A 55,486-nucleotide genomic window follows, 5' to 3' on the forward strand; every position below is an offset into this window, starting at 1 on the left:
CGGGCCGTAATTGGTGACGGCGATCGTATAGGTGATCAGGTCGCCCGGCTCGGGCGACGCCGGACTGGAAGAGATCCCGATCGCCAGGTCCGCCTGGGGGGCCGCGACGGCAGTCGTAGCCAGGGACAGCAAGAGCCCGAAGGCGAGACCGGCAAGGAACTTCATCGTACTTGACCTTCGACAGATAGCGCCGCGTCGAACAATGTAATCATCGGTTAGTCAATAGAGATCGACGATTTTTAGGGTTATCCGGCGCTGCCGAGCTTTACCTTGCACGCCTTCCGCTCGCATGAGAGCCGCGTGGAGGCGGACGTGCCGCGGGGAGATCGACATGAGCAAGGTTCTGGGGGTGCTGGGGGGCATGGGGCCGGCCGCGACGGTGGCTTTTCTGGCGCGGGTTCAGGCGCTGACGCCGGCCAGGGCGGATGAAGACCATGTGCGGGTCATCGCCGACATCAATCCTCAGGTCCCGAACCGTCACACCCAGTCCGAGGCGGCGGGGCGGGCGCTGGGCGAGATGGCGCAGGCGTTGAAGACGGCGGGGGCGCAGGTGCTGGCCATGCCGTGCAATACGGCCCACGCCCATGCGGCCGCCATCCGCGCGGCGGGCCTGCCCTTCATCGACATGGTGGCGGAAACGGCCAGGGCGGCGGCTGGGACCGGGGCGCGGCGGGTCGGGGTGCTGGCGACGCCGGGCGGGATGCGGCTCTACGCCGAGGCTTTGGCGGCCGAGGGGCTGGCGATGGTCGCCCCCTCCCCCGCCGAGGGCGAACGGTTCATGCAGGTCGTGTTCGCGGTGAAGGCGGGCGAGGTCGGCCCCGATCAGCGCGCGGCCATGCGCGATCTGGCGCAGGCCCTGATCGCGGCAGGCGCCGAGGCTGTGATCGGCGGCTGCACCGAGGTGCCGCTGCTGCTGGATCAGGCCGATGTCAGCGCGCGGCTGATCGATTCCGCCGAGGTGTTGGCGCAGGCCTGCGTCGCGGCCTGTCGATAGGCGGCCTGGCCGCCAGCCCGGGCTGTTCGGGACCGCCGCACGCTCTGACGGCGGCGCTTGGGGCGGTCCCGGCTCGCCGGGATGACGGCGTCTTCGGCAGGATCAGGTCTCCGACTTTTTGCCCATCAGGGGCGACAGCAGGCTGTTGACCTCGTCCATCTGGCCGTGGCCCTGGGCGGCGCGATGCTCAAGCTCGGCGGCGCGGCGCTCCAGCTCACGGGCGCGTTCGGCGCGGGGGTCGTCCTCGGCCACGGCGTGAAGGGCGGGGCGGCGCGCCTCCAGTTCGGCGATCAGTTCGTCGAACCGCGCCTGATTCATGTTTTCGCCTTGTTCAAACAGGGCGATCGCCTCTTCCAGAGCGACTTCAAAGGCGTCTTGATCGGGCATGGACTCATCCTCTTATGCTTACGCTTATCAATGGCCGGGGCCGTGCGCGGGTTCCGCCTTGGCCGAGGATCACGCAGGGTTTACGGGTGAGCCATGCGCATTCCCTTCGCCTTAGCCGCCCTGACGCTCCTGCTGGGCGCCTGCACCGTCTCGACCGGCGCCGAGCCTGAACCGACCCAGGTCGCGGGCGCCGTCTGCGACGTGCCGGACGACCTGCGCCCGGCCCGCCCCTATCGCATTCCGCAGGACGAGGTCGCCGCCGACGTCGCCGTCGCCTTCAACATGCTGGCGGTCAGCTGGTCGCCGCAGGCCTGCCGCAGCGGCAAGGACTATCCCGACGCCCGCTATCAGTGCGCCGCCAATCAGTTCGGCCTGACCCTGCATGGGCTTTGGCCCAATGGGGCGGACAACAAGCACCCGCGCTATTGCGCCGCGCCCGGCCCGGCCATTGCGGTCGAGACGGTGCGCGAGCATTTCTGCATGATCCCCTCGCCCAGCCTGCAACAGCATGAGTGGGCGGCGCACGGCACCTGCGGCTGGGACAGCCCCGAGGCCTATTTCGCGCAGGCCGCGAAGATGTGGGACGGGCTGAACAAACCGGACCTGGAGGCCATTCCGGCCCAGCGCCTGACCGCTGGGGCCATCCGCGACGCCTTTGTCGCGGCCAATCCAGGCTTCCCGCGCGACGGGGTCTTCATCGCCACCACCGACGGCTGGTTCCGCGAGGCGCGGCTCTGCTATTCCAAGGACTATCGGCCGATGCGCTGCCCGCGCGGTCTGGGCGCGCCGGACCGCGAGCGGCTGAAGCTGGTGCCCAGGGGCGTTCAGCAGGACGCGCAACGGGGCGTGCAAACGACCGGTTAACCAGAACAGGGTCAGGCTGCGGATCGCTGTTTCGTCCGAGGCCGTCATGTCGACCATGCTGACCCAGTCCCGCCGCCGTTCCAGCGACTACTTCATGCCCGAGGACATGGAGCCGCAGGAGCAACGCCGCCTGCGCGGCCTGCTGGATCAGATCGACTACGCCGCCTATGTCGCCAACCGCGAACTGATCGGCCATGCAATGGCTCAGGTCGACGTCGCCGCCTTTCAGAAGCTGGCCGTGCTGACGGCCCAGGCGCGGGCGCGGTGGGGGGCCGAGGCCGTGCGCCTGGCCGAATCCGGCGCCCCGGCGACGCCCGATCAGGTCGCCCGCCTGACCGCCGCCCGCACCGCCTATGACGAACTGAGCGAGGCCTATGACGGCCTGCGCCGGATGGTGGAACGCGGGTATCTTCCGCTGAAATAGCCAAGGGGGCTGACCCGATGCGTGTGATCCTTCTGCTGGCCCTACCCGTGCTTTTGACCGCCGCTCCCGCGCAAGCGCAAGCAACGGATGGCTGGGACATGGCCCAGACCGACAAGGGGCCGAGCGCCAGCATCAGCTATGAAGGCGGGCAAAGCCTCATCCTGCGCTGCTTCAACAACCGGTTGGAGGCCCTGCTGATCGGCTTTCCCGTCGAGGCGGCGCACGGCATGCGGCCTCTGACCTGGACGCAGAACGGCCAGGCGGAGCGTCAGACCTGGATCAACGTCCCCGGACAGGCCATCATGGCCGCCATCCGGCCGGGCCGCGTCGCCCGACTGTTCCACCAGGGCGGCGACCTGATCATTGAGCCGTCCCCCACGGTTCCAGTGGAACCGAACCAGCCCCGAGAGCGGGTGCGGCTGCCCCTGCCGTCGGACAACAGCGCCATCGATGCAGTGCGTGCCGCCTGTGGGACGGACCCGGATGCCGCGCGCGACGGCCTGCTGGAGACCGAGCCTTCATTTCCCAGGCCGCCCAGCCTGCGAGAGACCTGGACCCTGGCCCCGGCGCCCGACTATCCGGCCAAGGCGATGCGGTTGAGCCGTGGCGAGGTCATCTATAGCTGCGTCGTCGCCGCCCAGGGCGCTCTGGAAGACTGTCGCATCGAGTCGGAAAATCCGCCGAACGCAGACTTTGGCGTCGAAGCCCTGAAAGCCTTGCGCAAGGCGCGTCTGCGGTTGGGCCATGGGGTGGAGCCCGGACGACTGACAGTCAGCCGCTTAGTCTTCTCCTTACGCTAGGGCCTATTTTGTCGATCAGTCCAGCTTTTGGGGCCGGGTGACGATCGGGGCGTTGGGGTCGGTCTGGGCCGGGCGGGCCTGGGTCGGCGGCGGGCCCTCTGACCGGACCGGAGCGTCCGGCTGCGCCGCAGACGGCGCAGGCGCGGCGGATGGCGCCGGCGCGGCAGATGGCGCTGGCGCGGCAGGCGGCGTCACCACGATCGGCGCAGGCGTAGCGGCGGGCGGCTCAGCCGTGGGCGCAGGGATGGCCGGCGACGGGGCAGAGGGCGCGGGCGCCCTTGTCGTCGGGCGAGCCGGGACCAGCGCTGGGCGCGCGGACGCGGGGCTGACGTTGCGTGAAGGCGCGGGAGCGGCCGCAACGGCGGCGGGCGCCTCGGCGACGGTCGGCGCGGGCGCAGGCGTTTCAACCGGCGCGGCGGGGGTTTCGATCACCGGGGCTGGCGCGGCGGCGGGCGCCTCGACGGCGGCATCCTGCGCGCCGGAGCGGGCCAGCAGCCAGACCGTCACGGGAACCAGAACGGCCGCCGCCGCGACGCCGACATAGAGCGGCCAGCGCGAGCGGGGCTTGGCTGCAGGCGAGGCCAGCGGCGCAGCGACAGGCTCGACCGGTTGGGGCGCGCGCGTTGCGGGCTGCGGCGCGGAAAACGGCGAAGCAGCAGACATCGGGGCGGCGGGCGTCGGGCGCGGCGCGGGCGGCGGGGTCGGGCGGGCGGCGACGCTCGGCTGCGACGCGGGTTGGGGCGCGGCCGGTCGAGGCGCGGCTGACTGGGGCGCGGCAGGCTGGGGAGCGCCGACCGGGGCGGGCTGGCGACGCGGCACCATCGACCCGCTGAAGACGCCCGATGGACGGGGCGCGGACACCGGGGGCGTCGGCTTTGCGGGCTGAGGCTGGGCAGGCTGGGGCTGGGCGGGCTTTGGTTGCGCCGGTTTGGGGTGCGGCGGCATGGCGGTCAGGCGGGCCAGGCCTTCGTCGCGCGGCAGGGGGCCGACGTGGAAGGCGGCCTGGGGCGGGCGGCCCCAGGTGATCTGGCCCCGCCGGAACGGGGCTGAAGCGCGCGGCGCGGCGTCCGGCGCCGGGTTGTCGGTCGATGGGGTCTTGTCGTCGGCGTCGGACATTCGGTCTCCGGCGCTCAGGCGAGCGCGCATCAGGTCGAAAAGGCGTTTGAGGGCCAGGACGGTGAGCGCCGAGTTCGGCGCTTTCGTGGCCTTCAGTTCTTCAGACGATAGCCGGTCTTGAAGATCCAGCCCACCGCCGCCAGACAGGCGAAGAAGAAGCCCAGCGTGGCCAGAAGGCTGGCCTGAACGCTGACGTCGCCCACGCCGTAGAAGGCCCAGCGGAAGCCCGAGATCAGATAGACCACCGGATTGAACAGGGCGACCGTGCGCCAGCCCTCGGGCAACATCTCGATCGAATAGAAGGCGCCGCCCAGGAAGGTCAGGGGCGTGACGATCAGCATGGGCACGAGCTGCAGCTGCTCGAAATTCTGCGCCCAGACGCCGATGATGAAGCCGAACAGGGCGAAGGTGGTCGAGATCAGGATCAGGAAAGCCAGCATCCAGAAGGGGTGCAGGATGTGCAGCGGCACGAACAGCGCCGCCGTGGCCAGGATGATCAGCCCCAGGACGGCCGACTTGGTCGCCGCCGCCCCGACATAGGCCAGCACGATCTCGAGCGACGACACCGGCGCCGACAAGATTTCGTAGATGGTGCCGGTGAACTTCGGAAAATAGATGCCGAAGCTGGCGTTGAAGATCGACTGGGTGAACAGGCTGAGCATGATCAGCCCCGGCACGATGAAGGCGCCGTAGGGGACGCCGTCCACCTCGGTCATGCGGCTGCCGATGGCCCCGCCGAAGACGACGAAATAGAGCGAGGTCGTGATGACCGGCGTCACCAGCGACTGCCACAGGGTGCGCAGCGACCGGGCCATCTCGAAGCGGTAGATGGCCCAGACTCCGTGGCCGTTGAAACGCATCACGCCGCCTCCTCCTCGCGATCGCGGTGGACCAGGCTGACGAAGATGTCCTCCAGCGACCTCTGGCGGGTGTTCAGGTCCTTGAAGCCGATGCCGAGGTCCGACAGGCGGCGCAGCAGGGAGGGCACGCCGGTCTTCTCGGCGTGGGAATCGAAGACGTATTCCAGTTCGCAGCCGCCGTTCTTCAGCTCCAGCGGCCACTCGGCCAGCTCGGCCGGCAGGGCGGCCAGCGGCTCCTGCAGGTTCAGGGTCAGGGTCTTGCGGCCCAGCTTTCGCATCAGGTCGGCGGTCGTCTCGACCAGGATCAGTTCGCCCTCGAGGATGACGCCGACGCGGTCGGCCATCTCCTCGGCCTCCTCGATGTAATGAGTGGTCAGGATGATGGTCACGCCGCGATCGCGCAGCCGACGCACCAGGGCCCACATGTCGCGGCGCAGCTCGACGTCCACGCCCGCCGTGGGCTCGTCCAGAAACAGGATGTCGGGCTCGTGGCTCAGGGCCTTGGCGATCATGACGCGGCGCTTCATCCCGCCGGACAGGGTCATGATCTTGGCGTCCTTCTTGTCCCACAGGGAGAGGTCGCGAAGGATGCGCTCGATGTGGGCCGGGTTCGGCGGCTTGCCGAACAGGCCGCGGCTGAAGGTGACGGTGGCCCAGACGGTCTCGAAAGCGTCGGTCGTCAGCTCCTGCGGCACCAGGCCGATCTTGGCCCGGGCGGCGCGGTAGTCGGACTGGATGTCATGGCCGTCGGCCAGGATGGTCCCGCTGGTCGGGGTGACGATGCCGCAGACGATGGAGATCATCGTCGTCTTGCCCGCCCCGTTCGGCCCCAGCAGGGCGAAGATCTCGCCCTTGCGGATTTCGAGGTCCAGCTGCTTCAGCGCCTGGCGCCCGGTCTTATAGGTCTTGGTCAGGCCCTGGATGGCGATGACTGGCGGCATGGAACCTCCCTGGGCGTGGTTTCGCAGATAGGCGTGACCCGCGAGGCGCTCAAGGCCCTCCCCACTATCGCGCCGAGCGTAAGTCATCCGCCATGGAACCGCGCGCGTAAACCTGTGTTCGTTCCACGGAGACAGCCATGCCCCTCGCCGCCCCGATTTCCCGCCGTCTCGCCGTCGCGACGCCCCTGATCGCCCTGGCCGCAAGCCTGGCCGCGTGCGTCACGGCCCCGCCGATGAGCGCGGTGCGCGCGCCTCAGCCGCTCAAGACCATCGACGCGGAGCGCCTTTGGTCGGGACGTTGGCATGAGGTGGCGCGTCTGCCGATGAAGATCACCGACGGCTGCGTCGCCGGCGCCAGCGCCTACGTCTTTTCGCCGCCCGCCCAGGTCGCGGTGCGCGACACCTGCCAGGTGGACACGCCGGAAGGCCGGGAGAAGGCCATCGAAGGGCGCGGCCAGATCCTGGATCCGGGCGTGAACGCCAAGCTGCGGGTCAGATACTTCTGGGGCTTCGTCACCTGGGATTACTGGGTGCTGGATCGCGCCGAAGACTACAGCTGGTTCATCTCGGCCGATCCGACGTTCGATCGGCTCTTCATCTATACGCGGGACGTCCCGAGCGCCGACCAGCTCGCCCGCCTGACGCGGCGGGCCGGAGAACTGGGCTATGACGTCAGTCGACTCGAGTACCCCGCTCTACCTGCACGCTGAGGATCGTTCCATGGGTCGCCGCCGCCTGTTGATACTGCCCCTGATGATGGTGCTTGCGGCATGCGGCACCGAAAGCGTGCTGCCCGAAACCGACGGGTTCGGCGCGGCGCCCAACCTGCCCGCGCCCAAGCCCCAAGGCGTGCCGATGGTGAAGATCGCCCCGGCCGTCGGCTGGCCGCAAGGCCGCGCGCCCGTTGCGGCGGCGGGGCTGGCGGTCAACGCCTTCGCCACGGGGCTGGATCATCCGCGCTGGCTCTATGTCCTGCCCAACGGCGACGTGCTGGTCGCCGAGTCCCAGGGACCGGCCAAGCCGAAGGAGAAGAAGGGCGGCCTGCGCGGCTGGATCGAGGGACTGGTGATGGCGCGCGCCGGGTCGGGCGACCGGCCCAGCGCCGACCGCATCAGCCTGTTGCGCGACGCCGACGGCGACGGGACCGCCGAGACGAAGAGCGTCTTCCTCAGCGGACTGACATCGCCCTTCGGCATGGCTCTGGTTGGAGAGACGCTCTACGTCGCCAACGCCGACGCCCTGGTCAAAGTCCCCTATCGGACGGGACAGACGCGCATCGACGCGGCGCCGGTCAAGGTCGCCGACCTGCCCGCCGGGCGCAATCACCACTGGACCAAGAGCCTGGTCGCCTCGGCCGACGGGACGAAACTGTATGTCGGGGTCGGCTCCAACTCCAACATCGGCGAAAACGGGCTGGATGAGGAGGTCGACCGCGCCGCCATTTTGGAGATCGACGCGGCGACGGGGGCGCGGCGCGTCTTCGCCTCGGGCCTGAGAAACCCGGTCGGTCTGGCTTGGAACCCGCAGGACGGGCGTTTATGGACCTCGGTCAATGAGCGCGACGCCCTGGGGAACGATCTGGTCCCCGACTACATGACCTCGGTCACGGCCGGGGGCTTCTACGGCTGGCCGTGGAGCTATTACGGGCAAAACGTCGACGAGCGGGTGCAGCCCGCCCGGCCCGAGATGGTCGCCAGGGCGATCCGGCCGGATTACGCCCTGGGGTCGCACACGGCCTCGCTGGGCCTGACCTTCTATACGGGCGACCTGCTGCCGCAGTGGCGCAACGGGGCGATCATCGGCCAGCACGGCTCGTGGAACCGCAATCCGCCGTCCGGCTACAAGGTCATCTTCGTGCCCTTCCGCGATGGGCGGCCGGACGGGCCGCCGCAGGACGTGCTCACCGGCTTCCGCAATGAAAAGGGCGAGGCGATGGGACGGCCGGTCGGGGTCGCCGTGGACCGGCGCGGCGCCCTGCTGGTCGCCGATGACGTGGGCGACGCCGTCTGGCGCGTGGCGCCCGCCGCGCGCTGAGAGGCTAGACTTGACGCTACGTCATTGAAAACGGCGCGGAAGCTTGCCTTTTCGTCCAGCGGCTCCGCCTGCGTCCCCGCCCCCGGTTGACCCGCCGCCCCGCGCCGTTCATCACCTTTGGCAAAGGCAAATCGGGAAGAGGCGGCGCACCTATGGGACTGGCGGCAAACATCCGGCGTGACATCAAGTTCGCGAGCGGGCTGTTCCGGCTTCTGAAGCGCATCAAGCCCATCACCCTGGACGGCGACGTCCTGGCCTGTGACGACATCGAGGAGGCGGTCGACAAGTTCGGCCCCAACGTCGCCGTCGAGGACGAGACCCGCAAGCTGACCTATCGCGAGTTCGAGGCTCTGGCGAACCGCTACGCCAACTGGGCCAAGAGCCGCAATCTGAAGCGCAGCGACGTCATCGCCCTGGTGATGCACAATCGCGTGGAATACGTCGCAGCCTGGTTCGGTTTCTCCAAGGTCGGGGTGGCCACCGCCCTGATCAACAACAATCTGACCGGCGCGGCCCTGGCCCACTGCCTGACCATTTCGACCGCCTTCAACGTGGTGACGGACGAGGACTGCTGGCAGGCGGTCGAGGACGCGCGCGGCCTGGTCGACCGCAATCTGATGATCTGGGTCCACGGCCTGGGCGAGGAAAACGAAACCAACGGCCGCCGCGACCTGGACAACGCCGTGCGCAGCGCCTCCTCGGTGCGGCCCGACCGCGCGCTGCGCCAGGGCATGACCAACCGCGACACCGCCCTCTATATCTACACCTCGGGCACCACCGGCCTGCCCAAGGCGGCGCGGATGCCGCATTCGCGGGTGCGGACCTATATGCGCGCCTTCGCCGGGGCCACGGCCTCGACGCCCAAGGACGTGCTGTTCAACGTCCTGCCGCTGTATCACTCGACCGGCGGGCTGGTCGGGGTCGGTTCGGTGCTGTTGAACGGCGGGCGGATGGTGACGCGGCGGCGCTTCTCGGCCACCCATTTCTGGCCCGACGTGAAGGCGACGGGCGCGACGATGTTCGTCTATATCGGCGAGCTGTGCCGCTATCTGGTCAACAGCCCGGCGCATCCGGACGAGAAGGCGCACAAGCTGCGGCTGGCCTTCGGCAACGGCCTGCGCCCCGATGTCTGGCCCGAGTTCCAGAGCCGGTTCCGCATCAAGGACATTCTGGAGTTCTACGGCTCTACCGAGGGCAACGTCTCCCTGTTCAACTTCGACGGCAAGGCGGGCGCCATCGGCCGGGTGCCCAGCTATCTGAAGTCGCAGATCAACATCCGCCTGATCGCCCTGGACCCCGAGACGGGCGAGCCCCTGCGCGGCCCCAACGGCCAGTGCGTCCCCGTCGCCGTCGGCGAGACCGGCGAGGCCATCGGCCAGATCGGCAGCGACATCCGCCACGACTTCTCGGGCTATGCCGACAAGAAGGCGTCGCAGAAGAAGATCCTGACCGACGTGTTCAAGAAGGGCGACCGCTGGTTCCGCACCGGCGACCTGATGCGCCAGGACCGGCAGGGCTATTTCTATTTCATGGACCGGCTGGGCGACACCTTCCGCTGGAAGGGCGAGAACGTCTCGACCGCCGAGGTCGAGCAGCGCCTGTCCGAGGCGCCCGGCGTGCAGGAAGTCATCGCCTATGGCGTCGCCGTGCCGGGCCAGGAGGGCAAGGCGGGCATGGTCGGCCTGGTGATGGACGGCGTGTTCGACCCCGCCGCCTTCGCCGCCTGGACCGACGAGCAGCTGCCGTCCTATGCGCGGCCGGTGTTCGTACGGATGCTGAAGTCGGCCGACACCACCGGCACCTTCAAATACCGCAAGGTCGACCTGGTCGCCGACGGCTTCGACCCGGCCAAGGTCGACGGTCCCGTCTGGGTGCGCGGCGGCGAGGCGGGATACCAGGTGCTGACCGCCCAGGCGCGCGAAGCGATCCTGAGCGGCGAGACGCGGCTGTAGAACAAACACCCTCTCCCGATGGGAGAGGGTCTTCTTCTTTTTGTGCCGAACCGGGATTCGCGAAACGCGCCCTTAAGCATTAACGGCGATAAGGCGTCTGACCCTTCGGCTGCAGGACGCCCGCTCGCCCCATGTTCCAGATCATCGGCATCGTCATGCTGTTCGCCATGGTGTTCGGCAGCTTCCTGCTGCACGGCGGCAAGATGGCGACCATCCTCTATTCGCTGCCCTATGAGCTGATGGCGATCTTCGGGGCGGGGATCGCGGCCTTCCTGATCTCCAACAGCCTGCCGGTGATCAAGGCCACCCTGGGCGGGCTGGGCAAATGCTTCGCCGGGCCGAAGTGGAAGAAGCAGGACTACAAGGACCTGCTGAGCCTGCTGTTCCAGCTGACCAAGACGATGAAGTCCAAGGGCGTGATCGCCCTGGAAAGCCACATCGAAAAGCCGGCCGAAAGCACCATCTTCCAGAAGTATCCCAAGGTGCTGAAGGACCACTTCGCCACCGACTTCATCTGCGACACCCTGCGGATGATGACCATGAACCTCGAAGATCCGCATCAGATCGAGGACGCCATGGAAAAGCAGCTGGAGAAGCACCACCACGAGGCCCTGGCCCCCGCCCATGCGCTGCAGACCCTGGCCGACGGCCTGCCGGCGCTGGGCATCGTCGCGGCGGTGCTGGGCATCATCAAGACCATGGGCTCGATCACCGAACCGCCCGAGGTGCTGGGCGGCATGATCGGCGGAGCCCTGGTCGGCACCTTCCTGGGCGTCTTCCTGGCCTATGGGCTGGTCGGGCCGTTCGCCTCGCGCCTGAACGCCATCGTCGAAGAGGAAGGCGCCTACTACAAGATCATCCAGTCGGTGCTGGTGGCCCACCTGCACGGCAATGCGGCCCAGATCTCGGTCGAGATCGGGCGCGGCGACATCCCTTCGACCGCCCAGCCGTCCTTCACCGAAATGGAAGAAGCCCTGGCCGCCGCGCCGATGGACGCCTGACGGGCGGTCAATCCGACTTTCGGAACACGGAGCGTTCACGACGGTTCTGTGAAGATCACGGCCGCGTGCGCGGCCGTTTCTGAAAGGAGCCGTCCGATGCGACCGTCCTCAAGATTTCTTCTGCCGAGCCTGACCGCCGTGGGCGCCGTTCTGCTGTTGTCCGCGTGCAGCGAACGCGCGCCGCAGCGGGCGGACGGCGTGACCGCCCCGGCCGCCCAACCCTCGAGCACGCCGGATTCGAGGGCTGCGCCCGGGGCCATGACGCCCGCCAACCCGCCGCCGGGCGACGCCGTTCCGGCGCCGACCCCGCCGACCCTTCCGCCGGACCCGGATTCGCCGCCGACGCCGCTGCCGGCCGATCCGACCGACCCGGCCACGCCGCCGATTCCGCCCCACTAGAGGCGCGGCGAGGCGCGTCGGCGCATCGACAAACGAGATGCGCTCGCGGCGTCTTCACGAACGCGTGAGAAATCGCTTGCGCTTGTGCTCACGAAGCCGTTATCACTCCCTCAGCGAGGTTCATGGTCTCGCATTTACCTTCTGAAGGAAGAAAACTATGCGCATCACCGCTCTGATCGCCGCTTCGGCCGCCGCTCTGGCCCTGGCTGCTTGCCAACCCGCCGCCACCGACAAGGCTGAAGACGCCGCTGCCGACGCCACCGCCGCCGCCGACACCGCTGCCGACGCCGCTGCTACGGCCGACGCCGCCGCCACCGACGCCGCCGCCGCTGCTGGCGAAGCCGCTGGCGAAGCCGCCAAGGCTGACGCCGCTGCTCCGGCCGCCGACGCCGCCGCCGCTCCGGCTGCTGCTCCGGCCGCCCCGGCTGCCTAAGACTTCACAGTCTTAAATCGCGGTCTCCGGACCGTGATGGAGAAAGGGATCGTCTTCGGACGGTCCCTTTTTTCTTGCCCATAGGTCCGGCCAGCTTTCGTCCGCTCGCCCAGGTCGATAGACCGGCCGTCATGACCCATCCCGCCGACATCGCGCCTGACGACGCCTCTCCGCAACTGGTGTGGGCTGAGGACGGCTCGCCCCGCTCGGGCCGATTCGGCGACGTATACTTCTCCAAGGACGACGGCCTGGCCGAGACGCGGGCGGTCTTCCTGCAGGGCTGCGGCCTGCCGGACGCCTGGGCCGGGCGATCCGCCTTCACCGTGGGCGAGCTGGGCTTCGGCACCGGGCTGAACATCGTCGCCCTGCTGGACCTGTGGCGACGGACGCGGCCCGAAAACGGGCGGCTCAAGGTCTTCTCCATCGAAGGCTTCCCCCTGACGCGCGAAGAGGCGGCGCGGGCGCTGGCCGCCTGGCCCGAGCTGGCCGAGACGGCCGCCGGGCTGCTGGCGGTCTGGCCGGCCGGAACGCCGGGGTTTCACCGGCTGGACCTGCCGCAGTGGGGGGCGACGATCGACCTGGCCGTCGGCGACGCGCGATGGGCGCTGGAGCAGTGGTCGGGCGCGGCCGACGCCTGGTTTCTGGATGGATTTTCGCCGGCGCTTAACCCTGGCATGTGGTCGCCCGAGATTATGGCGCTGGTCGCGGCGCGCTCGGCGCCCGGCGCTCGGCTGGCCACCTTCACCGTCGCGGGGGCCGTGCGGCGGGGTCTGGCCGAGCACGGCTTTACGGTCGAGAAAAAGCCCGGCCACGGCCGCAAGCGCGAACGGCTGGAAGCGCGGATGGCGGGCGAGCCCCGGCCGGAGCGGCCGGTCCACGTCGCCGTCGTCGGCGCCGGGATCGCCGGGGCGGCCGTCGCGCGGGCCCTGATCGCCGAGGGCGGGCGCGTCACTGTCATCGAGGCCGAACGGGCGGGCGCGGGGGCCTCGGGCTTTCCCGCGTCGCTGGTCACGCCCCGGCTGGATGCGGGCGACGCCCTGATCGCCGGTCTTCACGCTCAGGCGCTGGAGCGGGCGGGCAGCCTGTATCGCGCCCTGCCCGGCGCCGTGGTCGCCCAGGGCGTGCTGCAACTGGAGCAGGCGCCGCGCGACGCCGTCCGTTTCGACAAGATCGCCGCTCAGGAACTGTGGGCCGAAGGGGCGATGCAGCGCCTGGACGCGGCGGCCTGCTCGATGCGTCTGGGCGAGGCGACGCCCCGCGGCGGACTGATGATGACGCAGGCGCTGGCGGTGCGTTCCGACGCCATACTGGAGCCCTGGCTGGCCGGCGCAGAACGGGTGACGGGGCGCGTGGCGCGGCTGGAGCCGATGACGGACGGCTGGCGCATTCGGGGCGAGGACGACGCCGTGCTGATCGAGGCGGACGCCGTGGTGCTGGCGGCGGGCTGGGGGACGGCGCGGCTGGCGCCCGACCTGCCGCTGTCGCCCGTGGCCGGACAGGCGGACTGGATCGAGGACGAAGCGGCGCCCGGCCCGAGCGTCCCGACGGCCTGGGGCGGCTATGCGGCGCCGACCGGGCGGGGGATGCTCTACGGCGCCACCCACGACCGGGGCGTCGAAACGCCCGAGGCGTCCGACGAGGCCAGCGCCCGCAACCGGGCGACCCTCGGCGCCGCCCTGCCCCAATGCGCTGCGCGCGTCGAGGCCGCGCCTGCTCAGGCGCGGGGGCGCCGCGCGGCCGTGCGCGCCACGACGCCTGACCGCCTGCCCCTGTGCGGCCGATGGCGCCCCGGCCTGTTCGTGCTGACCGGTCTGGGCTCGCGCGGCTTCTGCGTCGCGCCCCTGCTGGGCGAGCATCTGGCGGCCCTGGCGATGGGGCGGCCCTCGCCCCTGAGCGCCGAGGCGGCGCGCCGGCTGTCGGCGACCCGTTGGCTGACCGAAGGCGATAACGCCGTTTAAGCGAAACCAGCGCGCGCGCCCGGCGTTGTCGTGCATAACGCCACTGGCCTGGTTCAGACCGGGCGCACCGCCCTGATCGACGTCAACCGAGGCAGCGTCATGACCCTTCGTCTCGCTATGGCTCCGGCTCTTCTGGCCGCGACCTTCACCATCGCCGCGTGCGCGCCGGTCAACGCCGGGCCCAATGGCGGCAGCAGCGGCCAGACCGCCGCGAATACGACGGCGCGCCAGTGCATCTTCCAGCGCGACATTCGCAATTTCCGCGTCTCGAACGACGGGCGCAACGTCTATGTGCGCACGGGGTCGAAGTCGGTCTATCAGTTGGAGACGCTGGGCGTCTGTCCGGACCTGGAGAATGCGCTGGCCATCGGCTTCAAGCCGAATGGCGGGCTGACCCGCCTGTGCGTGGGCGACTGGACCCGCATCGTCTCGGCGCCCCGGGACTTTGACACCACGCCGTGCAGCGTCCGCATGGTCAAAGGCCTGACCGACGCCGAAGTCGCCGCCCTGCCGGCGCGGGATCGGCCCTGACCCCCTGTCCCACTATTTGAAGCGTCTCTCGACGGCCCGCCCGCAGATTACTTCTCTGTAATTGCGATCGAGTCGTTTGAGCGGGGATCGCCGAAGGGTTAAACAGCGTTGCTATGCCCGCGCCGTCGGACAGAAGGTTGGCGCGCGCCTGACTGAATGCTCAACCTCCCAGGATATCCGCACGTGGCGACCTCTCGACGCTTTTCGGCCCCACTGACCGGCGCCCTGGCCGCGGCGCTGTGCGCGAGCCTGACCCTGGCCGCCTGCGGCGGACACGGCGAGGCCCCCAAGAAAAAGGAAGCCGGCGCCTCGCGCCAGACCGTCAGCGCGGCGACGGCCACGACGGTCGCCCTGCCCCGCACGGTGGTCGCCTCGGGCACCGTCACCGCCTGGGAAGAGGTGCCGGTCGGCGCCGAGACCGGCGGGCTGACGGCGACGACCGTCTATGTCGATGAAGGCTCTTACGTCCGACAGGGCCAGCCGCTGGTGCAGATGAACGACGTGCTGCTGCGGGCCCAGGTGCGCCAGCAGCAGGCGGCGGTGCAGACGGCCGAGGCCAACGCCGCGCGCGACGACGCCGCCCTGGCCCGCGCGCAGGAATTGAAAGAGCGCGGCTTCCTCAGCCAGGCAGCGCTGGATACGGCCCTGGCCAACCAGCGCGCCTCGACGGCCAATCTGGCTGCGGCGCGCGCCTCGCTGTCCGAGACCCAGACCCGCCTGTCGCAGGCCACCATCCGCGCGCCGGTCAGCGGGCTGATCATCAGCCGCAGCGTCACCAAGGGCCAGATCATCGACGCCGGAACCGAACTGTTCCGCATGGTGCGCGACGGCCGCCTGGAGCTGGACGCCCAGGTGCCCGAGACCGAACTGCCGCTGATCCAGGCCGGGCAGAGCGCGGCCATCACCTCCAGCCAGGCCGGATCGACGACCGGCACGGTCCGCATCGTCACGCCTGAGGTCAATCCTCAGACCCGCCTGGGGCTGGCGCGCATCAGCCTGTCGCCCGGCAGCGCGCTGAAGCCGGGCATGTTCGCCCGCGCCGCCATCGAGGCGGGCGCCCGTCCGGCCACGGTGGTGCCGACCGACGCAGTCCTGTACCGCAGCAACAAGTCCGGCGTCTTCGTGCTGAACGCCGACTCCTCGGTGCGCTTCGCCCCGGTGACGGTGCTGTCGCGCAACGACGACCAGACCTCGGTCGAGGGGGTGGAGGCCGGGGTGCGGGTCGTGGTGGCCGGCGCCGGCTTCCTGAACGACGGCGACAAGGTGACGGTGGCGGCGCCCAAGGCGCCGGCGCCCGCCGCCGCCGCTCCGGCTCCCGCCGCCCAAGCGCCCGCCAAGAAGTAAGGCCCGGCCATGAACCAGATTTCCGCCTGGGCGATCAAGAACCCCATCCCCGTCATCCTGCTGTTCCTGCTGCTGACGCTGGGCGGGGTGACCGGCTTCGCCGGGATGCGGATCAACAACAACCCCGACATCGACTTCCCCCTGGTCGCAGTCACGGCCGCGCGCCCCGGCGCCGCCCCGACCGAGATGGAGGTGCAGGTCACGCGGGTGATCGAGGATTCGATCGCCGGCCTGTCGGGCGTGCGCCACATCTATTCCAACGTTTCGGACGGGGTGTCCTCGACCACCATCGAGTTCGAGCTGGGCACCGACACCGAGCGCGCCACCAACGACGTCCGCAACGCCATGAGCGGCGTGCGCGCCAGCCTGCCGCAGGACATGCAGGAACCGACGGTCCAGCGCATCGACATCACCGGCGACGCCCTGATCACCTATGTGGTGCGCTCGGAAACGATGACGCCGGAACAGATCAGTTGGTTCATCGACAATGAGGTCAGCCGCGCCCTGCTGGCGCTGGGCGGCGTCGGCGAGGTCAACCGTTCGGGCGGGGTGGACCGCGAGATCCGCGTCGAGCTGGATCCGCAGCGTCTGAGCGCCTACGGCGTCACGGCGGCGCAGGTCAGCCAGGCCCTGACCAACGTCAACAACAACCTGCCGGGCGGGCGCGTCACCATCGCCGGATCGGAGCGCGCGGTGCGCACGCTGGGCGCCGCCGGTTCGGTCGACCAGCTGCGCGAGACCCTGGTGCCGGTCGGCGACGGCAAGAACGTGCGCCTGGGCGACCTGGGCGTGGTGGTCGACAAGTGGAGCGAGCCGCGCCGCCTGGCCCGCTACAACGGCCAGGAGGCCGTGACCTTCAACTTCCTGCGCTCGCGCGAGGCCAGCGAGGTCAAGGTCTCCGAAAAGGTCCGCGCCGAGGTCGAGAAGATCGACGAGGCCCACCCGGAGCTGACCATCGAACAGGTCACGTCCAGCGTGAAATACATCGAGGAGTCCTACCTCGCCTCGCTGGAGGCGCTGATCCTCGGCGCCGTGCTGGCGGTCATCGTGGTGTGGATCTTCCTGCGCGACTGGCGCGCGACCCTGATCGCGGCGACGGCCATGCCGATGTCGCTGATCCCCACCTTCGCCATCCTGGGGCCGATGGACCAGTCGCTGAACGTGGTGACGCTGCTGGCCCTGTCGTTGACGATCGGCATCCTGGTCGACGACGCCATCGTCGAGATCGAGAACATCGTGCGCCACATGCGCGACGGCAAGCCGCCCTATGACGCCGCCTTCGAGGCCGCCGACGAGATCGGCCTGGCGGTCGTGGCGACGACCGGCACCATCATCGCCGTGTTCGCGCCCGTCGGCTTCATGCCCGGCATCATCGGCCAGTTCTTCAAGGCCTTTGCGCTGGCCGCCTGCATCAGCGTCTTCTTCTCCCTGGTGGTGGCGCGTCTGCTGACGCCGCTGATGGCGGCCTATATGCTCAAGCACACCCACCATGAGGACAAGGATCCCTTCTGGATGGCGGGCTATCTGCGGGCGCTGAAGTGGTGCCTGCGCCATCGCTGGATCGTCTTCGTCATGGGGGCGGCCTTCCTGTTCGGCTCGATCGGCCTGTCCGTGGTCGCCAAGATGTCGTTCGAGTTCATGTCGCCCGCCGACGAGGGCCGCGCGGCCTTCCAGATCGAGCTGCCGCCGGGCGCCACCCTGCGCCAGACCGACGCCGTGGTGCGGCAGGTGACCCAGACGCTGAACGCCCGGCCCGAGGTCACCTCGGTCTACGCCGCCGTCGGCGGCCAGGCGGTCAACCAGGCCAATGTCTACGCCGACATGGTGCCCAAGGGTCAGCGCGACCTGAGCCAGCAGGCCTTCGCCCGCGTCATGGTCGATGAGCTGAAGCAGATCCCCGGCGCCCGCATCCGCGCCGGCATCGCCCAGCAGGGCGGCGGCCCGGGCGACGGCACCAGCTACACCTTCTCCATCCTGGGCGACGACCCGGCGACGCTGGAAGCGGCCGCCCGCAAGGTGGAAGACGAGATGCGCGGCGTGCCGGGCCTGGCCAATGTGGTCAATACGGCCGCCATCGCCCGCCCGGAAATCCTGGTCACGCCGCGCCCGGACGAGGCGGCGCTGCTGGGCGTCTCGGCGGGGGCCATCTCGCAGGCGGTGCGCGTCGCCACGATCGGCGACGTCGATCAGAACCTGCCGAAATATAATCTGGGCGACCGTCAGATCCCCATTCGCCTGCAGCTGACCGAGGCGGCGCGCGAGGACCTGAACGTGCTGGAGAGCCTGCGCGTGCCGACCGCCTCGGGCGCCTCGGTGCCGCTGAGCGCGGTAGCCGACATCGAGTTCGGCGCCGGACCGGCCACGGTCAGCCGTCAGGACCGCTCGCGCATCGCCTCGATCACGGCCGAGCTGGACGGCATCACCACCGGCGCCGCCGGTCAGGCGGTGAACCGCCTGCCCTCGGTCAAGAGCCTGCCCAACGGCGTGCGCCAGGTCCCGGCCGGGGACGCCGAGTTCATCCAGGAGATGCTGATCGGCTTCGGCATCGCCTTCCTGTCGGGCATCCTGCTGATGTATGCGGTTCTGACCCTGCTGTTCAAAAGCTTCGCCTATCCGGTCACCATCATGGCGGCCCTGCCCCTGGCCATCGGCGGCGCCTTCATCGCCCTGGTGATCGCCGGCAAGAGCTTCTCGATGTCGGCCCTGATCGGGGTGCTGATGCTGATGGGGATCGCGGCCAAGAACTCCATCCTGCTGGTCGACTACATCATCATGGCCGAGAAGAGCGGTCTGAGCCGGTTCGACGCCATCATGGACGCCGCCCACAAGCGGGCGCGGCCGATCCTGATGACCACCTTCGCCATGGGGGCGGGCATGGTGCCCATCGCCATCGGCTGGGGCGCCGACGTGGAGTTCCGCTCGCCGATGGCCGTGGCGGTGCTGGGCGGGCTGATCTCCTCGACCTTCCTGTCGCTGCTCTACATCCCGGCGGTGTTCACTATCATTGACGACATCGCCGGCTTTGGACGGCGGACGCTGAACCGGATGTTCGCCGGGCAGAGGCGGATGGCCGGAGAGAGCCACACGCCGGCGGAGTGAGGCGCGCCTCAGGCGCTGAAAACAGGAAAGCCCCCGGTCGCATGGCCGGGGGCTTTTTCTATGGGCGTCCTCTCTCCCGATGGGAGAGGGCTTGAGCCTCCAAGAGCCGAAGGCGATTGGAACAGGCGAAAGGGTGAGGGTTGGCGGTCGCCGGTTGGAGAGAAAGCCGTCGCGCTGCGGCTGCCGCCGACTGAACCCTTAGCCCCTCACCCTTTCGCGCCAGAACGATCGCTGACGCTCTCGTGCGCTCAAGTCCTCTTCCGCCGGGAGAGGGACAAAAAAAGGCGGGCCGGATCGCTCCGGCCCGCCCCTATTGTCAGACGCTCCGCTGAGATCAGTAGCGGACGCGCAGGGTCACGCCGTAGGTGCGCGGCTGGCCCATGAAGGCGTTGTAGGTCTGGGTGTCCAGCGCCGGGTTGTAGTAGGTGCCGTTCGGCTGGACCGTGGTCTGGAAGGCCGAGCCTTGCAGCGGGGCGTTGATGGCCACCTGCTTATACTCCTCGTCCGTCAGGTTCTGGGCCCACAGGTCCAGCGCCCAGCGGTCGTCTTCGGCGCCCAGGGTGATGCGGCCGTTCAGCAGGGTCATGGCGTCCTGCATCTTGTACGGCAGCAGGTCCGAGCCGGTGTTGAACTCGGTCGAATACTTCGCCGACAGGTTCAGGCCCACCTTCATGCCCGAGCCGATCGAGCGGTCGAACGACATGGCCGCCGTGGCCGACCATTCCGGCGCGAAGGAGGCGCGGGCGCCCGGCAGCAGCGACAGCTGCGGGAAGTTGCCGGGGTTGGCTAGGTCGGCGGCGGTGAAGTCGCCGTATTTGGTGTCCGTGTAGGTCACGCCGCCCGAGAACGACAGGCCCTCGACCGGGGTGAACCAGACGAAGTCGGCGTCGACGCCCTCGGACGTCAGCTCAGGAATGGATTCGACCACGAAGGCCGTGCCCAGGAAGGTGTTGAGCTGGAAGTCCTCGAACTTCTGGTTGAAGTAGGTGATGTTGAACAGCACCGAACGGTTGAACAGGGTGTTCTTCAGCCCGATTTCATAGCTGTCGACCGTCTCGGACGGGAACAGCAGGGAGCTGCTGGGGTTGACCGGCAGCGGATTGGTCGCCGTCGGCCCCTGTACCCGGTCCATGTTGTAGCCGAACGACTTGTAGCCGCGCGCGTAGGAGGCGTAGGCCATCACGCTGTCGTTGAAGCGATAGCTGCCCTTGAGGGTGCCGCTCAGCTCGCCGTTGTCGTGGTTTTCCGAAATGCGACGGTTGTCGAACAGCGGGTTGGCCCACGGCAGGCAGAGGTTGGACGCCAGGCGCCCGGCGGTGGTCTGGGCGGCGGCCGCAGGCAGGCCCGCGCCCATCAGCGCTCCGGTCATCGCCGCGACATTGCCCAGGGCGCCGCCGCAGGCCGCGCCATTGGCTCCCAGATTGTCCTGGACGCCGAGCAGGCGCTTGTCGTCCAGGGTGTAACGCAGCCCCAGGGTGACGTCGAACTTGTCGGTCAGATGCAGGGTGTTGTTGGTGAAGAAGGCGATGGATTCGGTCGTCTGGCTGTAGTGATCCTGGACGCCATGACCCGTGCCGAACCCGGGGCCGGTGGGCGCCGTCGGACCCGAAGGCGCCATGCCGCCGGTCGCCAGACAACCGGCCAGGAACTGCGCCGTCGTCCCCGGACGGGTTATGCAGCCGATGATATTCGGGCTGATCGGGATGGCGCTCGAACCGGCGTTCAACTGGCTGGAGATCAGCAGCGACAGGAAAGGCGTGTAGCCCGCCCCGTACCAGTAGCTGTCGGCGCGGTCGATGTTCTCGCGGGTCATGAAGGCGCCGACCAGCCAGTCGAGGCGGTCGGTCGCGCCGGCCAGACGGAACTCCTGGGTCAGGTTCTCCAGCTCGAAGCCGTAGCCGCCGTCATCCACGCGATAGAGCAGGTCGGCGGTGGTGTAGTCGAGATCCATGCCGTTGACGCCCGACCAGTTCCGCCAGGAGCTGAGCGAGGTGAAGGTGGCGTTCCACGACGGAATGTCGATGTTGGCCTCGGCCGAGAAGCCCATGTCTTCCATGGTCTGGCCGGTGCCGCGGTTGGCGTAGGCCGTACGCGAGAAGGGCAGTTCGCCGAAGCCTGGCGCCGGGGCGGCCTGTTGACCGCCGACCGCGTTGATGAAGGCGACGGTGGGGCCGGTGCGGATCTGGGTCGAGACGCAGCAGTATTCGTCGCGCTTGGAATAGTCGGCGATCAGCCGGATCGAGACGTCGTCCGAGGGCAGGATCAGCAGCTGGCCGCGCGCGGTCCAGAAGTTCTGGTTCTGGTCGTCGGTCTCCTGACGCGGACCGGCCCCGGTGACGACGTCATAGAAGCCGTCGCGCTCGCGCTTGGCCATGTAGAGGCGGCCGGCGACCTTTTCGCTGAGCGGGCCGGTGACCGAGCCGGCGATGCCCCAGGCGCCGAAGTTGCCGTAGGTGGCCTCGGCCTCGAAGCCCGGCGTAAAGGACGGCGCCTCGGAGATGATGTTGATGACGCCGGCCGAGGTGTTCTTGCCGAACAGGGTGCCCTGCGGCCCCTTCAGCACCTCGATGCGGCTCAGTTCGCCCAGGTCGCCGAAGCCGACGCCGTTGCGCGAGCGGTAGACGCCGTCGATGACCACGCCGACCGAGCTTTCCAGGCCGGGGTTGTCGCCCACGGTGCCGACGCCGCGGATGCGGGCGGTGGTCGAGGTCTCGGATTGGGTCGAGGTGACGGTCATGCCCGGCGTCAGGATCTGCAGATCCTTGATGTCGCGCACCCCGGCGCCTTCCAGCGCCGCCTGCGACAGGGTGGTGACCACGATCGGCACGTCCTGCAGGCTCTGTTCACGCTTCTGGGCGGTGACGATGATGTCGTCGACCGTGGTGGGCCCCTCCTGGGCCGCGGCGGCGCCTGCGAAGCCGAAGGCCGCGACGCCGACGACGGCGACCGAAGCGGTGCAGCGAAGGATGTGGTTCAAACGCATAAGGCGGCTCCCCGACTCTGTTGGCCCGGCCGCATTTCGCGGCCGCGCGCGATTCCTGTCCCTGATGATCCGCGCTCATTGGACGGCGCGGGTTCTCAGCACAAAGGGGTAGTCCATGCCCCAGTCACCGACAAGCAAAGGCCACGTGAGGGACGATAAATTCCCTCGCCCCCGCCTCACCTGTGGCGATAAAGCGACAAATATACTGACGTTAGGTCAATGTTATCGGCGATCACTCAGCCGAAGCGACTGATTTCAAATGGCGTCTTTTCTTTTGCGCCGCATCGGCCAGCGACAGAATCACGGCCGCAGCCAGACCCGACAGCAGGGAGCCGCCGATGACGCCCAGCTTGACCTCGATCTGCTCGACGGAGTCCACGGCGCCGGGGAAGGCCAGGACGCCGATGAACAGGCTCATGGTGAAGCCGATGCCGCACAGCAGGCTGACGCCGTAAAGCTGCATCCAGCCAGCGCCCGACGGCTTGTCGCCCAGCCCCAGCTTGACCGCCAGCCAGGCCACGCCGAAGACGCCGATCTGCTTGCCGATGAACAGACCCAGGGCGATGGCGACGACGAGCGGGGCGAAGGCCTGCTCCAGCGACAGGCCGGCGAAGGAGACGCCCGCCTTGGCGAAGGCGAACAGCGGCAGGACCAGATAGGCCACATAGGGGTGCAGGTCGTGCATGGCGTCCTTGAGCGGGCTCTGCGAGGTCTCGCGACGCGGATCGACCGGCACGATCAGGGCGAAGGCCACGGCCGTCAGCGACGTCGACAGGCCGGACAGCACCGTCAGATACCAGACGGCGGCGAAGCCCAGCACCCAGAAGGCGGCGGCCATCCGGCGGCGGCCCAGCACCGCGAAGACGGCGATCACGCCCAGCGCCGCCAGCAGCGGAACCCACTGAACGCCCTGGCTGAACAGGATGGCGATCAAGGCGATGGCGCCCAGGTCGTCGACAATGGCCAGGGTCAGCAGGAAGACGCGCAGCGACGCGGGCAGGCTGCGCCCCACCATGGCGAAAACGGCCAGGGCGAAGGCGATGTCGGTGGCCAGCGGAATGGGCCATCCCTGCGTGGGGCCGCCCAGCGTTCCGGCGACGGCCAGATAGACCAGGCCCGGGACCGCCATGCCGCCCAGCGCCGCCAGAATGGGCAGGGCCAGCTTCTTGGGATTGCTGAGTTCGCCCTTCAGGACCTCATATTTGATTTCAAGGCCGACGATTAGGAAGAAGACCGCCATCAGGCCTTCCTTGATCCAGTCGGAGATCGTCTCCTCCAGCCGCAGGGGGCCGATCTGAACGGCGTGAACGCTCTTGAGCCAGGCGAAATAATCCGCCGACCAGGGCGAGTTGGCGACGATCAGCGCCGCCAGGGCGGCGAAGCCCAGGACGGCGCCGGAACCGGCCTCGGTCTTGAGAAAGGCGAGCGTATGTTTTCTGGCCACGAAGGTCTCCGAAACAGCGAGAGGGTCTGTCGTGGCGTCAGGTTATCGACGGACGCCGGACCGGATTCGCGCGCAAGGCGGCGCCGGCCTGACCCCTGGGCGATGCCGCGCGGGGCCTGATCTCTGCCGGTGAAAATACGGATCGGGCCGCAAGGTTCAACCCCGCCGCGCCGGATCGGCCTCGCGGTTGCGAAATGCGCTGCGAAGGGGCATCTGCCGCCCATGCCCGTCTCCCCCGCCTATCGCCCCGACCCCCGCTTTTTTGAACTGGGCGCCGAATACGGCGACGCCGTGAAGCCGGCCGACTTCCCGCAGACGATCTTGCGCCTGCGCAACGACCGGGCGGCGGCGACGGTAGGGCTGGAGACGCTGAGCGACGCCGAATGGATCGCCCAGTTCGGCCGGTTCGACCCCCTGCCCGGCCAGCCCGGCCCCGTGGCCATGCGCTACCACGGCCACCAGTTCCGCGTGTACAACCCCGAGATCGGCGACGGGCGCGGCTTCCTAGCGGCGCAGATGCGAGAAGTCCCTGAAGCAGCCTTGCTCCGCGAGCAAGGCGATAGGGACACTCAGAATCCCCGCCTTCTCGACCTGGGCACCAAAGGCTCGGGCCAGACGCCGTGGTCGCGTCATGCGGACGGGCGGCTGACGCTGAAGGGCGGGGTGCGCGAGGCGCTGGCGGCGGCCATGCTGGAGAGCCTGGGCGTGCCGACCTGCCGCATCCTGTCGCTGATCGAGACGGGCGAGGATCTGGAGCGGCACGACGAGCCGTCGCCGACGCGATCAGCCGTCATGGTGCGGCTGTCGCACAGCCATATCCGCTTCGGGACCTTCCAGCGCGCCGCCTACTACGGGCGCAAGGACCAGATCGAGGCGCTGATGGAGCACGCGCGCAGCCTGTATCATCCGGCAGTCGCGCCGGGCGACGCGCCCGGCTTCCTGGCGGCGGTGGTCGAGGCCTCGGCGGCGCTGACAGCGAAGTGGATCGCGGCGGGCTTCGTCCACGGCGTGATGAACACCGACAATCTGAACGTCACGGGCGAGAGCTTCGACTACGGCCCGTGGCGCTTCCTGCCGCACTATGAGCCGGGCTTCACCGCCGCCTATTTCGACCAGAACGGCCTTTACGCTTTCGCGCGCCAGCCCGAGGCGGTGTTCTGGAACCTGACCCAGCTGGCGGGGTGTCTGAAGCTGATCGCCGAGTCGGAGCCCCAAGTCGCGGATTTGGCGGCGGCGCTGAATGCGTTCGGCCCGGCCTATATCCGCCATCTGCGGGCGGCCTTCCTGAACCGGCTGGGCGTCAAGAGCCTGGGCGAGGCGGCGGACCAGCGGCTGCTGGACGCGACGCTGGCGCTGGCGCGCGAGAAGAAGGAGGCCCTGCGCTGGGAGCCGATCTTCTTCGACTGGTTCGGCGGGTTCAGCTCGGCGGCGCGGGCGCTGGGCGGGGTGCGCGGCAAGACCTATCAGGGCGAGGCCTTCGACGCCTTCCGCTTCGCCCTGATGGAGCATGAGCCCGACCGGCCCGAGCGGCTGGAGCATCCGATGTTCGCCGCGCCCGAGCCCGAAGAGCTGCTGATCGACGAGGTCGAGGCCCTGTGGAGCGCCATCGACGCGGCCGACGACTGGGCGCCGCTGAAGGCCAAACTGGCCCGGCTGGAGACGGCGAGGGAAGCGTGGAGTTTGTGATTGTCCGGCTCATCCCCGCGGAGGCGGGGACCCCGTGAGGGCGGCGTGCGCGCCCGAAGACCATTCTCCCCAACCTCACGCTTTGCGGCCAAAGAACTGGGTCCCCGCCTCCGCGGGGATGAACGGAATTTTGCAAGGCTGCGTCCTAAGTCATCAATTGATGTCATCGCGCGTTGACTCGAAATACGGCTCGGCTTAGAGGCGGATGAACTCGGCTGGGTTACGGGGAATTGTGGTTTCAGCCTCGCTGTCGCCACGACCTTCCGCCAGCCTGATCACAGATTGTTTCAGCCGCTTGCAAGTCAGCACACAGCAACTGATGTTGTAGCTGTTGCGAATTAACGGTTACGGCCATGACGACGACCACCTTGACGCCCCATCAGGCGCGCGCCCGCGCCGATTATCTGAACATCACGCTTTGGACCTTCCAGGGCTGGATCGCCATGTTCTTCCTCGCCGCCGGCTACGCCAAGCTGTCCGAGCCGATGCAGAACCTCATCGTGCTGATGCAGTGGCCGGCCCTCGTCAGCGAGACCTTTGTGCGCGGCGTCGGCGTCGCCGAGATGGCGCTGGCCCTGATGGTGCTGACGCCGCTGATTTCATGGCGGTTCGGCCGTCCGCTGCTGCTGACGGCGACAGCGGGCCTGCTGATCCTCGAGGTCGTCGCCCTGGGCGTCCACGCCTTCAACCTCGACATGGGCCTGAGCCTGACCAACGTCGTCCTGATCGCCATAACGGCGCCGGTGCTGTGGCTGCGTCGCCGCTGAGCCGACGCGCCTTCCCGATCCGATTTGCAGGCCCGCTTCTCCCCCTCCCCCTGAGGGCCTGCGAATACGAAGGCCGCGACCCAACCCCGGTCGCGGCCTTTTCTTTTGAGCCGTTCACAACTTCGTAGCCGGGCGCGCCGAAAGCTTCCCTTTACGTCCGCGTCAAGTTATCAAGGCGGCATGTCGATCGCAGACGAACATCGCACCTATTCCATACGGCAGCTATGCCGTGAGTTCGGCGCGACCGCGCGCGCCCTTCGCTTCTATGAGGACAAGGGCCTGCTGACGCCGTCGCGTAAAGGGCAGACGCGGGTCTATGGGCCGCGCGACCGGGCTCGGCTGAAGCTGATCATGCGCGGCCGGCGCATCGGCTTCACCCTGGTCGAGATCCAGGAGATGCTGGATCTGTATGATCAGAAAGACCACAACGTCCATCAGATGGCCATCGCCCTGCCGCGCCATCGCGCCCGCATCGAGGCGCTGAAGCAGCAGCTGGAAGACATTGAAGGCGCCATCGAGACGGCCGAGGCCGCCTGCGCCTGGATGGAAAAAACCCTGGGCGAACACCGACCCGACCTTCTGCCGGGCGCCGAGGCCTACGCCAGCCTGCTGAGCGAGCGGCTCAACGACCCCGACGACCACTTCCTGACCTTCAAAGCGAGAGCGTGATCCCATGACCTATAAGGCGCCCGTCCGCGACCTGTCCTTCGTCCTGCATGACGTTCTGCAGGTCGAGACCTACGGCAACCAGCTGCCCGACGCCGATCTGTCGCGCGACCTGATCGACCAGATCATCGAGGAAGGCGGCAAGTTCGCCGAGGAGGTCATCGCCCCGATCAACCGTCCCGGCGATCTGGAAGGCTGCCGCATCGAGAGCGACGTGGTGACCACGCCCAAGGGGTGGAAGGAAGCCTATCATCAGATGGTCGAGGCGGGCTGGCCCTCGTTGGGCTTCAGCACCGAGTTCGGCGGTCAGGGCATGCCCTCGGTGGTGTCGAGCGCAGTCGGCCAGTTCACCGCCGCCGCCAGCGCCGCCTTCTCCATGTATCCGGGCCTGACCAGCGGCGCCTTCCACGGCATCGAGGCCAGCGCCTCGGACGAGATCAAGCAGAAGTATCTGCCGAAGATGGCGTCGGGCGAATGGACCGGCACCATGAACCTGACCGAGCCCCAGTGCGGCACGGACCTGGGCATGGTCCGCACCAAGGCGGTCAAGAACGACGACGGCTCCTATTCGATCACCGGCCAGAAGATCTGGATCTCGGCGGGCGAGCACGATTTCGCCGACAACATCATCCACACGGTGCTGGCCCGCGTCGAAGGCGCGGTTCCGGGCATCAAGGGCCTGAGCCTGTTCGTGGTGCCCAAGTTCCTGGTGAACGAGGACGGTTCGCTGGGCGAGCGCAACGGCGTGTCCTGCGCCGGCCTCGAGCACAAGATGGGCATCCACGGCAACGCCACCTGCGTCATGGCCTATGAGAACGCCAAGGGCTGGCTGATCGGCGAAGAAGGCCGGGGCATGAACAACATGTTCGTGGTCATGAACGAGGCCCGTCTGGGCACCGGCCTGCAGGGTCTGGCCATCGGCGACGCCGCCTATCAGGCCGCCGTCGAGTTCGCCAACGACCGCCTGCAGGGCCGCAGCCTGACCGGACCGAAGAACCCGGACGGCCCGGCCGACCCGATCATGGTCCACCCCGACGTGCGCCGGATGCTTCTGGAGGCCAAGGCCTTCGTCGAAGGCGGCCGCGCCTTCATCCTGTGGACCGCGCTGCAGGCCGACCTGCAGAAGGCCGCCGACGAAGCCGTCGCCACCAAGGCCAAGGACTACATGGGCCTGATCACGCCGGTGCTGAAGGCCTATCTGACCGACAAGGGATTCCACGTCGCCTCGCTGGCGATGCAGGTCCACGGCGGTTCGGGCTATACCGAGCACTTCCCCGCCTCGCAGTATCTGCGCGATGCGCGGATCACCATGATCTATGAAGGCACCAACGGCATTCAGGCGCTGGATCTGGTGGGCCGCAAGCTGCCCGCCAACGGCGGCCGCGCCATCATGAGCTGGTTCGCCGACATCGACGCCTTCGTCAGCGAGAACGGCGATGACGAGGCGATCAAGCCCTTCGTCGAAGGCCTGGCCGACGCCAAGAAGAAGCTGCAGGAGGCCACCATGTGGCTGATGCAGAACGGCATGGCGAACCCGGACAATGCGGCGGCCGCCTCGACCGACTACCTCAACATCTTCGGCCTGACGGCCTACGCCTTCCTGTGGGCGCAGATGGCCAAGGCGGCGCAAGCCAAGATCGCCGCTGGGGACGCCGATCCCTATTACGCCAACAAGCTGATGACCGGCCGCTACTTCGTCGAGCGCATCCTGCCCGACGCCGGGGCGCACCTGAAGAAGCTGAAGTCCGGCGCCGAGGTGCTGATGCAGATGCCCGCCGAGGCGTTCTGAGCATGAAACTCTCCCTCCCCTTCATGGGGAGGGTGGTCGGCGCGTAGCGACGACCGGGTGGGGAGGGCATGGCGAAACACACGCCGCGCCCGTCCCTCCGCCACAGAGTTCTGCGTCACCTCGCCGCCCCCACCCGGCTTCGGCCTGACGGCCTCAGCCACCCTCCCCATGAAGGGGAGGGAGAATGCAGGAACGCCTTCCATGAACGTCCTAGGCAGCCCCGACCCCGATTTCATGCGCGAGGAGGAGATCGTCCTCTTCTCCGACTCCGTCGCCAAATGGATCGACGAGCACGCCTCGCAAGAGAAGTTCCAGCAGTGGATCGCCGCCTCCTCGGTGCCGCGCGAGCTGTGGAACGCGGCCGGAGACGCAGGCCTGCTGGGCCTGTCGCTGCCGGAAGAGGACGGCGGCTTCGGCGGCGACTACCGGCACGAAGTGGTGCTGATGCGCCAGCTGGGCTGGAAGGGCGCGGACCACTTCGGCATCTCGCTGCACAACGCCATCGTCATGCCCTACATCTGGCACTACGGCACGGCCGAGCAGAAGGCGCGCTGGCTGCCGCGCCTGCAGTCGGGCGAACTGGTCGGCGCCATCGCCATGACCGAGCCGGGCGCCGGATCCGACCTGCAAGGGGTCAAGACCACCGCCGTCAAACAGGGCGACCACTATGTGCTGAACGGCTCCAAGACCTTCATCACCAACGGCCAGCTGGCCAACTTCATCATCGTCGTCGCCAAGACCGACCCGGCCGAGGGCGCCAAGGGCACCAGCCTGATCTGCCTCGAGACGGATGGGGCGGAAGGCTTCGAGCGCGGCCGCAACCTGCACAAGATCGGCATGGAGGCGAACGACACCTCCGAACTGTTCTTCAACGACGTCAAGGTGCCGCTGGAGAACGTCATCGGCGACACCGAGGGCCAGGGCTTCGTCCAGCTGATGCAGCAACTGCCGCAGGAACGGCTGAACATCGCCGTTCAGGGCGTGGCGGCCGCCGAGCGCGGGCTGGAGGCGACGCTGGCCTACGTCAAGGAGCGCAAGGCCTTCGGCAAGCGGGTCATCGACTTCCAGAACACCCAGTTCAAACTGGCCGAGATCAAGACCAAGCTGACGGTCGCCAAGGTATTCGTCGACCACTGCATCGGCTTGCACCTGAAGGGCCAGCTGGACGCCGCCACGGCGTCGATGGCCAAATACTGGGTGACGGACATCCAGGGCGAGACCATCGACGAGATGCTGCAGCTCTTCGGCGGCTACGGCTATATGACCGAATACCCGATCGCCCAGCTGTACAAGGACGCCCGCGTCCAGCGCATCTACGGCGGGACGAACGAGATCATGAAGCTGCTGATCGCGCGAACGCTCTGACGCAGCTTGTTTGAAAGTACAAGATTACGTACATTATCAGCATGAACGCGATCTCTGTCTCCGAACTGCGCAAGAACCTGGCCGCGACCATCGACCGGGTGACGGCGGATCATGACTATACGATCATCACCCGCGAGGGCGGAAAGCCGGCGGCTGTCCTGATGTCGCTGGAAGACTTCGCCTCCTGGCAGGAGACGGAGTATTTGCTGCGCAGCCCGGCGAACGCCGCGCGCCTGCGCAAGGCTGTCGCCGAGTTGGACGCGGGTGAGGGCCAGGCGCGCGACCTGGTCGAATGAAGCTGACGTTTCAGGAAGAGGGCTGGGAGGATTACCTCTACTGGCAATCCGCCGACCGCAAGCAACTCAAGAAGATCAACGGCCTGATCCGCGAGTGTCTGCGGACGCCTTTTAGCGGCACAGGCAAGCCGGAGCCGCTAAAAGGCGAGTTCTCCGGCTGGTGGTCGCGCCGGATCGATCAGGAACACCGACTGGTCTATCGCGCCACCGACGACACGCTGCTGATCGCACAGTGCCGCTATCATTACGGACGCTGAGGCGGCCTAACGGAGCAGCAAGGCCCCCGCGATCAGGGCGCCGGAGAGCACAATCGAAGCGGCGATCCACCGCCCGGCCGAGAGGATCGACCGGGCGGTTTCCTTGTCCGAAGTGGCCGTCGTGGCGGGCTCGGCCGTCAGGCGGCGCGAGGCGGCGCGGATCAGGCGGGGCAGGTCGTCGCTGGCCGCCGACAGGTCCAGCAGGGCGGCGATCAGGCGGTTGCGCAGGGCCTCGGGGCTGCGGCTGGAGAAGAGGGCGCGGCTCCAGGCGCCCTTCATCGTCTGCACCAGATCGAAGTCGGGGTCGACGCGCGACAGCACGCCTTCGATGGTCACCAGGGCCTTGAGGATCAGCACCAGATCAGGCGGGGCGGCCACCCTTTCCTGCCGCATCAGTCCCATCAGATCGGCGACGATGGCGGGCAGGTCGACCGCGCCCTGACCGTGGCGGGCGATCAGCCGTTCGGCCCCGGCGGTCAGGCTGGCGCGCGAGACGTCCGTTCCCTCGGTCCAGTCGGCCAGCACCTCGGCCATGCGGGCGCCGTCGCCGGCGGCCAGAGACTGGACGAAGCTGATCAGTTCGGCGCGGCGGCGCGGGGTGACGGTCCCGACCATGCCGAAGTCCAGCAGCCCCACCCGGTCGCCCGGCAGGCCGCGCAGGTTGCCGGGATGCGGATCGGCGTGAAAGCGGCCGTTGACCAGCACCATGTCCAGCACCGCCTCGGCGCCGACGCGGGCCAGCCGGTGCGGGTCGACGCCCGCCGCCCTCAGCCGCGCGGCGTCAATCGGCGGAACGCCGTCGAGATAGTCTTGCACCAGCACGCGGTCGGTCGTGTGCTGCCAATAGACGGCGGGGATGACCACATCGCGGTTCTTCGCGAAGTCGGCGGCGAAGCGGTCGACGTTGCGGCCCTCAGTAGTGAAGTCCAGTTCGTCCAGCATGGCCTCGGTCAGCTGGGCGATCAGGGCGCGCGGGCGATAGCGGGCGATCTCGGCGCTGGACTGTTCGGCGCGGCGGGCCAGTTCGGCGATCAGGCGCAGGTCGGCCTCGACGCGCGGACGCACGCCTGGGCGGCGGATCTTGACCACCACCTCGGTTCCGTCGTGCAGGGCGGCGCGGTGGACCTGGGCGATGGAGGCGGCGGCCAGCGGCGTCGCGTCGAAGCGGGCGAAGACCTGCTCCGGCGGCCCGCCCAGCGCAGCCTCGACCTCGGGCCGCAGCGTCTCGAAGTCGAGGGTGGGGCCGGCGCTCTGAAGCTGTTCGAACTCGGCGATCCAGTCGGCGGGCAGCAGGTCCGAGCGGGTGGACAGAATCTGGCCCAGCTTGACGAAGGTGGGGCCTAGCGCCTCCAGCGCCTGACGGGTGCGGCGCGGCAGGGGCTCAGGCCCGTCGGCATGGGCCTCGCCACCACCGAGGCCGAGACGCAGCAGCAAGGCCTCAAGGCCGAAGCGGGCGGCGACGCCGGAAATCTCGGCCAGACGTTTTCGATCGCGCGCCGCAACGGCCAAGGTTGTGAACATGACAGACGAACGCGGGCGGAACGGCCGCGTTCCCGGCAAATTCAGTCGATCGCCGAGGTTGGTCGCGACTGCGAAAGCGCGATATGCAGACGCCATGATCCGTCTTCATGTTCAGGGCGACCTCGCCCCCGGCGCCGCCGTGGCGCCCACGCTCGACCAGTCGCGCTATCTGACGCAGGTGATGCGGTTGAAGGCGGGCGACGAACTGCTGGTCTTCAACGGTCGCGACGGCGAGTGGCGCGCCAGCGTCGCCGAGGTGCTGAAGAAGGGCGTCATCCTGCGCGCCGAGGAGCAGATGCGGCCGCAGACCTATGGTCCCGATCTGGAGCTGATCGTCGCCGTGGTGAAGAAGGCCCGCGTCGAGACCATTGTCGAGAAGGCCGCCGAACTGGGCGCCAAGCGGGTGCGGCTGGCGCTGACCCATCGCACCAACGCCGACCGGCTGCGGCTGGACCGGCTGGACGCCATCGCCGAGGAGGCCGCCGAGCAGACGGGTCGTCTGGACGTGCCGGTGGTGGATGATCCGGTCAAGCTGGACGCCCTGCTGGACGGCTGGGAGGACGGACGGCGGCTGATGTTCTGCGACGAGACGGGCGGCGCGCCCGCCGTATCGGCGTTGACCGCCGCTGGCGACGGCAAGTGGGCCATACTGATCGGGCCGGAGGGCGGGTTTTCGCCCGAGGAGGGCGAGCGGCTGCGGTCCTTGCCCTTCACCACCGCCGTCTCCCTGGGGCCGCGCATTCTGCGGGCGGACACCGCCGCCATCGCCGCCATGACCCTGTGGCAGGCGGCGGTCGGCGACTGGGATCGCTAGAAGTTTCCGTCGCCCCCCTTGAGCCCGGCCGACGGCTGGCCCATCTAGCCGCGACAGCAGAGGTTACAGATGTCCGACACGGCGCCCCTTTCCAGAGACCAGCTGATCCACGCCATGTCGAAGGGCGAGAAGCCCAAGGACCAATGGCGCATCGGCGCGGAGCACGAGAAGTTCGGCTTCGACAAGTCGACCCTGCGCCGCCCGGCCTATGAAGGCCCCGGCGGCATCAAGGCCATGCTGGACGGGCTGACGCGCTTCGGCTGGACACCGGTGCTGGAGGGCGATCACGTCATCGCCCTGGAGCGCAAGAACGCCGAGGGCTTCAGCGCCTCGATCAGCCTGGAGCCGGGCGGTCAGTTCGAACTGTCGGGCGCCCCGCTGAAGGACATCCACGACATCTGCAACGAGACCGGCCAGCACCTGATGGAGGTCAAGCAGGTCGCCGACCAGCTGAACCTGGGCTTCCTGGGGCTGGGCTTCGACCCGAAGTGGCGGCGCGAGGACATCCCCGTCATGCCCAAGGGCCGCTATGACGTCATGCGCGCCTACATGCCCAAGAAGGGCAAGCTGGGCCTGGATATGATGCTGCGCACCTGCACCATCCAGGCGAACCTCGACTTCGACAGCGAAGCCGACATGGTCATGAAGTTCCGCACGTCGCTGGCGCTGCAGCCCATCGCCACCGCCCTGTTCGCCAACAGCCCCTTCACCGAAGGCAAGCCGAACGGCTTCGTCTCGGCGCGCGCGAACGTCTGGACCGACACGGACCCGGACCGCACCGGCATGCTGGGCTTCGTGTTCGAGGACGGCTTCGGCTATGAGCGCTACGCCGACTATGCGCTGGACGCGCCGATGTATTTCGCCAAGCGCGGCCAGACCTATGTCGACCTGTCGGGGCAGTCGTTCCGCGCCTTCATCGAAGGCAAGCTGGACGCCCTGCCCGGCGATCAGGCCACGGTTCAGGACTGGGCCGACCACCTGACCACCCTGTTCCCCGAGGTGCGGCTGAAGCAGTATCTGGAGATGCGCGGCGCCGACGGCGGGCCGTGGAGCCGCATCTGCGCCCTGCCCGCCCTGTGGGCCGGGATCCTGTACGACGCGCCGTCGCTGGCGGCGGCCTGGGACCTGTGCAAGGACTGGGACATCGCCGACCACGAGCGCCTGCGCCGCGACGTGACGCGGCTGGGCCTGAAGGCGGAAGTCAGCGGCCGCGGCGTGCGCGACGTCGCCGTCGACATGGTCAACATCGCCAAGCAAGGCCTGAAGAACCGCGCCCGCTTCAGCGGCGGCATGGTGGACGAGCGCGGCTACATCACCGAGCTGGAAGACATCGCCGACAGCGGCGTGACCTCGGCCGACCGGCTGCTTGAGCTGTACAACGGCGAATGGGCGGGCGACATCAGCCGCGTCTATCGCGACTGCGCCTATTAAAGGCCCAGCCAGCCCGCGATCATGGCCCTGAGCGGATTGGCGGGGTCGGACAGCAGCCGCGCCGTCATCGCCAGAGAGATCACCACCAGCAGCGGCCGGATCAGGCGCGGACCGAAGCGCATGGCCGCGTGCGAACCCAGCCGCCCGCCGATGAACTGGCCCACCGCCATGATGCCGGCCAGCACCCAGACCACGTGGCCGCCGACGGCCAGAACGACGATGCCGACGACATTGCTCATCAGGTTCAGCGCCTTGGTGTGCGCCGTCGCCCGCGTCAGCCCCATGCCCAGCAGCATGACGAGGCTGAGGGCGAAGAACGACCCCGTCCCCGGCCCGAAGAAGCCGTCATAGAAGCCGATCCCGCCCGCCACAAAGGCATAGGCCAGCGGCGTCAGTCGGGCATGGGCGTCCTCGTCCGCCGCCTTGGGGCCGAGCAGGAAATAAAGCGCGATGCCGATCAGAAGCACCGGCAGCAGGATCATCAGCCAGCGCGTATCCACCAGGGTCACGGCGAAGGCGCCCAGCCCCGACCCGACCGCAACCAGCGCGAGCGGCCAGCGGATCAGGCGGAAATCCACCCGTCCCTTGCGCCAGAAGTTCCACAGGGCGCTGGCGGTGCCGACGCTGCCCTGAACCTTGTTGGTGGCGATGGCGGCGACCGGGTTCAGCCCCACCGACAACAGGGCCGGCAGCGAGATCAGCCCCCCGCCCCCGGCGATGGCGTCGATGAAGCCGGCGATCACCGACGCGACGCCCAACAGGGCGATGATTTCAGGCGTCAGGTCGAACACGCGCACAGCACTCCGGTCAGGCTGGCGCTATAGCCCCGCAGGCGGCGAACCGCCACGCTCTGGCGTTTAAATCGGCGACGAAGCCTTAGGAGCTCGAACCGGCCCTGGCCTGACAGGCGCTGGCGACGCCTTCGCGGATGTCGCGATAGCCGGCGCGCTGGGCCAGGTCCGTCGCCTGACCGCATTCATTGGCGGCGATCAGCTTGTCCAGCTCGTCGGCCAGCAGCCGGCGCTGATTGATCACGGCGGCTTCGTAGTTCTGTCGGACGCGCTCGCGGCGCATCTCGTCGATCATGCGGCGATCATCCATGTCCTGAAAGCGCCACATGGTTGGGTCCGCCCGGTCGGCGCTGGGGCGGATGACCTGATGGTTGGACGGCGGCGCGGGCTGGGCCCCCGTCTGGCCGCCAAACGCCGTAACGCCGTAGAACAGAACCGCCAACAACATAACCGACCTCCGTTTGTCGAGCATCACTATGCACGAGTTGGCGGGGAGGCCAACCTCTTCGCCACGGGGCGCGGCGCCGGGCCCTCATCTTTGGCTTGGACACAGACGCCTAGGCGGGCGCATGGTGGCGGTCCTGCAAGGAGGCTCATAAGCCTGTGTCGTTGATCGCCGCCGTGACCTCCGCCCTGATCGCCGTCGCCTCGCCGCAGGCGGCGACGGCGTCGCCCGCATCGCCAGCCACGACCGAAATGTCCGCCGGCCCGGCGCGGCCCCAGTGGCTGCTGTCGCGCGAGGGGCCGCGCGTGGTGTTTCGCGGGGCCTTCAGCCCGGCCTCGGGCGCCGCCCTGGCCCTGGCCCTGTCGGACGAAAGCGTCGAGGGCCTGGTGATCGACAGCGGCGGCGGCGACGAGAACGCCGCGCTGGACGCGGCCGAGGTGATCCTGGCGCGGCGCCTGCCGGTGACGGTGCGAGGCCAGTGCACCTCCGCCTGCGCCAACGCCATCTTCGCCGCCGGGGCGACGCGCACCATAGAGCGGGCGGGCTTCGTCAGCTTCCATCACTCCTCGCCGGTGATCGAGGCCAACTATCAAACGCTGAACGAGGCCGTTCCGGACGAAATCGCCCGGGGCGCGCGACGGCTGCGCGCCCTTTACGCCGCGCGGGGCGCCGACCCCGGCATTCTGGCGTGCGCCGCCGCCCAGATCGGGCTGTCGGACATTCAGACCCAGGTGACCATCCCCGGCGAGACGACGCCGCGCGCGGCCTGGCTGTCGCGCCATTCGCTGTGGCTTCCGCATGAGGCGACGCTGAGGCGCTACGGCCTGGGCTTCACCCGCTGGGGCCGGCCGCCCAGCCGCCGCGACGTGCTGGGCCGGCTGCGCCCGCCCGATCCGCGCGCGGTGGTCTTCGGCGCGGCGGGAGATTGCGTTTCAGGCTGAGGGGGGCGCGGCCCGTTTGATTGGTGCGCTCAATGTCCAAAAGCTGACTTGAGGCGGACTTCGCTGCAAGATCATTTGCTGACTTCCACTACGTAGGCCTTCGCGCCAATGTGATCACAAAACCCCCGTCGGCAAAGGTTCGCACATCGCACCCAGCAAGGCTTCAGAGACCTATCTGCCCTGCGCTTCGCTAAGCCTAATTACCAAACATGACTCAAAAACATGAAAAATGACGAAAGTCGCATCGTTAAAAAGAAATCAATAAAAGCCAAAAATCTCGCGTTTGACGCCCTTATTCCTCTCACTGCTTTTATCATCAGCACTTTTTTCTTTAGTGCAGAAGAGTCGCTGCTAATTGCAATATCCATTTCCACGATCTCGCTCCTCATAGAAACAAACTGGGATATCGCTTTCCATAAATGGTTTATAGCGATGGTAATCGCCACACTAGCGATCAACCTTAGTGCAATATTCCTAATCGAGCTGCCCGGACGCATCAAAGTTCCTCTCGCCTTAGCCCCGATTTTTATCGCGGAGTATGCAATCCTGTATTGGATTGTAGAAGCGTTCAAACGACGTAACGCCTCTGGCGGTTGAGGCGAACGTGACGTATCGCGTGTAGCCACACGATTTAAGAGGCTTGGCGGCCTGCAAGTCGCCAACGAGCGGGTGCTCCCCCGAGAACCACCGCTAAGCCACCCTTCTCAAACGCTCCGTCCATCCGCTTTCCATAGCCGCCGCCGGTGATTTCTGCGATCAAAGCGGCCTGCATCAGGAGGCTAGGTCATGGCGGGATCCATCCATATCGGCGTCGGCGGCTGGACATTCGAGCCGTGGCGGGGGGTCTTCTATCCGCAGGGACTGGTGCAGAAGCGGGAGCTGGAGTTCGCCAGCCGGGCGCTGACCTCGATCGAGATCAACGGCACCTATTATTCGACCTTCAAGCCCGACAGCTGGGCGAAGTGGCGCGATGAGACGCCGGACGGCTTCGTCTTCTCGGTCAAGGCCAGCCGCTATTGCACCAATCGCAAGGTGCTGTCCGACGGCGCCGAGAGCTTCGAGCGGTTCCTGTCGCAGGGGCTGACGGGGCTGGGCGACAAGCTGGGGCCGATCAATTGGCAGTTCATGGGAACCAAGACGTTCCAGCCTGAGGACTTCGAGGGCTTTCTGAAGCTGTTGCCGAAGGAGAAGGACGGGGTGCGGCTGCGTCACGCGCTGGAGGTGCGCAATCCGACCTTCGCCACCGAGCAGTTCTATGATCTGGCGCGCAAATATGGGGCGGCCATCGTCTACGCCGTCGATGACGAAGAGCCGACCTGGCCGCAGATCGACGAGGCGACGGCGGACTTTACCTACGCTCGGCTGATGTCCAGCCGCGAGGACGAACCGACGGGCATGACCTCGGGCGAGTTGGACGCCGTGGCGAAACAGGCGCGCGGCTGGGCCGGGCGGGGGGACGTCTTCGCCTACTTCATTTCGGGGGCCAAGGTGCGGAACCCCGCCGCGGCCCAGGCGCTGATCGCCAAGTTGAAGGACTGAACCTCATGCCCATTCCCACACGCGCCTTCGCCGCCACCGCCGCCGACCAGCCGCTGGGCCCCTATAGCTTCGAACGGCGCGATCCGGGGCCGGACGACGTGGCGATCGAGATCAAATACTGCGGCGTCTGCCACTCGGACCTGCATGTGGTGAAGAACGACATGGGCGGGACGCGCTATCCCATCGTGCCGGGCCACGAGATCGCCGGGGTGGTGACGGCGGTGGGCGCGAACGTCACGCGCTTCAAGGAAGGCGACCGCGTCGGCGTCGGCTGCATGGTCGACAGCTGCCGCACCTGTTCGGCCTGCCGCGAGGGGCTGGAGCAGTATTGCGAACCGGGCATGACCCAGACCTACGGCTCGCGCGATCCGAAGGGCGCAGGCGTCGGCCAGACGATCACCCAGGGCGGCTATTCCGATCGCATCACCGTGGACCAGGCCTTCGTGCTGAAGATTCCTGACAGCCTGCCGCTGGATGCGGCGGCGCCGCTGTTGTGCGCCGGGGTGACCACCTGGTCGCCGCTGAAGACCTGGGGCGTGGGACCGGGGTCGAAGGTGGCGGTGATCGGCCTGGGCGGCCTGGGCCATATGGCGGTCAAACTGGCCGCCGCCCTGGGCGCCGAAGTGACGGTGCTGTCGACCTCGGACCGCAAGAAGGCCGACGCCGAGCGGATGGGCGCCCGGCATTTCCTGATCAACTCGGACGCAGACGCCATGAAGGCGGCGGCCGAGCAGTTCGACCTGATCATCAACACCGTGTCGGCCACGCATGAGATCGCCAGCCACGTCAATCTGCTGGCGCGCGACGGGACCATGGTCATGCTGGGGCTGACGACCGAGGGGCTGCCGGTCTTCGCCATGCCCCTGCTGTGGCGGCGCCGCCGCATCGCCGGCTCGCTGATCGGCGGAATCCGCGAGACGCAGGAGATGCTCGACTTCTGCGGCGAACACGGGATCGTGTGCGATATTGAAGTGATCGCCCCCGACCAGATCAACGAGGCTTATGAACGGATGGAGCGGTCGGACGTGCGCTATCGCTTCGTCATCGACATGGGCCGCCTGGCCGCGACGGCGTAACCCCGTCTTCTCGTTCGACGCGCGCCGCGCTAAGGCTGGCGTCCAAGGGAGGCGGACGGCGTCGCGCCCGCGACGGCCGCCGCACAGGATCAGGGAGACGTCATGACGCGTACCGCATTCGTCACCGGGGGCACCCGGGGCATCGGCAAGGCGATCGTTCAGCGACTGAAGGAAGACGGGCTGCAGGTCGCGGCCGGCTATTCCGGCAACACCGAGGCCGCAGAGGCCACCGCCCGCGAGCTGGGCGTCATGGTGGTGAAGGGCAACGTCGGCTCGTTCGAGGACTGCGAACGGGCGGTCAAGGAAGTGGAGGACCGCTTCGGCCCCATCGACGTGCTGGTCAACAACGCCGGCATCACCCGCGACGGCTTCTTCCACAAGATGAGCGCCGATCAGTGGTCCGACGTGATCCGCGTCAATATGGACAGCGTGTTCAACATGACGCGCCAGGTGATCAACGGCATGCGCGACCGGGGCTTCGGCCGCATCGTCAACATCTCCTCGATCAACGGGCAGAAGGGCCAGATCGGCCAGACCAACTATTCCGCCGCCAAGGCCGGGATGATCGGTTTCACCAAGGCGCTGGCGCTGGAGAACGCGCGCAAGGGCGTGACCGTCAACTGCATCGCGCCGGGCTATATCGACACCGAAATGGTCGGGGCGATGGACCAGAAGGTGTTGGACGCCATCGTGGCCCAGATTCCCGTCGGCCGCCTGGGCAAGGGCGAGGAGATCGCCGACATGGTGTCGTGGCTGTCGGGCGAGCGTGCCGGATATGTCACAGGGTGCACCCTGTCGCTCAACGGCGGGCAGTACCTGGTTGGATAAGCTGCGTTCGCCCAAAATCCGCCGTGCGGGCATATCACCTCTGAAGGCATGAGGTCTGCGGTCCAAGCCGTGGCGGAGAAGCCGCCTGTCGTCCTCGCGACGCCTCGTGTCGCGGGGGGCGTCTGCGCGCGCTCTTGGCGCCGCAGCGGGGCCACGGCCGGGCTGGCCGTCGTCCTGGCTTGCGGCATGGCGCCGGGCGAAGCCGAGGCCCAGCTGCGCTCCAACGCCCAGGCCGAGCAAAGCCGGGCCATCCGCGACCAGTCGGTCATCCGCACCACCCCGCCGCCCGGACGCTATGTCTCCGAAGCGGGGCAGGCCTTTGTGCTGGATCAGGCCGGGTCGCTGACCCTGCTGCGGTTCGAGCGTTCGACGGAGACCTGGGCCCTTCGCCCGTCCTCGGCGCCGCGCGGCGACACCATCTATCGCAACGACGCCGGCGATCAGGTGCTGCGCGTCACCGCCGGCGGCGGCATCACCGTCTATACGACGCGCGCGCCGGGCGGCTCGCCGGTGTCGCTGGCAGGGCCGCCGGTCAGCCTGGCCCCGCCCTCGCTAGGGCCGGTGCAGATGTTCAACCTGATGGCGCGCCGCAGCGGCCTGGTGTCCGAGGCCATGGGTCGGCTGGTCCGCATCAATGTGGACGGCCAGGAGTCCGAGGCCCTGTGCATCGAGGCCCTGATCGTCACCACCGACGCCGTGGTGCGCATCGCCCGTTCGCCCAGCGCCCGCCCCTTCCTGGAGCGGCTGCGCAGCATCACCGTCGTCGAAGGGCAGCGGTCGTCGGTGACCTATTCCGGCGGCGACCTGCGCGTGGTGGTCGATCCGCGCCGGGGCATCGCCGGGCGGCCGTCCTCGGCCCGCGTCATCCGGGCCGTGATCCCCCAGGACTGACCTGGGACCAAAGGCCCAACCTCGCCATCTGCCCTTTCGCCCCCATTGGGCGTATGAGGGCGGCCATACTCACCATCACAGAGGCTGATTTCACAGTGACCTCTCCCCTCACCGCCGTCTCCGCCGAGGACCAGGCCAAGACCCGCGCCATCGTCCCGGTGTCGATGAAGGCCTATGACGCCGACTTCCAGGCCTTCTCGGACGCCCTGGGCGCGTCCTTTTCCCGCTACGGCTTCGCGGTCATCGCCGACCACGGCCTGGATCAGGGGCTGATCGACGCCGCCGTCAACGACGCCAAGGCCTTCTTCGCCCTGCCCGAAGACGTGAAGCGCCAGTATCATCAGCCCGGCGCCGGCGGCGCGCGCGGCCTGACCCCCTTCGGCGTCGAGGCGGCCAAGGGCGCCAAGGCGGTCGACCTGAAGGAGTTCTGGCACACCGGCCGCGAACTGCCGGAGGGCCACCCCTATCGCCAATACATGCGCGACAACGTCTGGCCGACCGAGATCGAAGGCTTCCGCCAGCACGTCTATGGCCTGTACGAAGGTCTGGACGAATTGGGCCGCCGCATCCTGAAGGCTATCGCCCGCTATCTGAAGCTGGACGACGCCTATTTCGAGGACAAGGTCCAGCTGGGCAACAGCGTGCTGCGCCTGCTGCACTATCCGCCGATCCCGGCCGACGCCGAGGGCGTGCGCGCGGGGGCCCATGAGGACATCAACGTCATCACCCTGCTGCTGGGCGCCGAAGAGGCCGGGCTGCAGCTGAAGGACTCCGATGGCGAGTGGCTGGACATCGCCCCGCCGCCGGGCGCCCTGGTGGTCAACATCGGCGACATGCTGCAGCGGCTGGTCAACCACGTCCTGCCGTCGACGACGCACCGCGTGGTCAATCCGGCGCCCGAGCGTCGCGGCTTCGCCCGCTATTCGACGCCCTTCTTCCTGCACTTCAACCCGGACTTCTCGATCGAGACCCTGCCCTCGACGGTCACCCCGGAAAACCCGGACCGCTATGCCGGCAAGACCATCCTGGCCGAGGACTTCCTGACCGAGCGGCTCAAGGAAATCCGCCTGATCTGATTGGGGGAGGCGCGGGTATGACCGAGGTTTTTCCTCCCCATGCCCATGGGGAGGGGGACCGCGAAGCGGTGGAGGGGCGTCGCGACCGACGAACCCAGCGGCCCCTCCGTCTCGGTCGCTGACGCGCCCGATCCACCTCCCCATTGCATGGGGAGGAGAAATCCGCCCCGCCCTGCCTTAGCGGGCGATGCGCAGGCGGGTGATGTCGCGGCCGATGGCGCGGAAGGCTTCCTTCAGATCGGCGCCGCTGTTGGCTTCGAAGAAGTGGGTTTGCTCACTGGTGGCGCACTGGCGCATCACGTCCAGAGCGCTGTCGACCACATTGGGCTTGCCGGTGTCGCTGCCCAGGTCGAAGCCGACCGTATAGACGACCACCCCCCTGGCCTGCATGGCCCGGCACAACTCGACCGACTGAATGAAGGGGTCGCCGTTGGACGAGTTCAGGTTGATGTGGGTGTTCAGGGCGCCGCTGCCTGATCCCGCGTCCAGAGCGATGACGCCGTCCCGGAAGGGGGTGTTGAACTCGCCGTCGGTCATCAGGATGGCCACCTTCAGCGTCTCCGAAGGCGCGTATTCGCCGGGCTTGCCCGCCCCGTCGAACAGGGAGGCGAAGTTGGGCGACAGCATGTACCAGGCCCACCCGATGCCGATCTGGCCCGCCGTCGAGCCGCCGCCGCGCATCTGGTCGATCTTGGTCTTCAGGGTGGTGGCGCTGGCCGTCAGCGGGGTGATGGCGGCGCTGGGACAGGCGTTGGATGAGTCCAGATAGCTGCGGCCGACATAGGCGGTGGACGGCCGCGCCTCTGTATAGCGTTCGACGCCGACGCGCTCGCTGACGCAGGTGCTGGAGGGCAGCACGTTGATGTAGCCGTCCGCCGTGGAGAAGACGCGCCATTCGGCGCCGTCGCGCCCGTTCATCAGCTGACCGCCGCCGGAATAGGAGACGCCGCCCTTTGAGGTCTGGGCCAGACCCAGGCTGCGCGTCGAATTCAGAACCAGTTGCGATCCGCTGACGCTCGCGACGCGGAACCCCGCCTCGTTCAACTGGGCCAGGCCGCCCATGCTGGTCAGGCGGACATGGTCGTTCACCGAAAGGCCGTGACCGCCGACCGTGACCGTCAGGCCGCAGTCGCTGCGCACGCATTTGGCGACATAGGCCGATTTCGTCGTGCTGGTGGACGAGCCCTGATAGCTGGAGGCTGCGTTTGACGCCGACAGCGTCCTGAGCTGGAACTGGTTGTTAGAGATCCTCGCCACCTCATAGGGAACGCCGTTCAGGGCGGGGATGTCCTGGACGTTCCACAGCACCACCCGGTCGCCGGTGACGAAGCCGTGGCCGTTGGAGGTGATCGTCGTCGGCGAGGCCCGCGAAATGTTCGAGATGGTGCGCACCGTCCCGCTCACCCACGTCGCGGCCGTGACGGAACGGGTCGTGCTGTCCAGCGGCCCGCGCGCCTGCGCCGCCAGCGATCCGACGTTCACCCCCGCCGCATAGGGGACCAGCGCTACCTTGGAGTAGAAGGGCGTCTGCTGGTCCTGGACCACGATGTCGATCAGATCCTTGGCCGCCGCCTGCAGGTCCTGAAGCTTGGACGTCGGCGGGCAGTTGCGCGTGCAGTTGTCCATCGACCCGGTGATGTCCAGCGCCATCGCCACCTCGACGTTGCGCGAGGCGCGCAGGACTTCGGAGCGGCTGCCGACCGGCAGGTAGTCGTCCAGCAGCTTGCCGTAGGGCGGCAGGAGGATGTTGGCGACCAGCACCTTCACATTGACGCGCGCCTCGCCGGTGACGCGGTTGTTGGCCAGGACAAAGGTCGCGGTGTCGTCAGAGCCCGCCCGAAAATAGCGCGGCATATTGGCCTTCAGCGCGGCCATGCCGACCCGGTTGATATTGACGTTGTCGCTGTAGACCGAACGGGCGGCGGCCAGGGCGGCGGCGTCCAGCGCGTCCTGAAGCTCCGCCTTCACCTTGGAGGCCTGGTGCAGGTCGACGGCGCCCAGGGTGATCATCATCAGGATCGGCAGGGCGATGGCGAACATCAGGGCGACATTGCCCTGGGTCTGGCGCATCAGGCGGCGGACGAAGAGGCGAAGGCCTCGTCCTGCTCGTTTCAGACCGTGTTTCACCGTGAAATCCCGCCGTGTCGCGCGCGGACGCACCGGCCCGCAGTCGATCCCAGCATGACGCGGGTGCGTTAAGGCTTGGCCCCAAGTTCACGGTTAACGGCGGGTTGCCGCGGCTGGCGTCAGCGGCGGTCGACGCAGGCGTCCAGACCCTGTTGGCGCACCGTGCCCATGGCCGCCTGGATGCGCGCGGCGCGGCGGCGGACGTAGGGGCCGGAATTGGCCGCCTTGTAGCGGCGCGGGCTGGGCAGGATGGCGGCCAGGCGGGCGGCCTCGCTGGCGGTCAGCTTGTCGGCGCTCTTGTTGAACCAGTGGCGCGAGGCGGCCTCGGCGCCATAGACGCCCGGCGCCCATTCGGCGACGTTCAGATACATCTCCATGATCCGCCGCTTGCCCCAGCCGATCTCGATCAGGCCGGTGTAGCCCGCCTCCAGGCCCTTACGGACCCAGTCGCGGCCGGGCCACAGGAAGACGTTCTTGGCGGTCTGCTGGCTGATGGTCGAGCCGCCGCGGACGCGGCCCGAGCCGTTCTGCTCGGCGCGCTCATTGGCTTCCAGCGCCTTCTGGATGGCCTCGACGTCGAAACCGTGGTGCTGGCAGAAACGGGCGTCCTCGGCGGCGATCACCGCCTCGACCAGACGCGGCGAGATCCGGTCCAGCGAGCGCCAGCGATAGTCCATGCCGTGCCCGGCGGCCGCCTGCTTGACCATCAGGATGGTCGCCAGCGGCGGCAGAAAGCGGTGCACCGCCACCCCGGCCAGAGGGAACAGTGCCAGGATCAGCAACAGGGTCAGAAGCGGGCGGCGCTTGCGGTGTTTCGCGCGGGTCATGCCGTCATCCTGCCTCAGCCAAGCTTCAGCGCAAGGCCGATCAGAGCGAGGCCACGCCCGCGTGGCCGTCCTCGTCCGCCCAGGCGATGCGGGCGGCGCCCGAACTCATGGCCAGGGCGGTGATGGGGGCGCCCTTGTCCTGCTTGACGAACTGAAGGCCGCGCCCGGCCGGATCGGCCCACCAGACGCGCCCGTCTTCCAGCCCCGCCGCCAGACGGCCGTGGGCGGGGGCGGCGGCGACCTGGGCGATCAGGGTCGTCTCGTCATAGCCGATCTCGGTCGCCTCGCGGCCCATCGGCCCGTTGGCGCCGACGAAGGGCCACAGCACCACCCCTTGCGCGCCCGAGGTGGCCAGCAGCTGCCCCTTGGCCAGGAAGGCGAAGCTCTTGATCTTGGACGGATAGCCGCCCATCCGCATGTTCTTCTGATCCTTCAGGCACCAGCCGTGCAGCTGGTTGTCCTGCATCGCCGTGACGACGAAGGCGCCGTCGGTGGAGAAGCCGACCGCCAGGTGCGACCCGGCCCAGGCCAGCTTGGTCGGCTGCTGCTGCTCGATGCGGGCGTACCACAGCCAGGCGCCGCCATAGGTCGAGGCGGCGATGCGACGGCCCTTGGGGTCGAAGGCCACGCCCGAGACGGTGCGCTCGTGCTGGAACGCGCGGCGGAAAGCCACGTCCTTGCTGTCCAGCACGCTCAGCGTCCGGCCCGAGCAGAAGGCGATCAGGCCGGACTCGGCCGAGGCGGCGACGGCGTCGATCCATTGGCCCTTGGTCTGGGCCAGCAGCACGGCCTCGCCCTCGCGGCTCCAGACCAGCTTGCCGTCGTCGCCGCCGGTGACGATCCCCTCGCCCGAGGGGTGGACGCAGGCGCACAGGACGGCGCCGTCATGGACCTCGCTGCGGGCGCCGCTCTCGAACCGCACCGAGCCGTCGCCCAGGGCGAAGATCGCGCCGGTCTTGTCGAACAGGGCGGCGGTGACCTGGGCGTCGAAGGAGAAGGTCGTCATGTCGGCTCACGCAGGGCGAAGGAGAAGTCGGATGCGCCTCATAACCTCCCCCGTCGCGTCTGTCGCGTGGCGGGTCTATGAGGATGGCATGACCCTGCTGCTCATTCCCGGCTTCATGGCCGATGCGACCCTGTGGGACGCCATGACGGACGACCTGGCCCCGTTCGGCCCGCTGGTCGCCACCGACCTCAGCCGGGGCGAGGATATCGAGAGCATGGCCGCCGCCATCCTGGCCGATGCGCCGGAGCGGTTCGTCGCCGTGGGCTTCTCCATGGGCGGCTATGTGGCGCGGGAGCTGGCGCGGATCGCGCCGGAGCGGGTCGAGGCCCTGATCCTGATCGCCACCTCGGCGCGCGGGGATACCGAAGAGCTGATCCGCCAGCGGCGCTCGGCCCTGAAGGCGCCGCCGAGGGCTTTTAAAGGGTTGAGCCGGCCGGCCATCGTCTCGTCCCTGCACCCCGATCTGGCGAACGATGAGGCGATGATCGCGCGGGTGCGCGACATGGGCTTGCGGCTGGGCGGCGAGGTGTTTCACCGCCAGTCGGCGATGGCGCGGGCGGGCGATCTGGAGCGACTGGGCGAGATTGCTCAGCCGACGCTGATCGTGGCGGCGGATACGGATCGGCTGCGCAGCCGGGAAGAGGCCGAGGAACTGCGGCGGGGGATTTCCGGCTCGACGTTGGAGACGGTGACGCACAGCGGCCACATGATCCCGCTGGAACAGCCGAAGACGCTGGCGCGGGTGATGACCGAGTGGCTGGCGGAACGATTGGCGTCCTAAGCCTGACTTTACGCTCGCATCCAGACCGGCAGGTCGCGCTCGCCATGCAGAACGCGCCACAGGTCGATGTGGTCTTCGCGTTCTACATAGAACAGCAGATAGGGATAATCGCAGACCCGCCAGCAGCGCAGTTCCGGCAAATCAAGCTCATGAGCATATCGAAGCGAACCGGAGGCCGGATGCCGCGCGACGTGGTTCAGAGCCTGTTCAAGCGCATCAACGAAAGCGCTGGCGACGACATCGCCCGCTGCCTCGAGATAGTAGTCCAACGCCTGGTCGATATCGTGTGCGGCCTGTTCGCGCGGAATGACAGCCTTGGTCTTCACGCCGGGCGACGGCTGGCGATACGCGCCCTCAGGCTTTCGAAATAGGCTGCATCGACAGGCTCGGTCGGGCCGGATTCAGCGCCGACTAACAACAGACTGCGCAGCTTCTGCCGATCCCCGTCTTTGCGGATCAGATCACGGACATACTCGCTCGAGGAGCCATAGCCCCGCTCCGCAACCTGTTCGTCGACGAAGGCCTTCATCGGATCGGGCAGCGAGATATTCATCGTGCTCATGAGGGGAGCCTACGCTGATGGCAAAAAATGGCAAGCGCGGCGTTGCGCCCGAAATAGCCTACGACTTCTGCGTCTCGACCCAGCGCTTCGTCATCAGTTCGCCGGACGCGTAGGCCTCCTGGAGCTCGACGCTCCAGTAGTTAAGCGCCTCCAGCGGGATCGGCGCGCCTGAGACGGCGCAGCGGACGTGGTCGCCGTGCTGCACGATCTCGAACTCGGGCGTGCCGTAGATCAGCTTGGCTTCTGCGCGCGGGCGGGGCGGCGGGTTCATGCCGCGCAGGCCTCGAACCCGGCCTTGAGTTCGGCCTCGTTCAGGTCGCGGCCGATGAAGACCGCGCGGCTCCAGCGGCGCTCCTTCTCGCCCCAGGGCTGCTGAAGGTCGCCTTCCAGGATCATGTGCACGGCCTGGAAGACCAGGCGGCGGTCCTCGCCCTGAACGTCGATGATGCCCTTGGCGCGCAGGATGTTCTGGCCCTGCTCGCCCAGAAGCTTGTCCAGCCAGGCGGTGAATTTGGCGCCGTTCAGCGGACGGTCCAGCGTCAGGGAAACGCCCTTGATGTCGTCGTTGTGGGCGTGACCGCGCGGGCCGTGCGCATGATCGTGGTCATGGTCATGACCGCAATGCTCGTCGTGGACATGGTCCTCGGCATGGTCATGCCCGTGACCGCAGTGTTCGTCGTGGACGTGGCCCTCGGCGCCGTGGGGCGGGTTCACGAAGTCCGGCTTGACCTCGAGGATGCGGTCCAGATCGAAGGCGTGCAGGCCCAGCACCTGGTCCAGCGGCACGTTGGAGCGCTCGGCGCGGACGATGGGGGCCAGCGGGTTCAGCGCGCGCAGGCGGGCCTCGACGGCGGCCAGTTGGGCCTCGTCCACCAGGTCGATCTTGTTCAGGATGATGCGGTCGGCGAAGGCGACCTGCTCGCGCGCCTCTTTAGAGTCGTCCAGACGCGCCATGACGTGTTTGGCGTCGACCAGGGCGGTCACGCTGTCCAGCTGGGTCTTGGCCTTGACCTCGTCGTCGACGAAGAAGGTCTGGGCCACCGGGCCGGGGTCGGCCAGGCCGGTGGTCTCGACGATGATGGCGTCGAAGGCGGGCTTGCCGGGGCGCTGGCGCTTCATCAGGCCGTTGACCACGCGGATCAGGTCGCCGCGCACCGTGCAGCAGACGCAGCCGTTGTTCATCTCGAACACGTCCTCGTCGGCGCCGACCACCAGGTCGTTGTCGATGCCGATCTCGCCGAACTCATTGACGATGACGGCGTAGCGCTTGCCGTGGTCCTCGGTGAGGATGCGGTTCAGCAGGGTGGTTTTGCCGGCGCCGAGGTAGCCGGTGAGGACGGTCACGGGTGTCTTCTGGGTCATGGCTCGCTAGATGGCGCGTTGAAGGCGGAAATGGAAGACGTTCGACGGCCTCTCCTCCCCATGAAATGGGGAGGTGGATCGGCGGCGCAGCCGACGAGACGGAGGGGCCGCTTGGCGCCGCTGGCGTAAGCCCCTCCACCACTTCGTGGACCCCCTCCCCATTGCATGGGGAGGAAAGCACGCTCAGCAGGCCGGACAATCGGGCAGGACGCCCGTTTCCAACTGCAGCGTCGTGTGGCTGATGTCGAAGCGGCCGCGCGCCAGCCCTTGCGCCTCGGCCAGAAGGGCGTCCGGGTCCGGGCGGTCGTGGACCAGGTGGGCGGTCAGGGCGGCGTCGGTGGTCGACAGGCCCCAGACGTGCAGATCATGCACCGCCGTCACCCCCGGCAGAGCCAGAAGCGCGCTGCGGATCTCGGCCACGTCCAGGCCGTTGGGCGCGGCGTCCAGCGCCAGGTTGACGGAGTCCTTCAGCAGCCCCCAGGTGCCGATCATGATGACGGCGACGATGATCAGGCTGACCACGCCGTCGATCAGGGACCAGCCGGTGAACAGAATAACGACGCCGGCGATGACCACGCCCAGCGAGACCCCGGCGTCCGCCATCATGTGCAGATAGGCCCCGCGCACGTTCAGGTCCTGCTGGTCCTTCATGAACATCAGGGCGGTGCCCAGGTTGATGATGAAGCCGATCCCCGCCACGGCGATGATGACGCCCGAGGCCACCGGCGCCGGCTCGGCCAGACGGCGCACCGCTTCGAAGGCGATGGCGCCGCAGGCGAAGATCAGCAGCAGGGCGTTGCCCAGCGCCGCCAGCACCGTCGCCTTGCCGTAGCCGTAGGTGCGTCTGGCCCCCGCCGCGCGGCGGGCCAGCCAGGCCGCGCCGCCCGCCATGGCCAGGCCGAGCACGTCGGACAGGTTGTGCCCCGCGTCGGCCATCAAGGCGGTGGAGCCGGCGATGAAGCCCGCCGTGAACTCGACGGCGACAAAGACCAGGTTGACGATCAGGCCGACGGCGTAGCGCCAGTCCCCGGTGTCGGTCGGGCCGTGATGATGGCCGCCGATGCCATGGCTGTGGCCGTGGCCGTGTGAATGGGCGTGGGGAGGACCGTCATGGTCGTGAGCATGATCGTGCGCCATGTCCCCTCCTCTAGGCTGGCGTGCGCCGCGCCGTCAACGTTCGTCAACCGCAAGTCATTGATTGTAAATATATAACTTACCAGACACCATCAGTGCTGATGCGTCAGAACCAGGAAGCCGATCAGGATCAGCGCCCCGCCCAGGATGGCGCCTTCATAGCGCGCCCACCGCTCCAGACGCAGGATGGAGTAGCCCGCCGTCGCCAGCGCGGCCAGCAGGGTCATGCCCAAGACCGTTCCCGCCGCAAACACCAGCGTCAGAAGGCCCAGCGCCCAGAAGCCTTCGGTCGCCGAGGACAGATAGATGGGCAGAAGCACCTCGCCCGGGGTCACCGCCATCATCAGCACCAGCCCCAGAAACGCCGCCCGGTCAGAGACGGCGGGTCCTGTCCCATCGCCCGCGTCCACGGCCGGGCCGCCGGCGGTCGCCGTGCGCTTCAAAGACGCCTTGGCCAGATAGAAGGCGCCCAACAGGAACAGCAGCGCCGCCGACAGATGCGGCAGCAGGCCCTCGACCCAGCGGTTCAGCGCCAGGCCCGCCGCCACGATCAGCGACCCCACCAGGGCCGTGGACGCGATATGCGCCAGGCCGGCCGTCACCACGGTCGTCATCACCTGCGCCACGCTCCAGCGCTGGGCCCGCCCGACCAGGACGAAGGGCAGCCAGTGGGTCGGCAGGGCCGCGTGCAGGAAGGCCGCGACGAAGCCGCCGCCCAGAAGCGACAGCAGGACCGGCTCGGCGAGATCGGGAGAGGACATGGCCGCTCCCTTAGAGTGTTACCTTATAACAGTCGAGAAGAATCGGCGAAGAATCTTCGCCCGCGGCGCCACGTCGCGTCTTCTATATAGGGACCCAGGAGTCCCCCACGCGCTTGCATCGCCCGTGCATCAGGGCCACAGAGTCGGCTCGGAACCCGTTTCGGGCGGGTTTTGCCCCCTTGGGCGTCCGTTTCACGTTGACTCTTCCGTGACCATCCGTATATGTCGCCGCTCTTCGCCCGCAGGGTCTCCTGGCGGGCGCATCCATTTTTGCGTTCACGCTGAGGCTTCCTAATGTACGCGGTGATCAAGACCGGCGGAAAGCAGTACCGGGTTCAACCGGGCGATGTGATTGTTGTCGAGAAGATCGACGGCGACGCTGGCGCTGCCGTCAATTTCGGTGAAGTCCTCATGCTGGGCGGCGACAAGGGTGTTACGGTCGGCGCTCCGCTGATCGACGGCGCCGCTGTCGCAGCCACGCTGATCGAGACCCGCAAGGGCGAGAAGATCAAGATCTTCAAGAAGATCCGTCGTCAGGGCTATCGCCGCACGAACGGCCATCGCCAGATGGAATCGGTCCTGCGCATCACCGGCATCGAAGGCGCCGGCGAGAAGGCGAAGTGGGACGGCGCGGTCGACCTGATGACCAAGGCCGAGATCAACGCCCGCGCTCGCGGCCTGGCCCCGCGCGTCGAGGCTGTCGAAGCCGAAGCCCCGAAGGCCAAGAAGGCTCCGGCCAAGAAGGCCGCCAAGGCTGACGCCGCCGAAGGCGCCGAAGCCTAAGATTTTCACCGGCGCTGGATCAGCGCCTAGCAGAACAGATGGCGCGCTCAAGCAGCCCCAACGGGCGGTAGCGCACCAAGGAAGAGGAGCAGCAAGATGGCTCACAAGAAATCTGGCGGTTCGTCGCGTAACGGCCGCGACTCAGAGTCGAAACGCCTTGGCGTGAAGAAGTTCGGCGGCGAGCACGTGCTGGCCGGCAACATCCTCGTGCGTCAGCGCGGCACCAAGTTCCACCCGGGCACCAACGTCGGCCTGGGCCGCGACCACACCCTGTTCGCCACTGTGACCGGCGCCGTCCAGTTCACCACCAAACGTGGCGGCCGTTGTTACGTGTCGATTCTCCCGGCCAACGACGACGCCCAGGCGATGGCCGCCGAGTAACGCGAAGCCAGGACAGTATTTCCCCGGATCGCGTTGCTCTCGACAGCAGCCGATCCGGACCAAGGGAAAATATTCCGCGGGGAGTCTGGATCACCAGGCTCCCCGTTTGCGTTTCCCCGCCTCGAATGCCGCCCGAGCCCTCCAAGGAGGCGGCGCCGAAGACATCGAGGCCGAACCATGTGCGTGATCGAAACCTCCCCCGTCATCGAGACGCGGCGCCTGCTGCTGCGCGCGCCCGGCGCCCAGGACGTGTCGCGGATCGCCGCCCTGGCCAACGACCACGACATCGCCCGCATGACCATGCGGATGCCCCACCCCTTCGGCGTCGACCATGCCGAGGACTTCGTGCTGCAGGTCGCCTCCCAGGACCCGAGGAAGGCCAACACCTTCCTGATCGAGCACGAGGACCACGGCCCCGTGGGCGTCGTCGGCATGTTCCATGACGCCGACGCCGTGCCGGAGACCGGCTACTGGATCGGCCGCGAGTTCTGGGGCCGGGGCTATGCGACCGAGGCGCTGGAAGGCGCCCTGGTCTGGGCGTCCACGCGATGGAAGCGGCGCGCCCTGATGGCGGGCCACTTCGCCGACAATCCCGCCTCGGGCCGGGTGCTGGAAAAGGCGGGCTTCCTGTATACCGGCGAGACCCGTCCGGCCTTCAGCCGCGCGCGGGGCGAGAGCGCCGATACGCGGATGATGGTCTGGCTGGCCTGATAGTGCGCGGATTTCCCGGAGCTTTTGGTCAACGGCGCAGTTTTTTCACGAAAGCGAAAAAAGCCTGTTGACCGCCCCGAGGCTCCCCCCTATTAGTCCGGCCCTCGGCGGGGCGACCCACCGGGCCCAGGTGGCGGAATTGGTAGACGCGCTGGCTTCAGGTGCCAGTGGCTTAACGGTCGTGGAAGTTCGAGTCTTCTCCTGGGCACCATTTCTCAAGCGGCGCTGTATCCGATAGGATGCGGCGCCGTTTGTCATTTCGGCCCTGATCTTCCCTCCCCCGCGGCCGCGACGGCGAAGTCGAGCCCGAGTTCCGGCGCCTGTGTTCTGGCGGTGGCGCGCGGTTCGTCTATGTTGCGGCCTGAACGACGAACGAGTTTGCGCGCATGACGGTTTATTTCCACGAAGGCGACCTGCCCGACGGCCTGGACCTGGGCCCCGAGGTGGCGATCGATTCCGAGACGATGGGCCTGCGCTTCCGCCGCGATCCGCTGTGCGTGGTGCAGCTGTCGTCGGGCGACGGGAACGCCCACGTCGTGCGCCTGAACCGCCCGGCCTATGACTGCCCCAACCTGAAGAGGCTGCTGACCGATCCCAAGGTGCTGAAGATCTTCCACTTCGGCCGCTTCGACATCGGCATGTTCGAGCTGCACCTGGGCGTCGAGACGCGCCCGGTCTACTGCACCAAGATCGCGTCCAAGCTGGCGCGCACCTACACCGACCGCCACGGCCTGAAGGACGTGTCGCGCGAACTGGCCGGGATAGAGATGTCCAAGGCGCAGCAGAGCTCGGACTGGGGCTCGGCCGAACTGAGCCAGGCGCAGCTGGACTACGCCGCCTCGGACGTTCTTCACCTGCACGTCATCATGAACCGGCTGAACGAGATGCTGGTCCGCGAGGGCCGCATGGAGCTGGCCCAGGCCTGCTTCGACTTCCTGCCCATGCGTTCGCGCCTCGACCTGGCCGGTTGGGACGAGATCGACATCTTCGCCCACGCCTAAAGGATCGAACCCGAGACGCCGATGAGCGAGCCCGACGTCCAGGACGAGCAGAAGCGCGCCGACGAGGCGCGCGTCGCCCGCGCCGGCGAACGCTGGCGCACGCGCTCGCGACGGGTGAAGCTGTATCGGCGCGTCCTGCCGATCGTCATCGTGATGCTGGCGGGCGGCGCCCTGACCTGGACCGTGTTCCGCACCGTCATGTCCGGGGTCGAGCGCAAGGCCAACGAAAGCCGCGAGATCCGCCTGGATAATCCGATGTTCCACGGCCAGGACGCGCAAGGGCGCTCCTTCGTCATCGGCGCCCAGGGCGCGGTGCGCGACCCGGCCACCGGCCATTTCCGCTTGGTCGGCCCCCTGCTGCGGCTGAACCTGGGGGCGCGTAAGACGACCGAGCTGAGCGCGGACGGCGGCACCTATATCGAGACCCAGCGCAAGGTCGTCATCGGCCCGAACGTGAAGATCTCGGACGGCGGCACCGGCTGGGAGCTGACCACGCCCGAAGCCGTGGTCGACACCGACACCGGGGTGGTCACCGGCGACAAGGGGGTGCAGGGTCGCGGCCCCCTTGGAAGCATCGATGCTTCGTCTTATGCGATCTATGATCAGGGCCAGAGGGTCGTCTTCAACGGCCAGGGCGAAAACAAGGTAACCGGGACGATCAATCCCGCCGGAGCCGACCGATGAAACTGTCCAAGTCCAAGCTGACGATCGCGGGCGCGGCCCTGCTGACCGCCCTGATGCTGCCCGCCGTGTCGGGGGCCCAGAACCGCGCCGACGCCAGCCGCCAGCCGGTCCAGTACGGCGCCGACAGCGGCGAGTATACGCCCGACGGCTTCTCGCTGCGCGGCCGCGCCGAGGTGACGCAAGGCGGCAACCGCCTTCGCGCCGACGCCATCCGGGGCTTTACGTCCAATGGCGACCTGAACCGCATCGAGGCCAGCGGCGGCGTCTACTTCGTCACCCCGGACCAGAGCATGAAGGGCGACCGCGCCGTCTACACCCTGAACGACGGCAACGTCGTGGTGACCGGCGACGTCATCCTGACCCAGGGCAAGAGCGTGCTGACCGGCAGCCGCCTGGTTTACAACGTCCGCACCGAGACGGCGCGCATCGAGGGCGGCGGCGGCAACGGCCGCGTCCAGGGCGTCTTCTATCCGCAAGGGAACTGAGGCGGCGTGGCGCGCAAGGAACTCTCCGCCCTGAACCTGGACGCGCCGGTCTTCGAACCGACGGCGACGGCGGTCGAGGACGCGCGCCCGACAGGCCTGCGCGTCGAGCACATCGCCCGCAGCTTCGGCCAGCGGCAGGTGGTGCGCGACGTCTCCCTGAACGTCCAGCGCGGCGAGGTCTGCGGCCTGCTGGGGCCCAACGGGGCGGGCAAGACCACCTGCTTCTACATGATCACCGGCCTGATCCCCGCCGACAGCGGCTCGATCTGGCTGGACAACGAGGACATCACCCAGCAGCCCATGTACCAGCGCGCCCGCATGGGCCTGGGCTATCTGGCGCAGGAAGCCTCCATCTTTCGCGGCATGACGGTCGAGCAGAACGTCAAGGCCGTGGTCGAACTGCGCGAGAAGACCGCCGCCGGCGCGCGCGACGAGACGTCCCGCCTGCTGGAGGAGCTGCGCATCGACCACCTGCGCCACGCCCCGGCCACCGGCCTGTCCGGCGGCGAGCGGCGCCGCGTCGAGATCGCCCGCGCTCTGGCCGCGCGACCCAGCTTCATGCTGCTGGACGAGCCGTTCGCCGGCATCGACCCCCTGGCCATCGCCGATATCCGCCAGGTGATCCGCTATCTGTCGAGCCAGGGCATCGGCGTGCTGATCACCGACCACAATGTGCGCGAGACGCTGGACATCATCGACCGCGTTTCGATCATCTCGTCGGGCGCGGTCCTGTTCGAGGGCACGGCGGACGAAGCCGTCGCCGACGCCGAGGTGCGCCGCGTCTATCTGGGCGAGATGTACGGCTAAGACGCCGCGGGGCGCCGCTGGCTGCGGCGCCTGATCACCGCCCGTTAACGGCTCTGCCCCATCATCCCCAGCAAGAAGCGGGCCACTTGGTGCGCAGGCGGGGTTGAAGCGACGTGATCGGTCAGAGGCTGGAGGTCAGGCAGGGGCAGGGGCTGGTCATCACGCCCCAGCTGCAGCAGGCGATCAAGCTGCTGCAACTGTCGAACCTGGAGCTGGAGGCCTTCGTCGAGGCCGAACTGGAACGCAATCCCCTGCTGCAACGCGACGAGGCTGACGCCGGAGGCGACGGCGCGCCAGACTCCGCGAGCGACGCCGCCAACGACGCCGCCTC

58 protein-coding genes and 1 tRNA gene (2 of these 59 only partly in view) are annotated in these 55,486 nt (G+C 68.0%); 40 read left to right on the forward strand and 19 right to left on the reverse strand.

Going from position 1 to position 55,486, the window contains the following annotated elements; genetic code table 11:
* Positions 1–165, reverse strand: partial view of a DUF11 domain-containing protein gene (locus tag PIB44_RS13515; RefSeq protein WP_227157485.1) — the start only. The gene continues 393 nt to the left of window position 1, outside the view; 165 of the gene's 558 nt are visible here — the first part of the coding sequence; its start codon is at positions 163–165; its stop codon lies beyond the left edge, outside the window.
* Between the two features lie 166 nt (positions 166–331).
* On the opposite strand from PIB44_RS13515, the gene cuyB reads away from it, so the two are divergent.
* A complete protein-coding gene (gene cuyB / locus PIB44_RS13520; RefSeq protein ID WP_278069758.1) occupies positions 332–994 on the forward strand; it encodes a cysteate racemase in 663 nt (220 codons plus the stop codon).
* Between the two features lie 102 nt (positions 995–1,096).
* Here the strand turns inward: cuyB and PIB44_RS13525 are convergent, their stop codons facing one another.
* The gene (locus PIB44_RS13525; protein WP_025976860.1) at positions 1,097–1,381 is read right to left on the reverse strand and encodes a hypothetical protein; all 285 of its coding nucleotides are present in this window, start codon (positions 1,379–1,381) and stop codon (positions 1,097–1,099) included.
* Positions 1,382–1,474: 93 nt separating this feature from the next.
* Here PIB44_RS13525 and PIB44_RS13530 point away from each other — a divergent pair, with 93 nt between their 5' ends.
* The 3 genes from PIB44_RS13530 (at position 1,475) to PIB44_RS13540 (ending at position 3,469) form a co-directional block, all read left to right on the forward strand.
* Positions 1,475–2,245, forward strand: a complete 771-nt coding sequence (locus PIB44_RS13530; protein ID WP_278069759.1) for a ribonuclease T2 family protein — start codon at positions 1,475–1,477, stop codon at positions 2,243–2,245.
* A 46-nt stretch (positions 2,246–2,291) separates the two neighbouring features.
* Positions 2,292–2,669 (forward strand): hypothetical protein, encoded by a 378-nt coding sequence (locus tag PIB44_RS13535; protein ID WP_278069760.1) that lies wholly within the window; start codon positions 2,292–2,294, stop codon positions 2,667–2,669.
* A 98-nt stretch (positions 2,670–2,767) separates the two neighbouring features.
* Positions 2,768–3,469, forward strand: coding sequence for a TonB family protein (locus tag PIB44_RS13540; protein WP_278069761.1), 702 nt, complete (start codon positions 2,768–2,770; stop codon positions 3,467–3,469).
* A 15-nt stretch (positions 3,470–3,484) separates the two neighbouring features.
* Here PIB44_RS13540 and PIB44_RS13545 read toward each other — a convergent pair whose 3' ends face one another.
* The 3 genes from PIB44_RS13545 to PIB44_RS13555 all read right to left on the reverse strand — a co-directional run bounded on the left by PIB44_RS13545 (position 3,485) and on the right by PIB44_RS13555 (position 6,386).
* Complete coding sequence (locus tag PIB44_RS13545) at positions 3,485–4,585, reverse strand: hypothetical protein (RefSeq protein WP_278069762.1); 1,101 nt, start codon at positions 4,583–4,585, stop codon at positions 3,485–3,487.
* A 92-nt stretch (positions 4,586–4,677) separates the two neighbouring features.
* On the reverse strand, positions 4,678–5,445 hold the full coding sequence (locus PIB44_RS13550) for an ABC transporter permease (RefSeq protein ID WP_025977718.1): 768 nt from the start codon (positions 5,443–5,445) through the stop codon (positions 4,678–4,680).
* Positions 5,445–6,386, reverse strand: coding sequence for an ABC transporter ATP-binding protein (locus PIB44_RS13555; protein ID WP_278069763.1), 942 nt, complete (start codon positions 6,384–6,386; stop codon positions 5,445–5,447). Before PIB44_RS13555 ends, PIB44_RS13550 begins: the two co-directional genes overlap by 1 nt.
* A 137-nt stretch (positions 6,387–6,523) precedes the next feature.
* Here PIB44_RS13555 and PIB44_RS13560 point away from each other — a divergent pair, with 137 nt between their 5' ends.
* From PIB44_RS13560 to PIB44_RS13605, 10 genes are all read left to right on the forward strand, one after another.
* Positions 6,524–7,096 (forward strand): lipocalin family protein, encoded by a 573-nt coding sequence (locus PIB44_RS13560; protein ID WP_278069764.1) that lies wholly within the window; start codon positions 6,524–6,526, stop codon positions 7,094–7,096.
* Positions 7,097–7,106: 10 nt separating this feature from the next.
* On the forward strand, positions 7,107–8,420 hold the full coding sequence (locus PIB44_RS13565) for a PQQ-dependent sugar dehydrogenase (RefSeq protein WP_278069765.1): 1,314 nt from the start codon (positions 7,107–7,109) through the stop codon (positions 8,418–8,420).
* Between the two features lie 152 nt (positions 8,421–8,572).
* Entirely contained in the window at positions 8,573–10,372 is a 1,800-nt protein-coding gene (locus PIB44_RS13570; protein ID WP_278069766.1) for a long-chain-acyl-CoA synthetase, read from the forward strand.
* A gap of 131 nt (positions 10,373–10,503) precedes the next feature.
* Entirely contained in the window at positions 10,504–11,373 is an 870-nt protein-coding gene (gene motA, locus PIB44_RS13575; RefSeq protein WP_003170169.1) for a flagellar motor stator protein MotA, read from the forward strand.
* Between the two features lie 96 nt (positions 11,374–11,469).
* Complete coding sequence (locus tag PIB44_RS13580; RefSeq protein WP_278069767.1) at positions 11,470–11,772, forward strand: hypothetical protein; 303 nt, start codon at positions 11,470–11,472, stop codon at positions 11,770–11,772.
* A gap of 157 nt (positions 11,773–11,929) precedes the next feature.
* The gene (locus tag PIB44_RS13585; protein ID WP_025977723.1) at positions 11,930–12,205 is read left to right on the forward strand and encodes a hypothetical protein; all 276 of its coding nucleotides are present in this window, start codon (positions 11,930–11,932) and stop codon (positions 12,203–12,205) included.
* 131 nt (positions 12,206–12,336) lie between these two features.
* On the forward strand, positions 12,337–14,163 hold the full coding sequence (gene mnmC2, locus PIB44_RS13590) for a tRNA (5-methylaminomethyl-2-thiouridine)(34)-methyltransferase MnmC2 (RefSeq protein ID WP_278069768.1): 1,827 nt from the start codon (positions 12,337–12,339) through the stop codon (positions 14,161–14,163).
* Between the two features lie 30 nt (positions 14,164–14,193).
* Positions 14,194–14,694, forward strand: coding sequence for a DUF6491 family protein (locus PIB44_RS13595; RefSeq protein WP_278069769.1), 501 nt, complete (start codon positions 14,194–14,196; stop codon positions 14,692–14,694).
* Positions 14,695–14,877: 183 nt separating this feature from the next.
* Positions 14,878–16,038 (forward strand): efflux RND transporter periplasmic adaptor subunit, encoded by a 1,161-nt coding sequence (locus PIB44_RS13600; protein ID WP_278069770.1) that lies wholly within the window; start codon positions 14,878–14,880, stop codon positions 16,036–16,038.
* A 9-nt stretch (positions 16,039–16,047) separates the two neighbouring features.
* Positions 16,048–19,137, forward strand: a complete 3,090-nt coding sequence (locus PIB44_RS13605; protein WP_278069771.1) for an efflux RND transporter permease subunit — start codon at positions 16,048–16,050, stop codon at positions 19,135–19,137.
* 334 nt (positions 19,138–19,471) lie between these two features.
* Here PIB44_RS13605 and PIB44_RS13610 read toward each other — a convergent pair whose 3' ends face one another.
* Together PIB44_RS13610 and nhaA are read right to left on the reverse strand one after the other, a co-directional pair.
* Positions 19,472–22,120 (reverse strand): TonB-dependent receptor, encoded by a 2,649-nt coding sequence (locus PIB44_RS13610; protein WP_278069772.1) that lies wholly within the window; start codon positions 22,118–22,120, stop codon positions 19,472–19,474.
* Between the two features lie 232 nt (positions 22,121–22,352).
* Entirely contained in the window at positions 22,353–23,564 is a 1,212-nt protein-coding gene (nhaA, locus tag PIB44_RS13615; protein WP_025977729.1) for a Na+/H+ antiporter NhaA, read from the reverse strand.
* Positions 23,565–23,786: 222 nt separating this feature from the next.
* Between nhaA and PIB44_RS13620 the strand changes: the two genes are divergently transcribed.
* The 7 genes from PIB44_RS13620 (at position 23,787) to PIB44_RS13650 (ending at position 30,390) form a co-directional block, all read left to right on the forward strand.
* Positions 23,787–25,250 carry a protein adenylyltransferase SelO family protein gene (locus PIB44_RS13620; protein ID WP_278069773.1) on the forward strand — a complete coding sequence of 488 codons (1,464 nt, stop codon included), beginning with the start codon at positions 23,787–23,789 and terminating at the stop codon, positions 25,248–25,250.
* 353 nt (positions 25,251–25,603) lie between these two features.
* Entirely contained in the window at positions 25,604–26,017 is a 414-nt protein-coding gene (locus PIB44_RS13625; RefSeq protein WP_025977731.1) for a DoxX family protein, read from the forward strand.
* A 180-nt stretch (positions 26,018–26,197) separates the two neighbouring features.
* Positions 26,198–26,686 (forward strand): MerR family transcriptional regulator, encoded by a 489-nt coding sequence (locus PIB44_RS13630; RefSeq protein ID WP_025977732.1) that lies wholly within the window; start codon positions 26,198–26,200, stop codon positions 26,684–26,686.
* 4 nt (positions 26,687–26,690) lie between these two features.
* A complete protein-coding gene (locus tag PIB44_RS13635; protein ID WP_278069774.1) occupies positions 26,691–28,472 on the forward strand; it encodes an acyl-CoA dehydrogenase C-terminal domain-containing protein in 1,782 nt (593 codons plus the stop codon).
* 201 nt (positions 28,473–28,673) lie between these two features.
* The gene (locus PIB44_RS13640; RefSeq protein ID WP_278069775.1) at positions 28,674–29,837 is read left to right on the forward strand and encodes an acyl-CoA dehydrogenase family protein; all 1,164 of its coding nucleotides are present in this window, start codon (positions 28,674–28,676) and stop codon (positions 29,835–29,837) included.
* 41 nt (positions 29,838–29,878) lie between these two features.
* A complete protein-coding gene (locus tag PIB44_RS13645) occupies positions 29,879–30,133 on the forward strand; it encodes a type II toxin-antitoxin system Phd/YefM family antitoxin (protein WP_278069776.1) in 255 nt (84 codons plus the stop codon).
* A complete protein-coding gene (locus tag PIB44_RS13650) occupies positions 30,130–30,390 on the forward strand; it encodes a Txe/YoeB family addiction module toxin (protein ID WP_227157471.1) in 261 nt (86 codons plus the stop codon). The genes PIB44_RS13645 and PIB44_RS13650 overlap by 4 nt, the downstream gene beginning before the upstream one ends.
* A gap of 6 nt (positions 30,391–30,396) precedes the next feature.
* On the opposite strand, the gene PIB44_RS13655 is transcribed toward PIB44_RS13650, so the two are convergent.
* Entirely contained in the window at positions 30,397–31,911 is a 1,515-nt protein-coding gene (locus tag PIB44_RS13655; RefSeq protein ID WP_278069777.1) for an ABC1 kinase family protein, read from the reverse strand.
* 94 nt (positions 31,912–32,005) lie between these two features.
* Here PIB44_RS13655 and PIB44_RS13660 point away from each other — a divergent pair, with 94 nt between their 5' ends.
* The gene (locus PIB44_RS13660; protein ID WP_278069778.1) at positions 32,006–32,725 is read left to right on the forward strand and encodes a 16S rRNA (uracil(1498)-N(3))-methyltransferase; all 720 of its coding nucleotides are present in this window, start codon (positions 32,006–32,008) and stop codon (positions 32,723–32,725) included.
* A gap of 69 nt (positions 32,726–32,794) precedes the next feature.
* Positions 32,795–34,156 (forward strand): glutamate--cysteine ligase, encoded by a 1,362-nt coding sequence (locus tag PIB44_RS13665; protein WP_278069779.1) that lies wholly within the window; start codon positions 32,795–32,797, stop codon positions 34,154–34,156.
* Here PIB44_RS13665 and PIB44_RS13670 read toward each other — a convergent pair.
* Both PIB44_RS13670 and PIB44_RS13675 read right to left on the reverse strand, forming a co-directional pair.
* The gene (locus tag PIB44_RS13670; protein ID WP_278069780.1) at positions 34,153–34,947 is read right to left on the reverse strand and encodes a TSUP family transporter; all 795 of its coding nucleotides are present in this window, start codon (positions 34,945–34,947) and stop codon (positions 34,153–34,155) included. The two genes, PIB44_RS13665 and PIB44_RS13670, sit on opposite strands and share 4 nt — an antisense overlap.
* Positions 34,948–35,032: 85 nt before the next feature.
* Positions 35,033–35,395, reverse strand: coding sequence for a hypothetical protein (locus tag PIB44_RS13675; protein ID WP_134581616.1), 363 nt, complete (start codon positions 35,393–35,395; stop codon positions 35,033–35,035).
* A 155-nt stretch (positions 35,396–35,550) separates the two neighbouring features.
* On the opposite strand from PIB44_RS13675, the gene PIB44_RS13680 reads away from it, so the two are divergent.
* From PIB44_RS13680 to PIB44_RS13710, 7 genes are all read left to right on the forward strand, one after another.
* On the forward strand, positions 35,551–36,333 hold the full coding sequence (locus tag PIB44_RS13680) for a hypothetical protein (RefSeq protein WP_278069781.1): 783 nt from the start codon (positions 35,551–35,553) through the stop codon (positions 36,331–36,333).
* Between the two features lie 222 nt (positions 36,334–36,555).
* A complete protein-coding gene (locus PIB44_RS13685; protein ID WP_278069782.1) occupies positions 36,556–36,930 on the forward strand; it encodes a hypothetical protein in 375 nt (124 codons plus the stop codon).
* A 189-nt stretch (positions 36,931–37,119) separates the two neighbouring features.
* The gene (locus PIB44_RS13690; protein ID WP_278069783.1) at positions 37,120–37,872 is read left to right on the forward strand and encodes a DUF72 domain-containing protein; all 753 of its coding nucleotides are present in this window, start codon (positions 37,120–37,122) and stop codon (positions 37,870–37,872) included.
* Between the two features lie 5 nt (positions 37,873–37,877).
* On the forward strand, positions 37,878–38,948 hold the full coding sequence (locus tag PIB44_RS13695; protein WP_278069784.1) for an NAD(P)-dependent alcohol dehydrogenase: 1,071 nt from the start codon (positions 37,878–37,880) through the stop codon (positions 38,946–38,948).
* Between the two features lie 102 nt (positions 38,949–39,050).
* A complete protein-coding gene (phbB, locus tag PIB44_RS13700) occupies positions 39,051–39,776 on the forward strand; it encodes an acetoacetyl-CoA reductase (RefSeq protein WP_025977742.1) in 726 nt (241 codons plus the stop codon).
* Between the two features lie 48 nt (positions 39,777–39,824).
* Positions 39,825–40,667, forward strand: a complete 843-nt coding sequence (locus tag PIB44_RS13705; RefSeq protein WP_278069785.1) for a DUF4908 domain-containing protein — start codon at positions 39,825–39,827, stop codon at positions 40,665–40,667.
* A gap of 53 nt (positions 40,668–40,720) precedes the next feature.
* Positions 40,721–41,743, forward strand: a complete 1,023-nt coding sequence (locus PIB44_RS13710) for an isopenicillin N synthase family dioxygenase (protein WP_278069786.1) — start codon at positions 40,721–40,723, stop codon at positions 41,741–41,743.
* 177 nt (positions 41,744–41,920) lie between these two features.
* Here PIB44_RS13710 and PIB44_RS13715 read toward each other — a convergent pair whose 3' ends face one another.
* The 3 genes from PIB44_RS13715 to PIB44_RS13725 form a co-directional block, all read right to left on the reverse strand.
* Positions 41,921–43,870: a TadE/TadG family type IV pilus assembly protein gene (locus PIB44_RS13715; RefSeq protein ID WP_278069787.1), complete on the reverse strand. Its 1,950-nt coding sequence runs from the start codon at positions 43,868–43,870 to the stop codon at positions 41,921–41,923.
* Positions 43,871–43,989: 119 nt separating this feature from the next.
* A complete protein-coding gene (gene mtgA, locus PIB44_RS13720) occupies positions 43,990–44,697 on the reverse strand; it encodes a monofunctional biosynthetic peptidoglycan transglycosylase (protein ID WP_134581622.1) in 708 nt (235 codons plus the stop codon).
* Between the two features lie 40 nt (positions 44,698–44,737).
* A complete protein-coding gene (locus PIB44_RS13725) occupies positions 44,738–45,703 on the reverse strand; it encodes a WD40 repeat domain-containing protein (RefSeq protein ID WP_278069788.1) in 966 nt (321 codons plus the stop codon).
* Positions 45,704–45,791: 88 nt separating this feature from the next.
* Between PIB44_RS13725 and PIB44_RS13730 the strand changes: the two genes are divergently transcribed.
* Positions 45,792–46,484, forward strand: coding sequence for an alpha/beta fold hydrolase (locus PIB44_RS13730; protein ID WP_278069789.1), 693 nt, complete (start codon positions 45,792–45,794; stop codon positions 46,482–46,484).
* Between the two features lie 8 nt (positions 46,485–46,492).
* On the opposite strand, the gene PIB44_RS13735 is transcribed toward PIB44_RS13730, so the two are convergent.
* The 6 genes from PIB44_RS13735 to PIB44_RS13760 all read right to left on the reverse strand — a co-directional run bounded on the left by PIB44_RS13735 (position 46,493) and on the right by PIB44_RS13760 (position 50,303).
* Entirely contained in the window at positions 46,493–46,810 is a 318-nt protein-coding gene (locus PIB44_RS13735; protein ID WP_253123137.1) for a type II toxin-antitoxin system RelE/ParE family toxin, read from the reverse strand.
* The gene (locus tag PIB44_RS13740; protein ID WP_134581626.1) at positions 46,807–47,046 is read right to left on the reverse strand and encodes a type II toxin-antitoxin system ParD family antitoxin; all 240 of its coding nucleotides are present in this window, start codon (positions 47,044–47,046) and stop codon (positions 46,807–46,809) included. The genes PIB44_RS13735 and PIB44_RS13740 overlap by 4 nt, the downstream gene beginning before the upstream one ends.
* Before the next feature lie 58 nt (positions 47,047–47,104).
* Positions 47,105–47,317 carry a DUF2093 domain-containing protein gene (locus tag PIB44_RS13745; protein ID WP_025977751.1) on the reverse strand — a complete coding sequence of 71 codons (213 nt, stop codon included), beginning with the start codon at positions 47,315–47,317 and terminating at the stop codon, positions 47,105–47,107.
* Positions 47,314–48,408 (reverse strand): CobW family GTP-binding protein, encoded by a 1,095-nt coding sequence (locus PIB44_RS13750; RefSeq protein ID WP_278069790.1) that lies wholly within the window; start codon positions 48,406–48,408, stop codon positions 47,314–47,316. The genes PIB44_RS13745 and PIB44_RS13750 overlap by 4 nt, the downstream gene beginning before the upstream one ends.
* A 183-nt stretch (positions 48,409–48,591) precedes the next feature.
* Positions 48,592–49,545 (reverse strand): cation diffusion facilitator family transporter, encoded by a 954-nt coding sequence (locus PIB44_RS13755; RefSeq protein WP_278069791.1) that lies wholly within the window; start codon positions 49,543–49,545, stop codon positions 48,592–48,594.
* Positions 49,546–49,634: 89 nt separating this feature from the next.
* Entirely contained in the window at positions 49,635–50,303 is a 669-nt protein-coding gene (locus tag PIB44_RS13760) for a hypothetical protein (RefSeq protein ID WP_025977754.1), read from the reverse strand.
* A gap of 294 nt (positions 50,304–50,597) precedes the next feature.
* On the opposite strand from PIB44_RS13760, the gene rplU reads away from it, so the two are divergent.
* The 9 genes from rplU to rpoN all read left to right on the forward strand — a co-directional run.
* On the forward strand, positions 50,598–51,086 hold the full coding sequence (gene rplU / locus PIB44_RS13765; protein WP_025977755.1) for a 50S ribosomal protein L21: 489 nt from the start codon (positions 50,598–50,600) through the stop codon (positions 51,084–51,086).
* A gap of 96 nt (positions 51,087–51,182) precedes the next feature.
* Positions 51,183–51,467, forward strand: a complete 285-nt coding sequence (rpmA, locus tag PIB44_RS13770) for a 50S ribosomal protein L27 (RefSeq protein ID WP_134581630.1) — start codon at positions 51,183–51,185, stop codon at positions 51,465–51,467.
* Between the two features lie 177 nt (positions 51,468–51,644).
* A complete protein-coding gene (locus PIB44_RS13775) occupies positions 51,645–52,178 on the forward strand; it encodes a GNAT family N-acetyltransferase (RefSeq protein WP_025977757.1) in 534 nt (177 codons plus the stop codon).
* A 124-nt stretch (positions 52,179–52,302) separates the two neighbouring features.
* Positions 52,303–52,389, forward strand: a tRNA-Leu gene (locus PIB44_RS13780).
* Between the two features lie 175 nt (positions 52,390–52,564).
* Positions 52,565–53,179 (forward strand): ribonuclease D, encoded by a 615-nt coding sequence (locus PIB44_RS13785; protein WP_278069792.1) that lies wholly within the window; start codon positions 52,565–52,567, stop codon positions 53,177–53,179.
* Between the two features lie 21 nt (positions 53,180–53,200).
* Positions 53,201–53,863: an LPS export ABC transporter periplasmic protein LptC gene (gene lptC / locus PIB44_RS13790; protein WP_278069793.1), complete on the forward strand. Its 663-nt coding sequence runs from the start codon at positions 53,201–53,203 to the stop codon at positions 53,861–53,863.
* A complete protein-coding gene (locus tag PIB44_RS13795) occupies positions 53,860–54,348 on the forward strand; it encodes an LptA/OstA family protein (RefSeq protein ID WP_025977760.1) in 489 nt (162 codons plus the stop codon). The genes lptC and PIB44_RS13795 overlap by 4 nt, the downstream gene beginning before the upstream one ends.
* A gap of 6 nt (positions 54,349–54,354) precedes the next feature.
* Complete coding sequence (gene lptB / locus PIB44_RS13800) at positions 54,355–55,155, forward strand: LPS export ABC transporter ATP-binding protein (protein ID WP_278069794.1); 801 nt, start codon at positions 54,355–54,357, stop codon at positions 55,153–55,155.
* Between the two features lie 113 nt (positions 55,156–55,268).
* Positions 55,269–55,486, forward strand: the 5' end (the start) of a protein-coding gene (gene rpoN, locus PIB44_RS13805; protein WP_278069795.1) for an RNA polymerase factor sigma-54. Its footprint extends 1,309 nt past the window's final position; the window shows 218 of its 1,527 coding nt (coding positions 1–218); the start codon lies at positions 55,269–55,271; its stop codon lies beyond the right edge, outside the window.

Origin of the sequence: Brevundimonas sanguinis (genome assembly GCF_029636725.1) — a bacterium.
GTDB classification, from domain to species: domain Bacteria; phylum Pseudomonadota; class Alphaproteobacteria; order Caulobacterales; family Caulobacteraceae; genus Brevundimonas; species Brevundimonas sanguinis.

Coding starts and splice junctions, on each gene's coding strand:
- mtgA (WP_134581622.1), bottom strand. CDS start 44,697: ATGACCCGCGCGAAACACCGCAAGCGCCGCCCGCTTCTGACCCTGTTG.
- PIB44_RS13535 (WP_278069760.1), top strand. CDS start 2,292: ATGTCGACCATGCTGACCCAGTCCCGCCGCCGTTCCAGCGACTACTTC.
- PIB44_RS13650 (WP_227157471.1), top strand. CDS start 30,130: ATGAAGCTGACGTTTCAGGAAGAGGGCTGGGAGGATTACCTCTACTGG.
- PIB44_RS13540 (WP_278069761.1), top strand. CDS start 2,768: ATGGCCCAGACCGACAAGGGGCCGAGCGCCAGCATCAGCTATGAAGGC.
- PIB44_RS13760 (WP_025977754.1), bottom strand. CDS start 50,303: ATGTCCTCTCCCGATCTCGCCGAGCCGGTCCTGCTGTCGCTTCTGGGC.
- PIB44_RS13690 (WP_278069783.1), top strand. CDS start 37,120: ATGGCGGGATCCATCCATATCGGCGTCGGCGGCTGGACATTCGAGCCG.
- PIB44_RS13545 (WP_278069762.1), bottom strand. CDS start 4,585: ATGTCCGACGCCGACGACAAGACCCCATCGACCGACAACCCGGCGCCG.
- PIB44_RS13635 (WP_278069774.1), top strand. CDS start 26,691: ATGACCTATAAGGCGCCCGTCCGCGACCTGTCCTTCGTCCTGCATGAC.
- PIB44_RS13785 (WP_278069792.1), top strand. CDS start 52,565: ATGACGGTTTATTTCCACGAAGGCGACCTGCCCGACGGCCTGGACCTG.
- PIB44_RS13795 (WP_025977760.1), top strand. CDS start 53,860: ATGAAACTGTCCAAGTCCAAGCTGACGATCGCGGGCGCGGCCCTGCTG.
- PIB44_RS13565 (WP_278069765.1), top strand. CDS start 7,107: ATGGGTCGCCGCCGCCTGTTGATACTGCCCCTGATGATGGTGCTTGCG.
- lptC (WP_278069793.1), top strand. CDS start 53,201: ATGAGCGAGCCCGACGTCCAGGACGAGCAGAAGCGCGCCGACGAGGCG.
- PIB44_RS13755 (WP_278069791.1), bottom strand. CDS start 49,545: ATGGCGCACGATCATGCTCACGACCATGACGGTCCTCCCCACGCCCAT.
- PIB44_RS13705 (WP_278069785.1), top strand. CDS start 39,825: ATGAGGTCTGCGGTCCAAGCCGTGGCGGAGAAGCCGCCTGTCGTCCTC.
- PIB44_RS13710 (WP_278069786.1), top strand. CDS start 40,721: ATGAGGGCGGCCATACTCACCATCACAGAGGCTGATTTCACAGTGACC.
- rpmA (WP_134581630.1), top strand. CDS start 51,183: ATGGCTCACAAGAAATCTGGCGGTTCGTCGCGTAACGGCCGCGACTCA.
- PIB44_RS13630 (WP_025977732.1), top strand. CDS start 26,198: ATGTCGATCGCAGACGAACATCGCACCTATTCCATACGGCAGCTATGC.
- PIB44_RS13660 (WP_278069778.1), top strand. CDS start 32,006: ATGATCCGTCTTCATGTTCAGGGCGACCTCGCCCCCGGCGCCGCCGTG.
- motA (WP_003170169.1), top strand. CDS start 10,504: ATGTTCCAGATCATCGGCATCGTCATGCTGTTCGCCATGGTGTTCGGC.
- cuyB (WP_278069758.1), top strand. CDS start 332: ATGAGCAAGGTTCTGGGGGTGCTGGGGGGCATGGGGCCGGCCGCGACG.
- mnmC2 (WP_278069768.1), top strand. CDS start 12,337: ATGACCCATCCCGCCGACATCGCGCCTGACGACGCCTCTCCGCAACTG.
- PIB44_RS13675 (WP_134581616.1), bottom strand. CDS start 35,395: ATGTTGTTGGCGGTTCTGTTCTACGGCGTTACGGCGTTTGGCGGCCAG.
- PIB44_RS13665 (WP_278069779.1), top strand. CDS start 32,795: ATGTCCGACACGGCGCCCCTTTCCAGAGACCAGCTGATCCACGCCATG.
- PIB44_RS13570 (WP_278069766.1), top strand. CDS start 8,573: ATGGGACTGGCGGCAAACATCCGGCGTGACATCAAGTTCGCGAGCGGG.
- PIB44_RS13560 (WP_278069764.1), top strand. CDS start 6,524: ATGCCCCTCGCCGCCCCGATTTCCCGCCGTCTCGCCGTCGCGACGCCC.
- PIB44_RS13775 (WP_025977757.1), top strand. CDS start 51,645: ATGTGCGTGATCGAAACCTCCCCCGTCATCGAGACGCGGCGCCTGCTG.
- PIB44_RS13550 (WP_025977718.1), bottom strand. CDS start 5,445: ATGCGTTTCAACGGCCACGGAGTCTGGGCCATCTACCGCTTCGAGATG.
- PIB44_RS13695 (WP_278069784.1), top strand. CDS start 37,878: ATGCCCATTCCCACACGCGCCTTCGCCGCCACCGCCGCCGACCAGCCG.
- PIB44_RS13610 (WP_278069772.1), bottom strand. CDS start 22,120: ATGCGTTTGAACCACATCCTTCGCTGCACCGCTTCGGTCGCCGTCGTC.
- PIB44_RS13530 (WP_278069759.1), top strand. CDS start 1,475: ATGCGCATTCCCTTCGCCTTAGCCGCCCTGACGCTCCTGCTGGGCGCC.
- PIB44_RS13555 (WP_278069763.1), bottom strand. CDS start 6,386: ATGCCGCCAGTCATCGCCATCCAGGGCCTGACCAAGACCTATAAGACC.
- PIB44_RS13605 (WP_278069771.1), top strand. CDS start 16,048: ATGAACCAGATTTCCGCCTGGGCGATCAAGAACCCCATCCCCGTCATC.
- PIB44_RS13640 (WP_278069775.1), top strand. CDS start 28,674: ATGAACGTCCTAGGCAGCCCCGACCCCGATTTCATGCGCGAGGAGGAG.
- PIB44_RS13745 (WP_025977751.1), bottom strand. CDS start 47,317: ATGAACCCGCCGCCCCGCCCGCGCGCAGAAGCCAAGCTGATCTACGGC.
- PIB44_RS13620 (WP_278069773.1), top strand. CDS start 23,787: ATGCCCGTCTCCCCCGCCTATCGCCCCGACCCCCGCTTTTTTGAACTG.
- PIB44_RS13585 (WP_025977723.1), top strand. CDS start 11,930: ATGCGCATCACCGCTCTGATCGCCGCTTCGGCCGCCGCTCTGGCCCTG.
- PIB44_RS13730 (WP_278069789.1), top strand. CDS start 45,792: ATGACCCTGCTGCTCATTCCCGGCTTCATGGCCGATGCGACCCTGTGG.
- phbB (WP_025977742.1), top strand. CDS start 39,051: ATGACGCGTACCGCATTCGTCACCGGGGGCACCCGGGGCATCGGCAAG.
- PIB44_RS13625 (WP_025977731.1), top strand. CDS start 25,604: ATGACGACGACCACCTTGACGCCCCATCAGGCGCGCGCCCGCGCCGAT.
- rplU (WP_025977755.1), top strand. CDS start 50,598: ATGTACGCGGTGATCAAGACCGGCGGAAAGCAGTACCGGGTTCAACCG.
- PIB44_RS13740 (WP_134581626.1), bottom strand. CDS start 47,046: ATGAGCACGATGAATATCTCGCTGCCCGATCCGATGAAGGCCTTCGTC.
- PIB44_RS13645 (WP_278069776.1), top strand. CDS start 29,879: ATGAACGCGATCTCTGTCTCCGAACTGCGCAAGAACCTGGCCGCGACC.
- PIB44_RS13580 (WP_278069767.1), top strand. CDS start 11,470: ATGCGACCGTCCTCAAGATTTCTTCTGCCGAGCCTGACCGCCGTGGGC.
- PIB44_RS13750 (WP_278069790.1), bottom strand. CDS start 48,408: ATGACCCAGAAGACACCCGTGACCGTCCTCACCGGCTACCTCGGCGCC.
- PIB44_RS13525 (WP_025976860.1), bottom strand. CDS start 1,381: ATGCCCGATCAAGACGCCTTTGAAGTCGCTCTGGAAGAGGCGATCGCC.
- PIB44_RS13725 (WP_278069788.1), bottom strand. CDS start 45,703: ATGACGACCTTCTCCTTCGACGCCCAGGTCACCGCCGCCCTGTTCGAC.
- PIB44_RS13685 (WP_278069782.1), top strand. CDS start 36,556: ATGAAAAATGACGAAAGTCGCATCGTTAAAAAGAAATCAATAAAAGCC.
- PIB44_RS13655 (WP_278069777.1), bottom strand. CDS start 31,911: ATGTTCACAACCTTGGCCGTTGCGGCGCGCGATCGAAAACGTCTGGCC.